We start from the raw sequence: 57,671 nt of genomic DNA on the forward strand, positions 1-57,671 counted from the left end.
GATCGAGGTGCTCGAGGCGCTGCCGCCCGAGCTGCGTGTGCAGGTGGGTGAGGTGAACGCGCCGTCGGCATCCGAGGTCTCGCTCACCCTGCACGACGGCCGGATCGTGGTGTGGGGCACGGTGGAACGTTCGGATCGCAAGGCACAGGTGGTGGTGCCGTTGCTCACCCGGCCAGGGCAGACCTACGACGTGGCGGCGCCCGACCTGCCTACGGTGCGATGACGACGCGGCCGGTGATCGAGGCCCCGGGACGAAAATCGTGCCCGCCGTCGGCGCGCCTGCTGGCGGATCGCCGCCACCGTGCCATAGCGTTTCGCACCAGTCGAGATACTTGACATAACCATCGACCTGTGGTTGAGGGTTTGTCCGTACCTCACCGATGATGATCGAAGCGTGACCGATTTCTCAGGAAGGCGAGAGCCCATGACGCCCCCGCACAACTACCTCGCCGTAATCAAGGTCGTCGGTATCGGCGGTGGCGGCGTGAACGCGGTCAACCGCATGATCGAACAGGGACTCAAGGGAGTCGAGTTCATCGCGGTGAACACCGACGCGCAGGCCCTGCTCATGTCCGACGCCGACGTCAAGCTCGACGTCGGCCGCGAGCTCACCCGGGGGCTCGGCGCCGGCGCGGACCCCGAGGTCGGCCGCAAGGCCGCCGAAGACCACAAGGACGAGATCGAAGAGGTGCTCAAGGGCGCCGACATGGTCTTCGTCACCGCCGGTGAAGGCGGCGGGACCGGCACCGGCGGCGCGCCCGTGGTCGCGAGCATCGCCCGCAAGCTCGGAGCGCTGACCGTCGGCGTCGTCACGCGGCCGTTCTCGTTCGAGGGCAAGCGCCGCGGCAGCCAGGCCGACACGGGCATCCAGACCCTGCGCGAGTCGTGCGACACCCTCATCGTCATCCCCAACGACCGGCTCCTGCAGCTCGGCGACGCCGCCGTCAGTCTCATGGACGCGTTCCGCTCCGCCGACGAGGTGCTGCTCAACGGTGTCCAGGGCATCACCGACCTGATCACCACCCCGGGTCTGATCAACGTCGACTTCGCGGACGTCAAGGGCGTGATGTCCGGCGCCGGCAGCGCCCTGATGGGCATCGGCTCCTCCCGTGGCGAGGGCAGGGCCATCAAGGCCGCCGAGGCAGCGATCAACTCGCCCCTGCTCGAGGCGTCGATGGAGGGTGCGCGCGGCGTGCTGCTGTCCATCGCCGGCGGCTCCGACCTCGGCCTGTTCGAGATCAACGAGGCGGCTTCGCTGGTGCAGGAGGCCGCGCACATCGACGCGAACATCATCTTCGGCACGGTCATCGACGACTCCCTGGGCGACGAGGTGCGCGTCACCGTCATCGCGGCCGGGTTCGACGGCGGCACCCCGGCGCGACGTCCCGTCGAATCGGCCCCGCCGACCCCCGCCACGCGCGGCGGCACCATCGGCGCGGGGCGTGCCGGCGACGTCGGCCGCCCGGAGCGGGAGCGGGCCGAGGAGATGCCGGCGCGCGAGCCGCACCCCGTCGCGGGCAGCTCGCTCCCGCCGATCGGGTCGGCCCAGCCGGCGCGGCCGGTCGAGGCGGACGACGACGGCGACGACGACGTCGACGTGCCGATCTTCATGCGCCGTTGACGGTGGCACAGCCGGTTCTGCGGGCGCGGCGGGTCGTCACCACCCGTGCCGGCGGCGTCTCCGCCCCGCCCTACGACTCGTTCAACCTCGGTGACCACGTGGGGGACGACCCGGCCGCGGTCGAGGCGAACCGGCGCCGGCTCGCCTCGGTCATCGGGCTGCCGTACGAGCGCCTCGTGTGGATGGAGCAGATCCACAGTCGCAACGTCACCGTCGTGGACGGCCCGGTCCGCGGCCCGGTACCCGCGACCGATGCGCTGGTCACGCGCGAGACCGGTCTCGCGCTCGTCACGTTGAGCGCGGACTGCGTGCCCGTGCTGCTCTCGGACGAGGAGGCGGGCGTGATCGCCGCCGTGCACGCGGGCCGGATCGGTGCCCGCGTGGGGATCGTGCCCCGCGTCCTGGACGCGATGACCGAACTCGGTGCGCGACCGGAGCGCATCGGCGCGTTCCTCGGACCCGCCGCGAGCGGGCGCCGGTACGAGGTGCCCGCCTCGATGCAGGCCGACGTGGAGGCGCACCTGCCCGGTAGCGCCACCCGCACCGTCGCGGGCACGCCCGCGCTGGACCTGCGGGCCGGGCTGCGCCGGCAACTGCTCGAGCACGGCGTCACGGCCGTCGCGGAGGATCCCCGGTGCACTATCGAGGATCCGACGTTGTTCAGCCATCGCCGGCAGGCGCCGACCGGACGGCTGGCGGCGGTGATCTGGCTCGAAGCCGGATCGGACCCCGCCGCCGGAGGTGGCCGGTGACCGCAGCGGATGCCGGCGCGCGGCGTGCCGAGATAGCCGACGGACTGCACCGGGCACACGAGCGGCTCGACGCCGCGGCCCGGGCGGCGGGCCGCGACCCGGCGGAGATCACACTGCTACCGGTGACGAAGTTCTTCCCGGTCTCCGACGTGGAGATCCTCTACGGCCTCGGGTGCCGCGCCTTCGGCGAATCCCGCGAACAGGAAGCGACCGCGAAGGTTGCCGAATTCCGCTCGCGGACAACCGATCCCACCGTCGCCTGGCACATGATCGGCCGGGTGCAACGCAACAAGGCGCGGGCCGTGGCGCGCTGGGCCCACACCGTGCACTCGGTCGACAGCGCCCGGCTGGCCCGCGCACTGGACGCCGGTGCGCGGGCCGCGCAGGACGCCGGTGATCGTGACACGCCCCTGGCCGTCCTGCTGCAGGTCAGTCTCGACGACGACCCGCAGCGAGGCGGGGTGAGTTCCGCCGACCTGCACGCGCTCGCGGACGAGATCGCCGGGACCGCCGGGCTCGCGTTGCGCGGTCTCATGGCGGTACCGCCGCTGGGCTGGGACCCGGATGCCGCCTTCGAACGGCTCGCCGGGCTCCACGCCGCGTTGCGCTCCGATCACCCCGAGGCCACCGAACTGTCTGCCGGGATGTCCGGTGATCTCGAGGCGGCGGTGCGATGGGGTTCGACGTGCGTGCGTGTCGGAACCGCGGTGTTGGGCTCGCGGCCGTTAGCCTGAGTGGCGACCGCCGCGCGAGGAAGGTTGATCCATGAGCTCACTCCACAAGTTCAAGGCGTACTTCGGGATGGTGCCGCTCGAGGAGTACGAGGACGACTACCTCGACGACCCCGCGAGTGCCCGCCGGGAGCGCGACCGCGATTACGACGAGCCGCCGTACGCGGGCGGCGGTTACGGACCGTCGCACCGGGACGAGTACAAGGCATCGCGGCGCGAGGATGCCGGCCGCGACTTCGAACCGGACGGCTTCGATCGCTACGAGCCGCCCGTGCGCGCGGCCCGCGTGGAGCCGATCACGGCCCGCGCACCGCGCCCGACCCCGCCGCCGGCGCGTGCCGCCGCACGGTCGTCGCTCGGTTCCGAGGGCCGCCTGGAACGGTCCGAGGCCCGTCGCGGCGCACTGTTCGACGAGGGAGGCCCGTTGTCGAAGATCACCACGCTGCGTCCCCGGGACTACGGCGAGGCCCGCACGATCGGGGAGCGGTTCCGCGACGGCACCCCGGTGATCATGGACCTGGTCGAGATGAGCAATGCCGACGCCAAGCGGCTCGTCGACTTCGCGGCCGGATTGGCCTTCGCGCTGCGCGGTTCGTTCGACAAGGTCGCCACGAAGGTGTTCCTGCTGTCCCCGGCGGACATCGACGTCTCCGCCGAGGAGCGCCGCCGGATCGCGGAGACGGGCTTCTACAACCAGCAGTGACCCGATCCGCGGCGGCGGTTCCCGGCACGGTCGACGCCCGGTGCCCGGTGTGCAACACCGGACGCCGGGCGTTTCGGTTTGGCTCGATGCGCCGTTGTCGGGCAGAGTGGGCGAGTGGCCGTATTCGAGGTGCTCTGGTTCCTGCTGTTCATTTTCTGGCTGCTGCTGATCGGCCGGATCATCGTCGAGTTCATCCGGACGTTCGCGCGGGACTGGAAGCCGACGGGATTTGTCGTCGTCGTTCTCGAGGCGATCTTCACGGTCACCGATCCGCCGGTCAAACTGTTGCGCCGGCTCATTCCTCCGCTGAATCTCGGCGGAGTGCGACTGGATCTGTCCATCATGGTGCTGCTCTTCATCGTCTACTTCCTGATGGCGTTCATTCCCCGAGGTGGGACGCTCTGAGGCCGACACCTGCTCGGACGATCCGCGTGAAAGCCGCCCTGTGCCAGAATGGGGTGCCAGTTACAGTGAGTTTGATACGCGTGACGCACTGTGGATATAACTGAATGCTTGCTTGACCGCTCACACGACGCGTGAAGGGATCCTTCCATGCCGCTGACCCCAGCTGATGTGCACAATGTCGCGTTCAGCAAGCCGCCGATCGGAAAGCGTGGTTACAACGAGGACGAGGTCGACGCATTCCTGGATCTCGTCGAGCAGGAACTGTCCCACCTGATCGAGGAGAACGCCGACCTGCGGCAGCGGGTGGCCGAACTCGACCAGGAGCTGGCCGAGGCCAAGAAGGGCGCCCGTTCCGGGGGGGCTCCGGCCCCGGCCGCCAAACCGGAACCCGCGCGCGTCGTCGAGGCGCCGAAGCCGCCGGAACCCGCGCCGACCCCGGCGCCGGCGCCGGCCCCCGCGCCGGTCGCGGCCGCGCCGGCCTCCGCGGACGCGAGCATGCAGGCCGCCAAGGTGCTGGGTCTGGCCCAGGAGATGGCGGACCGGCTCACCGGCGACGCCAAGACCGAGGCCGAGGAGCTGCTGCGTAATGCCCGCACCAACTCCGAGCAGCTCATCTCCGACGCGCGCACCCGCAGCGAGGCCATGATCGCGGACGCGCGGCAGAAGTCGGAAGCGATGCTCGCCGACGCCCGGACCCGTTCGGAGACGCAGCTGCGTCAGGCCAAGGAGAAGGCCGACGCGCTGCAGGCGGACGCGGAGAAGAAGCACACCGAGATCATGGCGACGATCAACCAGCAGCGTTCGGTGCTCGAGGGTCGCATCGAGCAGCTCAAGACGTTCGAACGTGAGTACCGGGTGCGCCTGAAGTCCTACCTCGAGTCCCAGCTCGAGGAACTCGAGCAGCGCGGGTCCGCCGTGCCGGTCGACGGCGGCCAGGATGCGTTCAACCAGTCGAACTCGTCGTTCGGGTCCACGTCCTTCGCCAAGGGCAACAGCTGACCGAGGCGGGGGTCCGATGGCCGGGTGGGGATGAGGGTGCGCCGTGCTGGTGGTGACGCTCTCCCTTGCAGCCGTCGGCTTCGGGATGCTCGTCGTGGCGCTCATGACGGGCTCCGTGCTGTGGGCCTGGGGTTGCATCGTCGTGTGTGTGGTGGGCGCGGTCCTGCTGCTGATCAGTGCGCTGAGCGGCAAGCGGACCGCGCCCCCGACGGCGGCGGGAGGCGAACCGGAACGGCGCCGCGGGGGACGCGATGCCGGCGAGTGAGCGCGGCGGCATAGAATAGTTCGAGGACAGACTGCAGTCCTTCCCGGCGACCGCCGGGGACGGCGACGATCCGGCCATCACCGGGGAGCCTTCGGAAGAACGGCCGTGCCGACCGGCACTGCTCAGTAGAACCGAACGGGTGGGCCCGTCACAGCCCGAACGAGAGGCCCGTCTCACCGGCAGAGCCCGGAGGGACGGTGCAAGCGGGGTGGTACCGCGGTTGCCGGCGCACAGTGCGCGGTGATCGTCCCCGTGCCGGACACGTCTAGGCACGAGGAGTCACGCTGTGACGAAGAGCACCCCCGACAGCCCGCAGGCCCCGGTCGCGCCGACCGGCAAGTACCCGCTCGTCGACTACGGGGTCGCCAAGGATTCGGGCGTCGACTTCCCCGAGCTCGAGGTGAAGGTCCTCGACCGGTGGGCGGAGGACGACACGTTCCGGGCGTCGGTGTCAAACCGCGACGGCGCCGACGAGTTCGTCTTCTACGACGGCCCGCCCTTCGCGAACGGTCTGCCGCACTACGGCCACCTGCTCACCGGCTACGTCAAGGACCTGATCCCGCGCTTCCAGACGATGCGCGGGAAGAAGGTCGAGCGGCGCTTCGGCTGGGACTGCCACGGTCTGCCCGCCGAGCTCGAGGCGGAGAAGCAGCTCGGGATCACGGACAAGTCCGAGATCGACACGATGGGGCTCGCCGAGTTCAACGCGTACTGCAAGACGTCGGTGCTGCGGTACACGGGGGAGTGGCGTGACTACGTCACCCGGCAGGCCCGCTGGGTGGACTTCGACAACGACTACAAGACCCTGGACCTGGACTTCATGGAGTCGGTCATGTGGGCCTTCAAGCAGCTCTACGACAAGGGCCTGATCTACCAGGGTTTCCGGGTGCTGCCCTATTCGTGGTACGAGCAGACCCCGCTGTCGAATCAGGAGACCCGCCTCGACGACGCGTACAAGATGCGCCAGGACCCGGCGGTGACCGTGGACATGGTGCTGCGCGCCCCCGGCTCCGAGCTCGACGGCGCGTGCGCGCTGATCTGGACCACCACGCCGTGGACCCTGCCGTCCAACCTTGCGATCGCGGTGCATCCCGACATCGAGTACATCGGCGTGCGCGGCGCCGACGGCAAGACCTACGTCCTCGCGCAGGACCGGGCCGGTCACTACGCGCGCGAACTCGGTGACGAACCCGAGGTGCTCGGCCGCTACTCCGGCGCCGACCTCGTGGGCCTGGCCTACGAGCCGCCGTTCGACTTCTTCGTCGGCCGCGAGAACGCCCACCGGATCCTCGCCGCCGACTACGTCACCACCGACTCCGGCACCGGAATCGTGCATTTGGCACCGGCTTTCGGTGAGGAAGACATGGAGTACTGCCAGCGCAACGGCATCGAACTGGTGCAGCCGCTCGATCCGGGCGGGAAGTTCACCGCGATGGTCCCGCCCTACGAGGGGCTGCAGGTCTTCGACGCCAACCCGGTGATCATCAAGGACCTCAAGGCCGCGGGAAAGCTGTTGCGGCACGAGACGATCGAGCACTCCTACCCGCACTCGTGGCGGTCCGGACAACCGCTGATCTACATGGCGGTGCCGTCGTGGTTCGTCGCCGTCACCCAGTTCCGGGACCGCATGGTGGAGCTGAACAAGCAGATCACCTGGGTGCCCGAGCACATCCGCGACGGACAGTTCGGCAAGTGGCTCGAAGGTGCCCGCGACTGGAACATCAGCCGGAACCGCTACTGGGGCAGCCCGATTCCGGTGTGGGTCTCGGACGACCCGGCCTACCCGCGGATCGACGTCTACGGCTCCCTGGACGAGCTCGAACGCGACTTCGGGGTGCGCCCGGCCGACCTGCACCGGCCCATGATCGACGAGCTGACCCGCCCCAACCCCGACGACCCGACCGGAACGTCGACGATGCGCCGCGTCCCCGAGGTGCTGGACTGCTGGTTCGAGTCGGGCTCCATGCCGTTCGCGCAGGTGCACTACCCGTTCGAGAATCAAGGGTGGTTCGACTCCCACTACCCGGGCGACTTCATCGTCGAGTACAACGGTCAGACCCGCGGCTGGTTCTACACCCTGCACGTGCTGGCCACCGCGCTGTTCGACCGGCCCGCCTTCAAGACCGTCGCGGCGCACGGCATCGTGCTCGGGGACGACGGGCTGAAGATGAGCAAGTCCAAGGGCAACTACCCCGATGTCAACGAGGTCTTCGCCCGCGACGGCTCCGACGCCATGCGGTGGTTCCTGATGTCCTCGCCCATCCTGCGCGGCGGCAACCTCGTCGTCACCGAGCAGGGCATCCGCGAGGGTGTCCGGCAGGCGCTGCTGCCGCTGTGGAACGCATGGAGCTTCCTGCAGCTGTACGCCTCCGAGCCCGGCACGTGGCGCACCGACTCGCCGCACGTGCTCGACCGGTACATCCTGGCCAAGCTCGCCGCCACCCGCGACGTCGTCACCGACGCCCTCGAGGTGGTCGACATCGCCGGAGCCTGCGACGAGCTGCGCACCTTCAGCGACGCCCTCACCAACTGGTACGTGCGCCGCTCCCGCAGCCGGTTCTGGGACGAGGACGCCGACGCGATCGACACCCTGCACACCGTGCTCGAGGTCGTCAGCCGTCTGGCGGCTCCCCTGCTGCCGCTGGTCACCGAGGTGATCTGGCGCGGCCTGACCGGCGGTCGCTCGGTGCATCTGGCGGACTGGCCGGCCGCCGGGGAGCTGCCGGCCGACCCGGCCCTGGTCGAGTCGATGGACGAGGTCCGCGCGGTGTGCTCGACGGTGCTGTCGCTGCGCAAGGCCCAGAAGCTGCGCGTGCGGCTGCCGCTCCCGCAGGTCACCGTGGCCGCCCCCGACGCCCACCGGCTGCAGCCGTTCGCCGACCTCGTCCAGGACGAGGTGAACGTGAAGTCGGTCCAACTGACCGACGACGTCGATGTGCACGGCCGCTTCGAGCTGGTCGTCAACGCCCGGGCTGCCGGACCACGCCTCGGCAAGGATGTGCAGACGGTCATCAAGGCGGTCAAGGCGGGGGATTGGTCGGAGGCGGACGACGGCACCGTCACTGCCGCCGGTATCGCCCTGCTGCCGGAGGAGTACACGACGCGCCTGGTCGCGGCGGAGCCGGAGTCGACGGCCGCGCTGCCCGGCGGCGCCGGCCTGGTGGTGCTGGATTCCACGGTCACCGAGGAGCTCGAGGCCGAGGGCTGGGCGAAGGACCGGATCCGCGAACTGCAGGACGCGCGCCGCAATCTGGGCCTGGAGGTCTCGGACCGCATCGGCGTGGTGTTCGACGTGCCGGCCGACCGCGCGGACTGGGCGGTGCGGCACCGCGACCTCATCGCCTCGGAGGTGCTGGCCACCAGCTTCGAACTGGCGCCCGCCGGCGACGGGGCGCTCGAGCTCGGCGAAGGGGTGCGTGCGGCGATCGTCAAGGCATGAGCGTGACCTCGGCGCGGGCACAGCCGCGACGACGGTTCCGCGACGGCGGTGCGGCCCCGCTGTCGGTGCGAGGGGCGAAGATCTTCGTGTGCCCGAAGTGGTGACTCGCAGCGCTCGGCGCTGGGTCCTGCACCTGGACCTCGACGCGTTCTTCGCCTCGGCCGAGCAACTGACCCGGCCGACCCTTCGGGGCCGGCCGGTGCTCGTCGGCGGTCTCGGCGCGCGCGGCGTGGTCGCCGGGGCCAGTTACGAGGCCCGGGTCTTCGGGGCGCGGTCGGCGATGCCGATGAGCCGCGCACGCCGGCTGGTGGGGCCCGCGGCGGTGGTGCTGCCGCCGCGCGGCGTGCTCTACCAGACCCTCAGTCACACCGTGTTCGAGGTGCTGCGCGAACAGATCCCCGTGCTCGAGACGCTGTCGCTCGACGAGGCGTTCGCCGAGCCCGCCGAACTCGCCGGCGCCACGCACCGGGAGGTGGAGGCGTTCTGTGCGCGGCTGCGTGAACAGGTGCGGGACCGCACCGGTCTCGTCGCGTCCGTCGGCGCCGGCTCCGGCAAACAGATCGCCAAGATCGCCTCCGGCCTCGCCAAACCCGACGGGGCGCTGGTCGTGCGACCGGAGGAGGAGCTGGCACTGCTGCACGGTCTGCCCGTGCGCAAGCTGTGGGGGATCGGACCGGTGTCGGAGGAGCGGCTGCGCCGGCTGGGGATCGACACGATCGGGGACCTCGCGGCGCTCCCGGTCGCGGAGGCCGCGTCGATCCTGGGCGCGACGGTCGGTCCTGCGCTGCACCGGCTCGCCGGCGGCCACGACGACCGGCCGGTCGTCGAACGCGCCGACGCCAAGCAGGTCAGCGCCGAGACGACGTACCAGACCGACATCGTCACCCTCGCCGAACTGCGACGCGCCGTCGCCACCGCCGCGGCCGCGGCGCACCGCCGGCTGCGGCGCGACGGTCGCGCCGCCCGGACCGTCGTGCTCAAGTTGCGCAAGGCCGACATGAGCATCCTCACCCGCTCGTCGACGTTGCCGTACGCCACCGAGGACGTGGCGACGCTCACGGCGGCGGCGCAGCGCCTCGTGCTCGATCCGCTCGAGATCGGGGCGATCCGCCTCGTCGGTGTCGGCCTCGCCGGGTTGTCCAGCATCCGGCAGGACTCGCTTTTTCCCGAGCTCGAGCAGGCTCCGGAAGGCATGGTGGAGTCGTCGCCGCAGCTCCGGCCGGAGCGGACCGCGCCGGTGGCAGGACCGCGGTGGCGTCCCGGCACGGACGTGCGCCATCCGGAATTCGGGCACGGCTGGGTGCAGGGCGCCGGACACGGCGTGGTGACGGTCCGCTTCGAGACCCGCTCGACCGGACCGGGGCCGGCCCGCACCCTCGACGAGAACGATCCCGCGCTGTCCGAGGCCGATCCGCTCGCCGGCCTGGGGTGAGTGGGCGTGCCCCCGCCGCTCTCACGGTCTTCTTACTACCGCCGGGTACGCTTACGGGCGATCCGCTGTCCCGGTGGAGCATCCGCTGCTGGATGAACCGAGCACGGTATCCGTGCACGATCGAGAACGAGAAGGACGAGAACTTGAAGCTTCGCAAGATCACTGTCGCCACGGTGGCTGTGGCCGCCGCCCTCACGATGTCCGCCTGCAGCTCGGACGACGGAGGTAGCTCGACCTCGACCTCGGCGAAGACCACCACCAGCACCACGACGGCCGTCGCGCAGTACCCGCCGGTGCCGACCGTCGAGGATCTCAACGCCATGCTGGCCAAGGCGTTCGACGAGACCGTCCCGGCCGAGGAGAAGGTGGACCTCGTGCAGGGCGCCGAGCAGGATCCGGCACTGATCGACCAGGTCGCCGCCGCCGCCAAGCAGGCCGGCGCGCAGATCACCGTCCTGGACGTCAACGACAACCAGAACGGCACGGTCACCGCCGGTATCGAGACCCTGCTGGCCGGTGCGCAGCAGCCCGCCGTCGGCACCGTCGACTTCGTCGCCGAGGACGGCGTGTGGAAGCTGTCGAAGAACAACGCCTGCGCCATCGTCGCGACGGCTCAGCTGCAGTCGCCCGCCTGCGCCTGACGAAGACCGACACGGCGGCCGGGGTGGAGATCCGCCCCGGCCGCCGTCGTCTCCGGTGAGCGCTCAGGACTGCCAGCGCACCCGGTCCACCAGACTCTGTGCCAGGCGCGTGGTGCCCGCCGGATCGCTGTAGGCCTGTTCGCCGCCCACCGTGAGATCCCCGGCGATCGGGAGCGGCCGGCCCAGGTCGATGGTCATCGTGCCCTCGCCGGTCATCTCGTACCGGTCGATGTTCAGCTGGCCGGACCCGTTCGGCAGAGCCCAGGTGGACTCTCGCGGGGTCTGCGTGATGCGCAGCTGCACGGTCAGGCGGTCGCCGTCCCGTTCGAGCAGGCGCGCGGTGGCGACCTGATCGAGCGCCATCCCGCTCATCACCTGCTGGTGGATCTCCCACACCGCACCCACGCCGATCTCCTCCTCGGGGAACGACACCATCCGGTACACGGCCTGGTAGAAGGCTTGCTCGATGGCGGAGCGGGCGATGTCCGCGGAGTCCGGGGTGGGGTCGAGCCGCAGCGCGCTCACCGCCCCGGACGGCGCCATCGTCAGTCCCGCCTCGGAGCCCTCGGCGGGACCGAGGGCCGCGGCGAGGGCCGCGTCCGGCGACGTCGCATCGTCGATCCGCAGGTCCACCAGGCTGCTCGGCGAGGTGTCCGACACGGCTTCGCCCACCGTCGCGGTGAGGGGCAACGTCAGTTCGGGGGTGGAGAAATCCTGCTCCGGCTGATCACCGATCGACTGGAAGACCTGCGAGGACGTCGTGAGCGCCACCTGCTGGCTCGTGCCGGCGGGCGGGGTGAGACGGATCCGGCTGCGTGGCTCGGCCCCCGGATCCAGGACCACCGCGGTGACCGCGGCGACAGGCACCGTGACCTCCGTGGAGGTCGCCGTCGAGGCGGGAGCCGCGCCGTCGGCGGAGTTGCCGCACCCGGCGAGAAGGGTGGTCAGGGACAGGGCCACACCGAGGGAGCGGGCCCTCGGGCGGGCGAATCTGGGCAGCACAGGCACGCACCCCAGGGTAGCCACGGCGGGCGGGGTGGCTGTCGTGCTCCTCCGATGGGGGATGATGGCAGGGTGACCGACGACCCCACCGAGCACGATGCCCACCCCGACACCGTCGCGGAACCGAGTGCGTCGGCGACGGCCGACTCCCCGGGGAAGGACGCCCCTGTGCCGGTCCGGCGGCTGAGTGCGCTGCTCGCCCTCGCCGCGGTGATCTTCGGCCTCGACCTGCTCACGAAGATCCTCGCGGTCCACTACATCGACCCGGGCGACCCGATCTCCGTCGTCGGGGACACGGTGACGTTGACGCTGGTGCGCAACCCGGGTGCCGCCTTCTCCATGGCCACCGGCATGACGTGGCTGCTGACCCTCGTCGCGGTCGCCGTCGTGGTGGGGGTGGTCCGGATCGGCCGCACGCTTCGGTCGGGGTGGTGGGCCCTGGGACTCGGGCTCGTCCTCGGGGGAGCGCTCGGTAATCTGGTCGACCGGATCTTCCGGTCCCCGGGTCCGCTGCAGGGACATGTCGTCGACTTCGTGTCCGTCGGCTGGTGGCCGGTGTTCAACGTCGCCGATTCCGCCATCGTCTGCGGCGCGATCCTGCTCGTCGCGCTGACCGTCTTCGGCATCGAACCGGACGGCTCACGCAAGACCGACTCCGCCGGCAGCAGAAAGGAAGCACACCAGTGAGAGAAACCCGGGCGATGCCCGTCCCCGACGGGCTCGACGGGATGCGGGTCGACGCGGGTCTGGCACGGCTGCTCGGCCTGTCGCGCACGGCGATCGCCGCCCTGACCGAGGAGGGTGCCGTCCTGGTCGACGGCGCCGCGGCGGGAAAGTCGGACCGGCTGTCCGCCGGTTCGTGGCTCGAGGTGGAACTGCCCGAGCCGCCCCGGCCGCTGACCATCGAGGCGACCCCGGTCGAGGGCATGGAGATCCTCTACGCGGACGACGACATCGTCGCGGTGGACAAGCCCGTGGGCGTCGCGGCGCACGCGAGCGTCGGCTGGACCGGACCGACCGTGATCGGCGGCCTGGCCGCAGCGGGGTTCCGGATCTCCACCTCCGGCGCCCACGAACGGCAGGGCATCGTCCACCGCCTCGACGTGGGCACCTCCGGAGTGATGGTCGTCGCGACGTCCGAGCGCGCCTACACGGTGCTCAAGCGGGCGTTCAAGCAGCGCACCATCGACAAGCGCTACCACGCCCTCGTGCAGGGGCACCCCGATCCGAGCAGCGGCACGATCGACGCGCCGATCGGCCGGCACCGCAGCAGCGACTGGAAGTTCGCCGTCACCGCCGACGGCAAGCCCAGCATCACCCACTACGACACCGTCGAAGCCTTCCAGGCCGCGAGCCTGCTCGACATCCACCTCGAGACCGGCCGCACCCACCAGATCCGCGTGCACTTCTCGGCGCTGCGGCACCCCTGCTGCGGGGATCTGACCTACGGCGCCGACCCGCGCCTGGCGGAGCGGCTCGGCCTCGAACGCCAGTGGCTGCACGCCCGCTCGCTCGGGTTCGCGCACCCGGCCGACGGACGCTGGATCGAGATCACCAGCAAATACCCGGCCGACCTCGAGCACGCGCTCGCCGTGCTGCGCAGCGCCTGACCGTGCGGCGGTCGTTCCTGCCCGTGGCGGCGACAGCGGTGCTGGCGTCGGCGGTACTCGCGGCCGGACTGCTCACCCCGCCCCGGACGGCGACGGTGCGCACCGACACCCTCGGTCCGGACCACGGCGAGCCGGTTCCCGGCTACCTCGCGCGGGCCGCGGCGAGTCTCGACCCCGCCGGCGCCGACCCGCGCTGGGGTCTGGTGTCGTTCGCGCCGCCGGTGACGGTCGAACAGGTGGCGGAGTTGCCCGGGGACCCGCGGGTCGCGCAGGTGCTGTTCCGCGTGCCGATCGATCGGGTGCAGACCCCGCTGGTCGCGGTCGACGTGTCCGAGCACCCGGAGGCGCTGCGGCGCGCCCCTGCCGTCGCTGCGGGCCGGCTCCGGTCGGCGATGGGCAACGACCGGGCCGTGCGGGTCGCAGCCGCCTCGGCCGGGCGTCTCGCCGACGGGTGCGCCTGCGTCGTCGGCGTCGTCGTCCGCGTCGCGACGGCGGAGGCGTCTCGGCTCGCCGCGGCACCCGAGGTCCGGAGCGTGGAACTGCTGCCGCCGGACGCCGTCGCGGGGGCGTTCTCGGTGAACCCCCTGCTGCCCGAGCACGTCGACGTCGTCGCTCCGGGACCGGACGACGGCGAGCCCTGAGCCCGATCGACGGGACAGGCGCGTCGCCACTGGGTACGGTGACGCCGTGGCACGGGTTCTGGGGTACCTGCTGGTGGCGCTGCTCGCCGCGGCCGGTCTGCTGTGGCCGCTGCTCGCCGGGCTCGACACCGGCGAGGCGTCCGAGGCGTCGGATCCGGCGCGGATCACGAACTACAGCGTCGACTACGCCGTCGACGCCGACGGCGGGCTCACCGCCACCGAAACCGTCACGGTCGCCTTCCCGGCCGACCGGCACGGCATCTTCCGGTACTGGGACGTCACCACGGGCGCCGACCCGCACGTGCGCCACATCCCCGAGATCGTCTCCGTCGAACGCGACGGCGCGCCCGAGCCGTACGAGACGAGCTGGGAGCAGGGCCGCCGATTCGTCGTCGCGAAGATCGGGAACCCCGACGTGTACCTGGAGCCGGGCACCCACACCTATCGCATCGAGTACACGACCGACGGGGTCCTCGACCCGCCGGGCGCGGCTTCCGGCACGTTCGACACGGCCGCCGGAACGGCGGCGCCGGTCGGATCGGTCTTCCACTGGAGCGTGGTCCCCGGCGGGTGGGAGATGGCCGTCGACCGGGCGGACATCACGGTGCGGCTGCCCGCGCCGTCGGGCGTGGTCGAATGTGCGGCGCCGGGCGCGACCTGCGTCCTCGGCGGGGCCGGCACCGACACCGTGTCCGTCGACGTGACCGGGCTCGCACCCCGCACCGCGGTGAACGTGCGCATCGGGCTCGGGCTCGACGCTCCGGCCCGGAGCACGGTGCCCTGGTCGGTCGCCTGGGACCCGATCGTCGGACGGTCGCCGCCGATCGTGGCGCTGGTCGCGGGGCTGAGCCTGCTCGCGTTCGGGGTCGCCGCGCGATGGGCCTGGACGGCGCGCGAACCCGAGCCGGGGTTGCCGGTGCTGTACGCGCCGCCCGACGGTTTCGGGCCGGTGCAGACCGTCTACCTCGCCTCCGAACGCCCCGGACCTGCACCGCTCGCGGCCACGTTGCTGTACGCCGCCGAGGAGGGGCTGGTCGAATTGCGCCCCGGCGGGACCGGCAAGAAGTCCGAGGTGTGGGAGGTCCGGGGTATCGCCTCCGCGGACACGTGGGCGGCGACCGATCCGGTGACCCGGGCGGTCGGCGACGCGCTGCAGATCTCGTACCCGGGGGCGGTGCTGCGGGCCGACGGCTCGAAGTCGGCGGGGGAACGGCTGTCGAAGGCGACGACGGAGCTGGCGTCGCAGTGCCGGATCTGGGCCCGCAACGAGGGCCTGGTGGCCCCGTCCACGCGCGAGCGCCTCGGCAAGGCGGCGGTGGTGCTGGCGCTGGTGCTCGCGGTGGTCGGGTTCGCCGTGCCGGTCTGGCCGAGCATGTGGGGCCTGCCGGCGGCGGCGTTCGTATTCGGCGGATGGGAACTGCTGCGCCCGGAGGCCGGGACCCGGCGCACCGCGAAGGGCCGCGAGATGTGGTCGCGCGCCGGCGGGTTCCGGCGCATGCTCGTGACACCGTCGAGCGAGGACCGCTACCGGTTCTCGGCGGAACAGGACCTCTACACCCGCTACATTCCGCACGCGGTCGCCTTCGGCGTGGCCGAGAAGTGGGCGGAGAAGTACCGCACCGTCACCGGGACGGAGCCGCCGGTGCCGGCGTGGTACCCGTATCCGGTCGGAGTGCACGGATTCGCCTCCGGGGCCGGAGGATTCGACAGTTTCGAGTCGGCCCTGTCGTCGTCGATCAGTGCGTACACCGCGTCCCAGTCCTCGTCGTCGGGCGGCGGCGGTGGCGGCGGTGGTGGTGGCGGGGGCGGCGGCTCCTGGTGACCGAGTGGTGAACGAGACACCGGCGCGCCCGCACCGGTGCCGGGCAGCGGAAGGAGGGCGGTCCCATGGTGACCGCAGTCGTGATCGTCGTCGTGCTGGTGGTGGTGCTCGTTGCCGTGTTCGTGGTCGGGTTCAACCGGCTGCGCCGCGCCGACGTCCTGGCCCAGGAGGCCCTGGGCGGCATCGACGTGCAACTGAGCCGGCGCGCCGACCTGGTGCCGAATCTCGTGTCGACGGTGCGGGGTTACGCGGCGCACGAGAAGAGCGTGTTCGAGGAGGTCACCGCCGCACGCACCGCCGCGTCGCGGGCCGCCTCCGGTGGCACGGTGGCGGAGAAGGCGCAGGCCGACGCGCGTCTCGAGAAGGCGGTGTTCGACGTGCTCGCCGTCGCCGAGAACTACCCGGACCTGAAGGCCTCGGCCAACTTCCTGGACCTGCAGCGTCAGCTGGGTGAGACCGAGGACCAGCTCGCCTTCGCCCGCCAGTACTACAACGACGCCGCAGGCCGGCTCAACACGTCGCTGAAGACCATCCCGTGGATGTTCTTCGCGGGCCCGGCGGGGGTGCGCGAGCGCGAGTTCTACACCGCCCCGGCGGGCACGGAACTGCCGCCGACCGTGTCGTTCTGACCGACCTGATCGACCCGGCGCGCCCCGGCGCATCCGCGCGCCCTACCGTTGACTGGTGAGCAGCACCGCATCGCGACCCGACGCCGGCATCCTGTTCGGACTCGGCGCCTACCTGACGTGGGGAATGTTCCCCGCGTTCTTCGGCCTGCTCGAGCCCGCCGGAGCCGTGGAGATCCTCGCGCACCGGGTGCTGTGGACGCTGCTGGCGATGCTGCTGCTGCTCGCCGTCCTCGGCCGGATGGGTTCGCTGCGGGGGCTGGGGGTGCGGGTGTGGGTGCTGGTCGCGGCGGCGTCCGCGGCCATCGCCGTCAACTGGGGCACCTACATCTACGGCGTGGTCTCGGGCCGGGTGGTCGAGACCGCGCTGGGCTACTTCGTCAACCCGCTGGTCAGCGTGCTGTTCGGGGTGCTGTTCTTCCGGGAGCGGCTGCGCCGCGCCCAGATCGCGGCGCTGCTCCTGGCGACCGCCGCGGTGGCGGTGATCACCGTGGATTACGGGCGGCCGCCGATCATCGCGCTCACCCTCGCCTTCTCGTTCGCCCTGTACGGGGTGATCAAGAAGGTCGTGCCGCTCGACCCGCGCACCTCGCTGACGGGGGAGGGCGTCGTCGCCGTGCCCTTCGCGGCGGGCTACCTGATCTTCCTCGCCGTCACCGGCACCGGTACGTTCCTCGGTCACGGCGCCGGGCACTCGCTGCTGCTCGTGTCGGCCGGGCTCGTCACGGCACTGCCGCTGCTGCTGTTCGGCGCGGCCGCCCAGCGGGTTCCCCTGGTGACCCTCGGCATGCTGCAGTACCTGACCCCGAGCCTGCAGATGGCGTGGGGTGTGCTGGTCCTGCACGAGGACATGCCCGCCTCCCGCTGGATCGGGTTCGGGCTGATCTGGATCGCGCTCGCGATCTTCACCGCCGACGCCGTGGCCCGGGGTCGCCGGGCTCGCGGGACGCTCGAGCCGGTCCCCTCGAGTGCACCGCAGTAACACCGGTCACGACACGCCGTCCGGGCCGGTGTGGCGGTCCGATCCCGTCGCCGCGGGGGCCTACACTCGGGGTGCTCACAGACCTTCCGGGAGAGGCACGCGTGGCTGACTCGTTCGTTCATCTGCACAACCACACCGAGTATTCGATGCTCGACGGAGCCGCAAAGGTCGGTCCCCTGTTCAAGGAAGCCGAGCGGCTGGGGATGACGGCGGTCGGGATGACCGACCACGGGAACATGTACGGCGCCAGCGAGTTCTACAACGTCGCCGAGAAGCAGGGCATCAAGCCGATCATCGGTATCGAGGCCTACATCGCGCCCGAGTCGCGGTTCAGCACCAAGCGCGTGCAGTGGGGCGATCCGAGCCAGAAGTCCGACGACGTCTCCGGCTCGGGCTCGTACACGCACATGACGATGGTCGCCGAGAACGCCACCGGGCTGCGCAATCTGTTCAAGCTGTCGTCGCTCGCGTCGATCGAGGGACAGCTCGGCAAGTGGGCCCGCATGGACGAGGATCTCATCGCCCACCACGCCGAGGGCATCATCGCCACCACCGGCTGCCCGTCCGGGGAGATCCAGACCAGGCTGCGGCTGGGCCACGAGCGTGAGGCGCTCGAGGCGGCCGCGAAGTGGCAGGAAATCTGGGGCAAGGACAACTTCTTCCTCGAACTCATGGACCACGGCCTGTCCATCGAGCGACGGGTCCGTGAGGGCCTGCTCGAGATCGGCCGCAAGCTCGACATCCCGCCGCTGGCGACCAACGACTGCCACTACGTCACCAAGGACGCCGCCGAGAACCACGAGGCCCTGCTGTGCATCCAGACCGGCAAGACGCTCTCGGATCCGACCCGCTTCAAGTTCGACGGTGACGGCTACTACCTCAAATCCGCCGCGGAGATGCGGGCACTGTGGGACGGCGAGGTGCCCGGCGCGTGCGACAACACGCTGCTGATCGCCGAGCGGGTCCAGTCCTACAAGGAGGTGTGGACGCACCGGGACCGGATGCCGATCTTCCCCGTCCCCGAGGGACACACGCAGGCGACGTGGCTGCGCGAGGAGGTTCTGCGCGGGCTCGACCGGCGATTCCCGGACGGCGTGCCGCAGGAGTACCTCACCCGCGCCGAGTACGAGATCGGCGTCATCAACGAGATGGGCTTCCCGGCCTACTTCCTCGTCGTCGGCGACCTGATCAGCCACGCTCGCGAGGTCGGCATCCGCGTCGGCCCCGGCCGCGGTTCGGCCGCGGGCTCCCTCGTCGCCTACGCGATGGGCATCACGAACATCGACCCGATCCCGCACGGTCTGCTGTTCGAGCGGTTCCTCAACCCCGAGCGCGTGTCCATGCCCGATATCGACATCGATTTCGACGACCGCCGCCGCGGTGAGATGGTGCGTTACGCCACCGAACGGTGGGGGGCCGACCGTGTCGCCCAGGTGATCACGTTCGGCACCATCAAGACCAAGGCCGCGATCAAGGACTCGGCCCGCGTGCAGTTCGGCCAGCCCGGATTCGCCATCGCCGATCAGATCACCAAGGCGCTGCCGCCGCCGATCATGGCCAAGGACATCCCGGTCTCGGGCATCACCGACCCGAACCACGAGCGGTACAAGGAGGCCGCCGAGGTCCGGGCGCTGATCGAGTCCAACCCTGACGTGAAGAAGATCTACGACACCGCGCTGGGCCTCGAGGGCCTGATCCGCAACGCGGGCGTGCACGCGTGCGCGGTGATCATGTCGTCCGAGCCGCTGATGGATGCCATCCCGCTGTGGAAGCGGGCGCAGGACGGCGCGATCATCACCGGTTGGGACTACCCGTCGTGCGAGGCCATCGGCCTGCTGAAGATGGACTTCCTCGGTCTGCGCAACCTCACCGTCATCGGCGACGCGATCGAGAACATCAAGAACAACCGCGGCATCGACCTCGACCTGGACACGCTGCCGCTCGAGGATCCACCCACGTACGAACTGCTGGCCCGCGGCGACACCCTGGGCGTGTTCCAGCTCGACGGCAGCGCGATGCGGGATCTGCTGCGCCGCATGCAGCCGACGGGGTTCGAGGACATCGTCGCCGTGCTCGCGCTGTACCGGCCCGGACCGATGGGCATGAACGCCCACAACGACTACGCCGACCGCAAGAACGGGCGGCAAGAGGTCAAGCCGATCCACCCCGAGCTCGAGGAACCGCTGAAGGACATCCTCGCCGACACCTACGGTCTGATCGTCTACCAGGAGCAGATCATGCAGATCGCTCAGAAGGTGGCCGGTTACTCCCTCGGACGAGCCGACATCCTGCGGCGCGCGATGGGCAAGAAGAAGGCCGAGGTCCTCGCCGCCGAGTTCGAGGGCTTCGAGGAGGGCATGCTCGCCAACGGCTTCTCCAAGCCGGCGATCAAGGCACTGTGGGACACGATCCTGCCCTTCGCCGGGTACGCATTCAACAAGTCGCATGCCGCCGGGTACGGCCTGGTCTCCTTCTGGACGGCCTACCTCAAGGCCAACTACCCGGCCGAGTACATGGCTGGCCTGCTCACGTCGGTCGGCGACGACAAGGACAAGGCCGCGGTCTACCTGTCGGACTGCCGCAAGATGGGGATCACGGTGCTGCCGCCGGACGTCAACGAGTCGCGGGTGGACTTCGCGTCGGTGGGGGAGGACATCCGCTTCGGCCTCGGCGCGGTGCGCAACGTGGGCTCCAACGTCGTCGCGTCCATCATCCGCGCGCGGGAGGAGAAGGGCCGGTTCACCGACTTCTCCGACTACCTCAACAAGATCGACGCGCTCGCGTGCTCGAAGAAGGTCACCGAGTCGCTCATCAAGGCCGGCGGTTTCGACTCGCTCGGCCATCCCCGCAAGGGCCTGATGCTGGTGCACGCCGACGCGATCGACGCGGTGATGGGCACCAAGAAGGCCGAGGCGATCGGGCAGTTCGACCTGTTCGGCGGCGCGGACGCCGACGAGTCGGTGGCCTCGGTGTTCAACGTGAAGATCCCCGAGGAGGAGTGGGACACCAAGCACAAGCTCGCCCTCGAGCGGGAGATGCTGGGCCTGTACGTGTCCGGGCATCCGCTCAACGGCGTCGAGCACGTCCTCGCCCAGCAGGCGGACACCGCGATCCCGACCATCCTCGAGGGCGCGATCAAGGACGGCGCCCAGGTCACCGTGGGCGGCATCCTGGCCTCGGTGAACCGCCGCATCAACAAGAACGGCCTGACGTGGGCGTCGGCCCAGCTCGAGGACCTCGCCGGCGGGATCGAGGTGCTGTTCTTCCCGCAGTCCTACTCCGTGTACGGCATGGACGTCGTCGAGGACTCCGTGGTGTTGGTCAAGGCCCGGGTGTCGGTCCGTGACGACCGGATCTCGTTGATCGCCAACGATCTCGCCGTACCCGACCTGTCTCAGGTGGGGGTGGCCAAGCCGCTGTCGGTGTCGATGCCCACCCGGTTGTGCACGCCCGACAAGGTGGGTGCGCTCAAGAGCGTGCTCACCCGCCACCCGGGTACCTCGGATGTGCACGTGCGGTTGGTTTCCGGCAGCAAGGTGACCGTGCTGAAGGTGGACGACAGCCTGCGGGTGGAGCCGTCGTCGGCGCTGATGGGTGATCTCAAGGCCCTGCTCGGACCGGCCTGCCTGGCGATCTGACCCGCGCCGGGGACGGTGCGGTCAGGGCTCGCGGCGGTAGTGCAGCAGGCGGGCCCACCACACGACGGTGGCGGTGCCGGCGGCGGCGAGCACGGCGGTCTGCGCGTCGGCGGTGATCGCGAACAGCGTCAGCAGCACCAGGACGGCCGCGACGAGCGCCTCGAGCTTGTACAGCGGCCATGCGGTTCCGGCGACGTCGACGGACGCGGGCCGGCGGCGGACGCGAGTGGGCGAATCCGTCGTCGTCATCTCGACCTCCGTGCGCCTCGGGGAATCCGTTCACCAGGCTACTCGCAGACATGTGTTCGGGCCACCGAACTTTGCTCGTCGGGTGGTGACGTCCGACTCGGAGGGACGGATCCGCCGGGTCCGCTGCGGCCCCGTGCGCGGCGGTGTTGACTTGGGGCCATGCCTCTCACCGGAGAATACGAACCGAGTCCGTCCCAGTGGGCCGCCGACCAGGTGGCGCTGTACGAGAGTTCCGGCGGCACCGAGGGTACGACCCTGAACGGCCGCCCGGTGGTCGTGCTGACCAGCCGCGGAGCGAAGAGCGGCAAGCTGCGTAAGACCCCGCTGATGCGGGTCGAGCACGACGGCGTCTACGCGGTGGTCGCCTCGCTCGGTGGTGCCCCGAAGCATCCGGTCTGGTACTTCAACGTCCTGGCGGATCCGCACGTCGAACTGCGTGACGGGCCGACGGTCCGGGACATGACCGCCCGCGAGGTCCACGGCGAGGAGAAGGACCTGTGGTGGCGGCGGGCGGTCGAGGCGTTCCCCGACTACGCCGAGTACCAGAAGAAGACGGATCGGGAGATCCCGGTCTTCGTCCTGGAACCCCGGTAGCGCGCGGGATCCGGGGGCGGGGGGCGCGGGCGCAGTGGCGAAACCCGCGTTGGGGGTTCCGGGTGGGTAGTGGCAGCATGGACAGGTGACCACGACTTCGCGAACCGCTGATCCGATGCACCTGCCCGCCCTGAGCGTGGCCGACATCGATGCCGCGGCGGAGCGAATTTCCGCGGTCGTCGCTCCCACACCCCTCGAGTACAGCGAGCGGCTCTCCGCCCTCACCGGAGCGAACGTCTACCTCAAGCGCGAGGATCTCACCCGCGTGCGCTCCTACAAGCTGCGCGGCGCCTACAACGTCATGGCGCAGCTCTCTCCGGCGGAACGCGAGGCGGGTGTGGTGACGGCCAGCGCCGGCAATCACGCGCAGGGCGTGGCCTACTCGTGCCGGGCGATGGGGGTGCGGGGCCGGATCTACGTGCCCACCCGGACCCCGAAGCAGAAGCGGGACCGGATCCGTGCGCACGGCGGGGCGTTCGTCGAGCTCATCCCGACGGGTGACACCTTCGACGCGGCCGCGGCGGCCGCGGCGGACGATGTCGCGCGTACCGGCGCGACGATGGTCGCGCCGTTCGACGACGCCCGCACCGCGGCGGGTCAGGGCACCATCGCCCGGGAGATGCTCGACCAGCTACCGGCGGCGCCGGACGTGGTGCTGGTTCCGGTCGGCGGTGGTGGCTGCCTGGCCGGCATCGCGGCGTACCTGCACGAGAAGTCGCCGCACACCTCGATCGTCGGGGTGGAGCCGGCCGGGGCGGCGTCGATGACCGCTGCCCTCGTCGCGGGCGGACCGGTGACCCTCCCGGAGGTGGATCCGTTCGTCGACGGTGCCGCCGTGAAACGGGTCGGCGACGTGCCGTACGCCGTCGTCTCCCGGCTCGGCCCCGAGATCGTCTCCCATGCGAACCTGCCGCTGGTCGCGGCGCTGCGCAACGACGGACTGGGTACCGGGCCGTTCGGGATGACCCAGGTCGACGAGGGCGCCGTGTGCACGGCGATGCTCGACCTGTATCAGAACGAGGGCATCATCGCCGAGCCCGCGGGGGCCCTGTCCGTCGCCGCGCTCGAGGGGATGACCGTCGCGCCGGGTGCGACGGTGGTGTGCCTGATCTCGGGGGGCAACAACGATGTCTCCCGCTACGGGGAGGTCATCGAGCGCTCGCTGGTGCACCGCGGTCTCAAGCACTACTTCCTGGTGGACTTCCCTCAGGAACCGGGGGCGCTGCGGCGGTTCCTCGACGAGGTGCTCGGGCCCGACGACGACATCACCCTGTTCGAGTACGTCAAGCGCAACAACCGGGAGTTCGGTGCGGCGCTGGTCGGCATCGAACTCGGCACGGCCGACGGTCTGACGTCGCTGCTGGCGCGGATGGACGTCTCGCCGATCGAGGCGCAGCGGCTCGAGCCAGGTTCGCCGGCCTACCGCTACCTGACCTGAGCCGCACGGGATCCCGGCGGGGGAGTGCCTTCCCCCCGCCGAGGTCCGCGGCGGCCGCTCAGCGCCAGGGAGCGCAGACCAGCCAGGGGCCGAACCACCAGCACGGAGCGGGTGGACCCCACCAGTTCCGTTCCCAGCCGCGATCGTGGTCACGGCGGTCGTGGCGGTCGCGGCGGTCCCAGTCGTTGCGGCGGTCCCAGTCGTTGCGGTGATCGGTCTGCTGCCAGGTGATCCCGATCGGAGCGGGGGCGTCGGTGGGCGCCGCGGCCGCGACTCCGGCCGGGGCGAGGGTGAGGGTGGCGGCGAGGAGGGCGCCGACGGTGGCAGTCCGGAGTTTCATGGCGATACACCCCGAGAAGCGTGTGTGTGCAGGAAGATTCCCCGACTGCTCTTGACCGTACTCGCGCCGGTCGGCGATAATCAAGGGTTTTTCGTCCCCAGGAGCCGGGCGACGACCCGCCGGTGCAGTTCCGGGTCGGGCTTGGGCAGACCGAGCATCGCGCCCAGGTAGATGCCGTCGCCGACGAGGCGCACGATCTCGGCGGTGACCGGGTCGTCGATCTCCGCGCGCAGCCCCTCGTCCCACGACCGCAGCACCTCGACGACCGCCCGGTGCACGTCGTCGTGCCGGCCGTCGGCGCTGCGCAGCGCGGCCACCGTGGACCGGAACAGGTCCATCTCCGCCGAGTCCCCGGTCTCGTCCGGGTCGGCCAGGTACCACTCCGCGACCGGGGTACCGCCGGCGACGGCGTCGGCGAGCCGGGCGTCGCCGCGTTCGCCGAGGCGCCGCACCATGGCGGCGAGCATCGCCTCCTTGGTCGGGAAATGGTACAGCAGACCACCTTTCGACACCCCGGCAGCCGCCGCGACGCCCTCGAGCGTCACCTGGGCCACCCCCACGTCGACGAGGGTGCGTTCGAGGGCGTCGAGGATCCGGTCGCGTGTGTCGGAGGCCATGGCCCGATCCTACCGTCCGTCTTTGTACCGTCCGGACGGTTGGTGCTACCGTATTGGTGTACCGGCTGGACGGTTCAGTGTGGAGGAACGAAGGATGACGAACACCGGGCAGATACCGCCGGTTTCCCCGGCGAACGCGGGCACCGAGCGTGCGCCGGCCGGTGCACGCACCTGGGCGGGCCTGGTGGTTCTCGCAGGCGCCGTGCTGCTGATCGCGGTCGACGCGACCGTTCTCGACCTCGCCCTGCCCTTCCTCAGCGCCGATCTGGCCCCGAGCGGGGTCCAGCTGCTGTGGATCATCGACGTGTACTCGTTCGCCGTGGCCGGTCTGCTGGTGACGATGGGTGTGCTCGGCGACCGGGTCGGCCGACGCCGGCTCCTGCTGGTCGGTGCCGTCGGGTTCGCCGCGGCCTCGGTCCTCGCGGCGTGGGCGCCGAGCCCCGAGCTGCTGATCGTGGCGCGGGCACTGCAGGGCGTCTCGGGCGCCACCCTCATGCCGGCCACCCTCGGACTCATCCGGCACATGTTCACCGATCCGCGCGAGCGGACCGTCGCCATCGGCGTGTGGGGCGCGATGGCCGGCGGCGGGGCCGCCGCCGGCCCGCTCGTCGGCGGCTGGCTGCTCGAGCACTTCTGGTGGGGGTCGGTGTTTCTGATCAACCTTCCGATCATGGCGGTCCTCGTGGTCGCCGCACCGTTCCTCGTCCCGGAATCACGGGATCCGCACCCGGGCCGCTTCGACCTGCCGGGGGCCGCCCTGTCCCTGCTGGCCGTGGTGCCGATCGTCTACGCGGTCAAGGAAACCGCGCTGCACGGCCCCCACAGTGCGGCGCTGGTCGCACTCGGCGGTGGCCTGACGGCGGCCGTCGCGTTCGTCTACCGCCAGCGGATCGCGACGGATCCGCTGCTCGACCTCACGCTGTTCCGGCGCCGGGAGTTCTCGGCCGCCGTCGCGACCAATCTACTGTCGATCTTCGCCCTCGCCGGGGTGCTGTTCTTCGGTTCCCAGTACCTGCAGCTGGTCCTCGGAGTCGGACCGCTGGAGGCGGGTCTGCTGATGCTCCCCGGCACCGCGACCAGCGCCCTGTCCGCACTCGGTGCGGCCTGGCTCGTGCGGCGCCTGCCGGTGGGGACCGTCCTGTCGGGTGCCCTGGCCGTCGCGGCCGTGGGCGCCGCCGTGCTGCTGGCGCTGGACACCGAGCACGGAGCCGGCGTGTTCGTCGCCGGTTTCGTCCTCATCGGCGTGGGCGTCGGCATCGCGCTGACGCTCACCACCGACCTGGTCGTCGGGGCCGCCCCGGCGGACCGGGCCGGCGCCGCGTCCGCGGTGTCGGAGACGGCGTACGAGCTCGGTATCGCCCTCGGTGTCGCGGTCCTCGGCAGCGTCGTCACCGCCGTCTACCGGTCCCGGCTCGGTGTCCCGGGTGCGGGCCACGAGTTCGACACCCTCGGCGGCGCGGTCGCCGCGGCCGGCCGCCTTCCGGCGGCCGAGGCGGAGATCCTACTCGAGTCGGCGCGGTCCGCGTTCGTCGCGGGCACCCACGGTGCCGCGGCCGCCACGGCGGTGATTCTGGCGGCCACTGCCCTGCTCACCCTGCGGATGCTGCGCCCGCGCTGACCCCCGGCGGTGCGAGGGCGGCGTCGAGAACGACGAACGAGTGCCCGGGCACGAGGGTTGCGGACCCGGTCCGGTTGACCACCACCGGCTCCCACCACACCAGGGGAGCCCCGCCGAAGGGCACGGTGACCGGGTCGGGTCCGAGGTTGCACGCCACCCGCAGGCTGCCGCGGTGCAGCACGATCCAGCGCTCGTCCTCGTCGTAGTCGACGTGCAGGTGCTCGAGCCACGGATCGGTCAGCTCGGCGCGTTCGCGACGCAGCGCCAGGAGCTGCCGGTAGCACTCGAGCACCCGGGCACGGGCCGGTTCGGTCCGCTCGGCCCAGTTCAGCGTCGACCGCCGGAACGTCTCCGGGTCCTGCGGGTCGGGGACGTCCTGGGCGTCCCACCCGTGCTCGGCGAACTCGCGCCGACGTCCCTCGGCGGTGGCCCGGGCCAACTCGGGTTCCGGGTGGGAGGTGAAGTACTGGAACGGTGAGCTCGCGTCCCACTCCTCGCCCATGAACAACATGGGGGTGAACGGGGAGGTCAGCACCAGCGCGGCCTTGACGGCCAGCTGACCGGGGTCGAGGTAGTGACCGGGCCGGTCGCCGACCGCCCGGTTGCCGACCTGGTCGTGGGTGCACGTGTAGGCCAGCAGGGAGCTCGCCGGGATGCGTCCGGCGTCGAGCGGCCGCCCGTGGGTGCGCCCGCGGAAGCTCGAATAGGTGCCGGCGTGGAAGAACCCGTGCCGCAGGGTGCGGGCGAGGCAGTCGAGCGAACCGAAATCGCCGTAGTAGCCCTGTCGTTCACCGGAGACGGCGGCGTGCACGGCGTGGTGGATGTCGTCGTCCCACTGCGCCTGCAGGCCGTAACCGCCGGCGGCGCGGGGCGAGATCATCTTCGGATCGTTCAGATCGCTCTCCGCGATCAGGCTGAGCGGACGGCCCAGATGCGCCGACATCCGGTACGTCGCGACGGCCAGCTCCTCGAGCAGGTGCACGGCGGTGTGGTCGACGAGAGCGTGCACCGCGTCCAGGCGCAGTCCGTCGATGTGGAACTCCCGCATCCAGCGCAGGGCGTTGTCGAGGATGTAGCGGCGCACCTCGCCGGAGTCCGGGCCGTCGAGGTTGACCGAGGCGCCCCACGTGCCCTGCCCACCGGACAGGTACGGCCCGTAGCGGTCCAGGTAGTTTCCGGACGGTCCGAGATGGTTGTACACCACGTCCAGGATCACCCCGAGGCCGCGGGCGTGGGCGGCGTCGACGAAGCGTTGCAGGCCGTCCGGGCCGCCGTAGGGCTCGTGCACCGCGTACCAGAGCACACCGTCGTAGCCCCACCCGCGGGTGCCGTTGAAGGCGTTGACCGGCATCAGTTCGACCAGGTCGATGCCGAGCTCGACGAGGTCGTCGAGCCGGGCGACGGCGGCATCGAAGGTGCCTTCGTCGGTGAAGGTCCCCACGTGCAGCTCGTACACCACCCCGCCGGCGAGTTGCCGGCCCGTCCACGACGTGTCGGTCCAGGCGTGCTCGTCGACCGAGTGCAGCTGGGACAATCCGTGCACCCCGTCCGGTTGCCGCGGAGAGCGCGGGTCCGGCAACACGGTCTCGTCCTCGTCGAGGAGAAAGCCGTACCGAGCGCCGGGGGAGGCGTCGACCTCGGCGCGCCACCACCCGCGGTCGTCCCGGCGCATGGGGTGGACGGTGCCGTCGACATGGAGCCGGACGGATTGCGGGGTCGGAGCCCAGACCTCGAAGGTGTGCACCCGAACAGCATGCCCGGTCGCCGCTGCCGCTGCAGACCTCCAGAATCGGCTGCAGTTCCGATGCAACCGATGCTGATAAGCTGAGATCGATGTCCCAGCATGCCAAGAGGGCCTACAGTTCGCCGCTGCGTGAGGAGGCTGCGCGCCGGACGCGCGCGACGATCGTCGACGCCGCCGCCCGGCTCTTCGTCGACCGCGGATACGTCAGCACCACGGTCAGGCAGATCGCGGAGACGGCCGGGGTGGCGGTGCGCACGGTCTTCACGGCGTTCCCCGGCGGCAAGTCCGAACTGTTCCGGGAGGCGCTCGACGCCGCGGTCACGGGTGGGTCCGCGGCCGACGACGAGCCCGGGTCGGGCCGGGAGCCACGCCCGGGACGCGGAGCCTCCGGAACCGCGGGCTCGGACGCCGAACGCATCGTCGAGCAGGTCGTCCGCTACGGCGCCGACCTGCTCGAGCGGGCCGGCGGGCTGCTGATGACCTCGGTCGAGTCCTCGGGCGCGGACCCGGACATGCGCCGGTTCGCCGACGAGGACGCGCGCGCGACCGCGGACAACGCGCGCACCATCGCGGAGGGGCTGCGCCGGCACGGATTGCTGCGCGACGACGTGAGTGTCGAGCACGCGGCGCACGTGTTCTACACGCTGGGTTCTCCGCAGGTGCATGCGCTGCTGCGCCGCGACTGCGGCTGGGACGTGGACGAATACCGGGCGTGGCTCACGGCGACACTGCGGGCGACGCTGCTGCGTTGAGCGCGGCCGCGGGACCGGCGGCCCGCACCGCCTTCGGGGTGGTCCCGAAACGGGCTCGGAAGGCCGTGCCGAACGCACCGAGCGAACCGAATCCGGACGCGAAGGCAATTCCCCCCACGGACACCGCGTTCCAGCGCGGGTCCTCGAGTCGGCTGCGGGCGCGGTCCAGTCGGCGGTTGCGGAGCAGCTCGGCAGGGGTGGTGCCGGCCGCTCGCAACGCGAGCTGCAGTTGGCGCAGCGACCAGCCCAGGTCGCGTGCCATCGACGCCGGGGTCAGGTCCGGGTCGTCCGAACGTTCGTCGACGTAGGCATGGGCCGCCGCGGCGACCGCTTGCAGGCCACCGGGCCGGATGTGACCGTGGGTGTCGGTCAGGGCGAGGGACACGAGCTCGATCACCCGGGCACTGATCGCGACGAAGGCGGGACCGGACAACGACGTGCGTTCGCGGGCCAGCGCCCGTGTCATGGTCCCCGCCACCGCCCCGACGCCGCGGCGCAGGTCGAGCACACTCGGCCCGTCGGCGACCGCCCGGTCGGGCAGGCAGCCCTCGGGGACGGTGAGCACCCACGCGCGGGCCCGGGCGCGATGGACCAGCTCGAACGGGCGGGCCATCGACACCAGGGCCGCGTGCCCGACGGGCACCGGCAGTGCGTGCCCGTCGTGGGTGACGGTGAGCGCGCCGGATTTCGGCACGAACAGGCGCATGCTCCGGTCGTCGTCCCCGCGGACGTGCCGGGCGGTCCGCGCGTAGGTGATGCGATCGGACCAGAACTCGACGAGCTGGTGACCGCCGCAGCGCTGCACGTGTGTGGCTCCGGCGAAGCCGGCCGGCGAACGCTCGTCCGGGTGGGGGAACGAATAGTCCAGGGTGCCGTGGTTGAACCGCACGTGGTCGGTCCAGAACTCGGCGCGGTCGCGCGCCGGCACCCGGCCCGTCGTCGTGAACTGCACCTCGTACTCCGCTGCCACCGTGACCTCCTCGTCGGGTCGTGCGCGCGCCGGACAGTGCTCTGCGCGGATCGGCGAGTGCCGCGTCCAGCCCGCTCCCTACGCTCGTCGGCAGTGTAGTGACGAACGCCACAGCCGGAGCGCGGTGGCTCCGATCCAGGAGGTTTCTCATGCAGCGAGCAAAGGTCAACGGGACGGAACTCGCCTACGTCGACGCCGGTCCACGCGAGGGGGTGCCGATCGTGTTCAGCCATTCGCTCTTCTTCGATCACACGATGTTCGACGCGCTCGCGGAGAAGTTCACCGCCGACGGGTACCGGGTCGTCGCCTACGACCATCGCGGGCAGGGCGAGAGCGCCCCGGCACCGCGGGAGGAACTCGCGGTCGACGTCCTCGCCGAGGACGCCGCGGCCCTGATCGAGCATCTCGATCTGGCCCCGTGTCACGTCGTCGGCAATTCGCTCGGCGGGTTCGTCGCGCTGCGGCTCGCCGCGCGCCGCCCCGAACTGCTCCGCACGGCTGCCGCACTCGGTTCGTCGGCGGAGGAGGAATACAAGCTCGCCGAGTTCGCTCCGCTGGTCGACCATCTCACCGAGCACGGCACGGCCGACGTCGTCGACACGGTCATGTACATCATGTTCGGCGATTCGAGCCTCGCGCAGGAGAGTTCGATGACGAGCACCTGGCGCGCCGCGATCGCCCGGCTCGAACCCCGCATCGGCGACGCCGCCCACGGCGTCATCCATCGCGGGCGGATCGTCGAGGAGCTGGCCGGGTGCCGCGTGCCGGTCCTGGCCGTCGCCGGGAGCGAGGACCACGCGTACCCGCCGCCGATCTCGTCGGTGAACATCGCCGACGCCGCGGGTGGCCGGCACGTCACCGTCGACGCCGCGGGGCACTCCGTGGCACTCGAACAGCCCGAGGCGGTCGCCGAGCACCTCGAGAAGCACTTCGCCGCGGCGGGGTAGGGCCGATCCGCGGGTCGGCGGGGCGGGGCCACCGCCCGGCGACCCGAACCGTGCAGGGGGCGGCCGGAGCTCGCGCACAGCATCAGGGCGTCGAGCAGGAGCGAGCAGGATGCCCGGGCACGAATTCATGCGAGACGGAAGAGAGAAATTATCCGAACCGGACTCTTACGTTCCGTGACGCACCGACCCCGCGCCGCGCAGCCACGCCGACCTCAGCCGGTGCGATGTGCCCGGTGCCGACACAAAGACGTCGACACCACCCGTCACGGCGCCGGAGGGCGTGTTTCGGACCGCCGCGCGGCGGATACCCGGGGCCGACAGGTTCCACCGTCCGCGCTCGGGGTGCGGACGGCGATCGTCGCCGGCTCGCCGGGTCGGTGACGGTGCGCCGGAGATGACTCTGCCGAGAAGGGGTTCCATGAGCCACGCCAGCTTTGCGTCCCGGGTCGGCGCGGCACGCGAGAGGATGTTCGATCTCGTGCTGGAGATCGCGGCGATCGTCGAGGCCGCCCACGCCCTCGATCGGGCTTCCCTGCCCCTCGCCGACGAGATCGCAGTGAGCGGACTGATCGATGCCCTCACCGACGTGAGCCGGCACTTCGACGCGGCGGCGGAACCGTTCGGCGAGGCGGTGTGGTTCTCGCGTCATCTGCCGGGGCCGTTCCGCTGACGGCCCGTGGATTGCGCCGCCGGAATCCGGGTATCCCGTCGGAGCCGAGACGCCGCGCTCGGCTCTGTTTCCGTACTGCAGACACCAGGAGCGCACTTGAGCACCCAGGACCCCGGACCCCGACCCGAAGATGCGCCCGGCCTCGAGGCCGGCGGGGGCGTGCAGCCCGGAGACACCCCACCCGACGCCGGACAGACCTCCGGCCTGTCGCATCCCCAACCCAACCCGAGCCGGGTGATGCCCGTCTTCGCGATCGTGCTCATCGCGCTGATCGTGCTCGGCGTGGCCGCGTTCTTCGTGGCACGCGCGTTCGCCCTGTTCGACTGAGACACCGAACGACTGAGACACCGAACGCCTGAGACACCGACCGGTCGGCGCCCGGTCGGACTCGTCAGGGTCGTCCGAGCGCCTCGACGTAGTACCAGCGGCCGCCCTCGCGGACGAACCGACTGTGCTCGTGCAGCACGTCCTCGTGACCGCCGAAGCAGTAGTGGGCACGGAACTCGACCGTCCCCTCCGAGTGCAGGAACCCGCCGCTCGTGTGCAGCACCTCGAGCCCGGTCCACCGCTGCGCCGGATCGAGATCCAGTCGCGCCGGGCGGGTGCCGGGGTGCCACGTGCGACGCAGGTAGCCGTCGTCACCGACCACGAAGGCGGTGTACCGCGACCGCATCAGCTGCTCGGGCGTCGGCGCGTCCCCGCCCGCGAGGAACGGTCCGCAGCATTCGCCGAACGGAAGACCCCGACCGCACGGACACGGGGCGGACGATCCGGGCCGGGGGTAGCGCGCGCGTCGAGTCACCGGCACATTATCGCCGTCGCCGGGAACCGGACGGTCGTGGCACGATCGACACCCGGGACGCGCGCGGTCGGAGGAACGGTGAACCATGGTCGATTCTGCCGCCACACCTTCGCGGGGGCAGGGCAGCCCCGGCACCGCGCTGCGTCACAGCTTCGCGGCCGTCCCGGTGGCCCGGCCGCACGACACCGCCGCCGACGTGCTCGACCGGATGCGAGAACACAGCTTCGACAGCGCCGCCGTCGTCGCCGTGCTCATCGGTGAGACGCTCGCCGGTCTCGTCACGATCGAACGGCTGCTGGCGGCCCCCGGCGCCGCCCGGATGAACGACCTGATGGATCCGGATCCGCCGGTGGTGCATCCGGATACCGCGCAGGAACGCGCCGCATGGAAGGCGGTGCAGCACGGCGAACCGGGCCTGGCCGTCGTGGACGGCCACGGCCGGTTCCGCGGCCTCATCGCGCCGCAGCAACTGCTCGCCGTGCTGCTGCACGAGCACGATCAGGACATGGCCCGGCTCGGCGGCTTCGTGCACTCGGTGGACGCGGCGCGCGCCTCGAGCGTCGAGGGAATCCGTCGTCGGCTCTGGCACCGGCTGCCGTGGCTCGTCGTCGGTCTGATCGGGGCCATGGTCTCGGCCCGTCTGATGCAGGTGTTCGAGGCCGAACTCGACGCCGACCTCGCCGTCGCGTACTTCGTGCCGGGAATCGTGTATCTGGCGGACGCGGTGGGGACGCAGACCGAGGCACTGGTCATCCGCGGGTTCTCGGTGGGGGTGGGGATCCGCCGGATCGTGCGCCGCGAGGTGCTGACCGGACTGTCGGTGGGGGCGCTGCTCGGGGCGACCATGCTGCCGGCCGTGCTGCTCATGACAGGGAACCGGGATCTCGCGGTCGCCGTCGCGTCGGCCGTGCTGGCCGCGAGCACCATCGCGACGACTGTGGCGATGGTGCTGCCGTGGGCGCTGCAACGGCTGGGCAAGGACCCGGCGTTCGGGTCCGGCCCGCTCGCCACGGTGATCCAGGACCTGCTCTCGATCGTCATCTACTTCGTGGCCGTGACGCTTCTCCTCGGCTGAGGGTGGGGCGATCCCCACCCCAGGGTTCCTTGGGGCGCACGGTGATCCCCGGTCACGATGAGACCACCGACCCACAACGCCATGGAGGCCCCGTGACCGCAACCTCGGAGAGGTTCACCACGAGCCACACCGACCCGGATCGCGTGTTCGACGAGATCGACCGGGTCGATGCCGAGATCGTCGCCGCGATCCGGTACCGGACCGGGCTTGCTCACCACGCCGGCCGACTGCGCCGCGCCGGACACGGAACGGTGTCGGTGCACGGGCGTCGCGAGATGGCGGTGCTCACACGTTTCACCGCGGTCCTGGGCCGGGACGGCGCGGCGCTGGCCGCGACGCTGCTGCGGTTGGGGCGCGACCCTCTTGCCGACATTGCGACCTGCGGGCAGGATTGAGTCCGCCCCCGGAGGTTGTGATGAGCGTCGTCACCGAATCGCGTCTGACATACGTCGACAAGCAGGGGCGGCAGCATCGATTCGAGCTGTCGCCGGGCTCGCCGCGCGTCACCATCGGCCGTGCCCCGACGTCGGATGTGGCCTTCACCGGCGACAACGAGGTCTCCCGCCTGCACGCCGTCGTGGAGTGGATCGGCACCCATTGGACCATCCTCGACGACGGGCTCTCCCGCAACGGCACGTTCCTCAACGGGGAACGCATCGCGGGCCGCCGGCGCCTGCGGGAGGGCGACAGCATCCGGATCGGCTCGATCCGCCTGACCTTCCAGGAGATCGGCGCGGGGCCGGACGAGGCGACCCGTGTCGCGTCGGAGCTGCCGACGGTGCGATCGCTCACGCAGACACAACGCGGCATCCTGGTCGCGCTGTGCCGGCCGTACAAGCACGGCGCCGCCTTCGCCACCCCGGCATCCAACCAGGACATCGCCTCCGAACTGTTCTTGAGCGTCGACGCGGTGAAGACACACCTGCGGGCGCTGTTCGCGAAGTTCGGCGTCGAGGACCTGCCCCAGAACCAGAAGCGGGTCCGGCTCGCCGAGCTCGCACTGCACAGCGGCGTCATCACCGAACGCGACCTCTGAGCGTCGGCTCACCCGACCCGCTGCAGCAACCCACCGAGTGCCCTCGCGACCTCCGCGGGCCGGTCGGTGATCACCGAATGCCCCGCGCCGTCGACCCGCACCAGCTCGGCGCGCGGCAGCCGCTCCGCCAGACCCGCCGACAGCTCGAACGGGGTCCACTCGTCTGCCGAGCCGCACAGCACGACCGCGGGGACCGCGGCGAGCACCGCCAACGCGGCGGACTCGTCGAGCACCGCGAACGATCGCAGGAACGCCGCCATCGTCACCACCGGTGTGTCGTTCGCGAGCACCGCCAGCAGAGCCGCCCACCGGGAGCCGGAGGCGCGGCGCTGCGACGTCCGCCGCAGCGGCCGCACCGCCCGTCCGCCCAGGTGCAGCGCGCGCTGCACGGCGCCGGGCGCGTGCCGCACCGCCCGGTGGAACAACGCGACCGCGGGACTGTCGAGGTAGCGTCCGAGCCCCGACCGCCCGAGATCACCGGCGGCGGTGCCGATCAGGCAGACCCCGGCGACGCGGGTGCCGATCTCGTGCGGATGCTGACGGGCGTAGGACAGGATCGTCATGCCGCCCATCGAGTGGCCGACCAGCACCACCGGGCCGGCAGAGACCGCGCGCAGCACCGCCGCGAGATCACGCCCGAGCTGCTCGACGGTGTACGTCTCCGGCCCGGCGGTGCCGGACGCGCCGTGCCCACGGTGGTCGAAGAACACCATCCGCAGCGTGGCCCCGTACCGCCGGATCAACGAATCCCGAAGCGGGGTCCAGGTTTCCGTGCGGCCGCAGTGTCCGTGGACGAACACGGCGGTGAGCGACGCACCGGCCGCGCCGAGCTCGTGGACCGCGAGCGGCACGCCGTCGTCGGCGATCACCGTGTGGCGGCGCACGAGACGCTCGGTGCGGAGGGTGGACATGCGGACAAGGATCCGCGGGACGCCGGTGCCGGCGCGAGCAGCCCCGGTGGTGGGGGATTTCACCTCAGGGGGCCACTTCTGCACCCTGGGTGGTGGACAATCTCGGCATGGATGCGCAGCGGTATGTCGGCGTGGTCGGGCCCGCGGAAGCCACGGCCGAACAACGCCGGATCGCCCGTCAGGTCGGCGGGCTGCTCGCGGCGCGGCGCGCCGTCGTCGTGACCGGGGGACTGGGCGGGGTGATGGCCGCGGCCTCGCGCGGGGCCGCCGAGGCCGGCGGCACCACCCTCGGCCTGCTGCCCGGCGACGACCGCGCGGAAGCCAACCCGTACCTGACCGTGTCGATCCCGACCGGGCTCGGCGAGATGCGCAACGCCCTGCTGGTCCGCACCTGCGAGGCGCTGGTCGCGGTGGGCGGCAGTTGGGGCACGCTCAGCGAGATCGCGCTCGCCGTCCGGACCGGGGTCCCGGTGATCTCGATCGGGGGGTGGCCGCTGCCCGCCGCCGGGGTGCTCGCCGTCACCTCCGCCGGGGACGCCGTCGAAGCCATCCACGACCTGTTGTGGCGGCGAGACCCGACCGCAGGCTGGACCGGCTGAGAAGTTCTCGCACCCGAGGGTGATGCCCGACCACCCCTGCGGGTGCCACCCCCACCGCTGGGGTCGGTATCTGCACGGCGGGGTTCGGACGACCGTGGAAGCAGCACAGTCCACCGGTCGTCAGGAGTACCCCCGTGTTGCACGAAAGCCCGGTCGCCCACGCACATTTCGGTGCCCAGCAGCCCGCCGGCGCGTTCCCGCTCTCGGCAGCCCAGCGCGGTATCTGGTTCGCCCAGCACCTGGCCGGCGACACGCCCGTCAACATCGCCCAGTACGTCGACATCACCGGGGACCTCGACCTCGATGCCCTCGAGACGTCCGCTCGTGCGGTCGGACGCGAGTTCGGCACCGGCTTCCTGCGCATCCTCGAGGAGGACGGTCACCCGTTCCAGACCGTCGTGCACACCGGGGAGCGCCTGACGGTGGTCGACCTGCGCGGCGAAGCCGATCCCGTCGCCGCGGCCCGCGACTGGATGGAGCGCGACTACACCGCGCCGGTCGACATGTGCAGCGACCGGCTCGCCGTCACCGCCGTGCTGCGCGTCGCCGACAACCGCTGGTTCTGGTACGCCCGGATCCACCACATCGCCCTCGACGGCGTCGGAGCGATGACCCTCGTCGCGCGCACCGCCGAGCGCTACACCGCCACCGTCACCGGAACCGAGGTGCACGCCCCGCGCACCGCGGCGCTGCCCGACATCGTCGCCGAGGACGAGGCCTACCGCCGTTCCCCGCGGTTCGAGACCGACCGCGCGTACTGGACCGAACACCTGGCCGGCCTGGGTGATCCCGTGTCGCTGGCCGGCCGGGCCGCCCCCGCCGACGCGCATCCGCTGCTGGTCGGCGCGGAACTTCCCCCCGACACCGAGCAGGCCCTGCGCGATGCCGCGACCCGGCGCGGGTCGAGCCTCGCCCCGCTCGTGGTCGCCGCGTTCGGCACCTACCTCGCCCGGATGACCGGCCACGACGAGGTGATGCTCAGCCTGCCCGTCTCGGCCCGCACCACCGCCGTGCTGCGCCGCTCCGGCGGCATGCTCGCCAACGTCGTGCCGCTGCGGTTGCGGACCGACGCCGCCACCGTCGCCTCCGTCATCGCCGCAGCGGAACTCGAGCTGACCGGGGCGCTGCGCCGCCAGCGGTACCGGCAGGAGGACATCGCCCGCGACCTCGGTCTCACCGGCGACCACGCCGCCGGGTTCGGCCCGTCGGTCAACCTCATGCTGTTCGACCACCAGGTCCGGCTCGGCGCGCTCACCGGCCGGGTGCACGTGCTCACCTCCGGGCTCATCGAGGACCTCTTCGTCAACCTCTACCCGGGCGGGCACAGCACGCACCTCGACTTCCAGGCCAACCCGAACCTGTACACCCGGGACGAGCTCGCCGCGCACCACCGTCGGTTCCTCGCGTTCCTGCACCGGTTCGCCACCGCCGCCCCGGACCGGCGGCTCACCGACCTGGACCTGCTCGACGAGGACGAGCGCGCGGCTCTCGTCCCGGCCCGTGGCGCCGACCCGGTGCCCGCCCGCACCCTCGCCGACCTGCTCACCGCGGGGGCGGCCCTCGACCCCGGTGCCGTCGCCGTGATCGACGGTCCCCGCACCGTGACCTACTCCGAACTGGACAGCGCCACCGACCGGCTCGCCCGGCTGCTGCTGACCCGCGGCGCCGGCCCGGAGACCACCGTGGCGCTGGCGCTGGCGCGCTCGCTCGACTCGGTGCAGTCCGTGTGGGCGGTTGCCAAGACCGGGGCCGCGTTCGTGCCCGTCGACCCCGGCCACCCTCGCGCCCGGCTCGAACACGTCCTGCGCGACAGCGGCGCCCGCATCGGCCTGACCGTCGCCGCGCACCGCGACGGCCTGCCCGACGACACCGACTGGATCGTGCTGGACGACCCCGGGACCGTCGCGGCGATCGCGGCCAAGGACGCCGCGCCGGTCACCGACCGGAGGATCCGACCCGAGCACGCCGCCTACATCGTCTACACCTCCGGGTCCACCGGCACCCCCAAGGGCGTCGTCGTCACCCACGCCGGCCTGGCGAACCTCGCCGACGACACCCGCACGCGGCTCGCCCTCACCCCCGGCTCGCGCGCCACCCACCTGTACTCACCGGCCTTCGACTCCTCGATCGAGGAGCTGCTGTCGACCTTCACGGCCGGCGCCACCCTGGTGGTGGTACCGCCGCAGGCCTACGGCGGTACCGAGCTCGCCGAGGTGCTGCACGCCGGACGAGTCACCCACCTCGACGCGACCCCGGCCGTGCTCGCGACCCTCGACCCCGACGCCCACCCCGAGATCGGCACGGTCGTGGTCGGTGGTGACGCCTGCCCGCCCGACCTGGCCGACCGCTGGTCCCGGGGGCGGAAGTTCCTCAACGCCTACGGCCCCACCGAGGCCACGGTCACCGCCACGTTCGCCGCCCCGCACCGTCGCGGCGCCGGCGTCGACGTCGGAGCACCGATCCGTGGCATGCGTGCCCTGGTCCTCGACCGGTGGCTGCAGCCCGTGCCGGTGGGGGTGACCGGCGAGCTGTACCTGGCCGGGCCGGGTGTCGCGCGCGGCTACCTCGGCCGCCCCGACCTGACCGCGGCCCGCTTCGTGGCCGACCCGTCCGCGCCCGGCGAACGCATGTACCGCACCGGCGACCTGGTCCGCTGGCGCGGTGTGTCCCTCGGGCTGCCAGGGGAACCCGAAGGACACACCGGCGGCACAGCCGCCGTGCTCGAGTTCGCCGGCCGCACCGACCACCAGGTCAAGATCCGTGGATTCCGCGTCGAACTCGGCGAGGTCGATGCCGCGCTGCTGCGGCACGAGACCGTGGCCCGGGCCGTCACCGTCGGCACCTCCACGCCCGCCGGCGCAACCGTCCTCGCTGCCTACGTCGTCGGACGTCCCGGCACCCCCGTCGACGGTGGCGCCCTGCGCGCCGCACTCGCCGACACCCTGCCCGCCTACCTCGTGCCCGCGGTGGTCACCGTGCTGCCCGAGCTGCCGCTCACCCCCGTCGGCAAGATCGACCGGGCCGCGTTGCCCGCCCCCGACTTCGGCGCCACCGCGACCGCCGGCGGCCGCGCCCCCGAGGGCGCACGCGAGGAACTGATCGGCGCGCTGTTCGCCCAGGTGCTCGGGGTGGAGCGGGTTTCCGCCGACGACAGCTTCTTCGCCCTCGGCGGCGACAGCATCGTCGCGATCACCCTGGTCTCCCGCGCCCGCGCCGCCGGACTGCGCTTCACCGCCCGCGACGTCTTCGAACGTCGCACCGTCGCCGCCCTGGCCGCCGTCGCGGTGGCGGACACCGGCGCCGCGACGGCCCTCGCCGAACTCCCCGGGGGCGGCACCGGCCCGGTCGAGACCACCCCGATCGTCGCCGAACTGCTGGCCGGCGGCGGGCCCGTCGACCGGTACGGGCAGGCCGTGCTGATCCGGCTGCCTGAGCAGCCCGACGCCGCGCACCTGGCCGGGGCCGCGCAGGCGCTGCTCGATCGGCACGACGCGCTGCGGATGCGGCTGACCGCGGCCCGCACGCTCGAGGTGCTCCCGGCCGGCGCGGTCGCCGCCGAGGCGGTGCTGCACCGCACCCCCGTCGACGCGCCACGCCGCGCCGCCGAGGCCGCGCTGGAGGCCGCGGCGGACCGGCTCGACCCGGCCGCCGGAATCGTCGCCCAGTTCGCGTGGCTGGCCTCGCCCGACGGCCGCGACGACCTGCTCGTGGCCGTCGTCCACCACCTCGCCGTGGACGCGGTGTCCTGGCGCATCCTGCTGCCCGACCTCGCCGCCGCCTACACCAGCGGCGGTGCCGCGTCCGCCCTCGCCCCGGTCGGCACGTCGCTGCGCCGGTGGGCGCACGGCCTGACCGAGGCGGATCGCAGCGACGAAGTGCCGCTGTGGGAGCGGATTCTCGCCACGCCCGATCCGGCGCTGGGGGAGCGGCCCTTCGACCCGGCGCGCGACACCGTCGCCACCTCCGCGCAGCTGCGCGTGCGCGTGCCCGCCGAGGTCACCGACGCCGTCCTGACCGCGGTCCCCCAGCGTTTCCACTGCGGCCCCGTCGAGGCGCTGCTCGCCGCGCTCGGCCTGGCCGCCGACCGGTGGCGCCGCAACCGTGGCCGCACCGTCCCCGCGACGCTCGTCGGCGTCGAGGGCCACGGGCGGGAGGAGGCGGCGGTGCCCGGTGCCGACCTGTCCCGCACCGTCGGATGGTTCACCACCGTGCACCCGCTGGACGTGGACCTGACCGGGATCGACGTCGACGACGCCTTCGGCGGTGGTGCCGCGGCGGGCGCGGCGATCCGATCGGTCAAGGAACGGCTCGCCACCGTCCCCGACCACGGCATCGGCTACGGCCTGCTCCGGTACGTCGCCGGGCTCCTGCCCGCGCATCCGGCACCGCAGATCGCGTTCAACTTCCTCGGCCGCATCGACACCACGGTCGACGGGCCGTGGCTGCCGCTCGGCACCGCCGCGACCCGCGAACCACGCATGCCGCTGCCCGCGGTGCTCGACATCGACGCCGCCGTCGACGGCGACGGTCTCGTCGGCACCTTCACCTACGCGAGCGGCCTGCTCGACGAGGACGCCGTCGACGAGTTCGCACAGCTGTGGGTGGCCGCACTCGCCGCGCTCGCCTGGCACGTCGCCGACCCGGCCGCCGGCGGGCACAGTCCCTCCGACTTCCCGCTCGTCGCCGTCGACCAGGACCGGATCGACGAATGGGAGCACGAGAGGGGAGGCCTGGCCGACGTGTGGCCACTGTCGCCCCTGCAGGCCGGGCTGCTGTTCCACACCGGCTACGCCGCCGCGGACGCCCCCGACGACTACACCGTGCAGACCGTGCTCGACCTCGCCGGCACCGTCGACGCCGCCCGGCTGCGCGCCGCTGCCCAGTCCGTGGTCGACCGGCACGACAGTCTGCGCGCCGCCTTCCGTGAGACCGCCGCCGGACCGGTCCAGCTCGTGCGGCACACCGCCGTGCTGCCCTGGCGGGAAACCGATCTGCGCGGCCGCGCCGACACCGACGGCGAACTGGCGCGCATCCTCGAGGCGGACCGCGCCGACCGGTTCGACCTCGTCGCCGCACCGCTGCTGCGCATCCATCTGATCCGCACCGCCGACGACCGGTACCGGCTGCTGCTGACCAACCACCACCTCGTCCTCGACGGCTGGTCCACCCCGCTGCTCGTCGCCGAACTGCTCACCGCCTACGCCGCGGGCGCGGCGGTGCCCGGCCCGGCGCCGTCGTTCCGCGACCACCTGGCCTGGCTGGCCGGCCGGGACGCCGGCGCCGCACGGTCCGCGTGGGCCCGCGCCCTGGACGGCATCGACGCCCCCACCCTCCTCGCCCCGCACGCCGACGCGGCCGACGCCGGCGGCGCCGCCCACACCGTCGAACTGAGTGCCGAGACCGCCGCCAGACTCGCCGCCGTCACCCGCGCCCACGACGTCACCCTCGCCACGGTCGTGCAGGCGGCGTGGGGGCTGACCCTGGCCGAGGCCACCGGCCGCACCGACGTGGTGTTCGGCTCCACCGTCTCCGGCCGCCCGCCCGAGCTGCCGGGCGTGGACGCGGTGCTGGGTCTGTTCGTCAACACCGTGCCGGTGCGAGTGCGCCTGCAGCCCACCGACACCGGCACCGAACTGCTGCGCCGCATCCAGGCCGAACAGGCGGCGCTCCTCGAGCACCAGCATCTCGGCCTCCCCGAGATCCACCGGGCGGCCGGCGCCACCGAACTGTTCGACACCCTCGCCGTCGTCGAGTCCTACCCGCTCGACCGCGCCGCGCTGTCCGCAATGGCCGGCAACGCCGGCATGCGGGTCCTCGGCGTCACCGGCGCCGAAGCCACCCCGTACCCCGCGAGCCTGATCGTGGAGCCGGGCGACCGGCCGCAGCTGAGCCTGCGCTACCGCCCCGCCTCGGTCGGCGACGTCGCCGCCCGCCACCTCGTCGAGCGATGCGCGCAGCTGCTCGGGGCGCTCGCCCGGACCCCGGACCGCCGCATCGCCGCGCTCGGCGCTCCCGGTGCCGCAGCCCCGTTCACCCCCGGCCGGGACCGGGCCGTCACCCTCGCCGGGATCCTCACCGGTACCGCAACCCGTCACCCGGACGCGGTCGCCGTCGTCACCGACGCCGACGAGATCACCTACCGCGACCTGAACGACCGGGCCGACGCACTGGCGGGGCTGCTCGCGGCGCACGGCGCCGGACCCGGCACGGCCGTCGCGCTGGCGCTCACCCGCTCGTTCGAGTCGCTCCTCGCCGTGTGGGCGGTCGCGAAGACCGGTGCCGCCTTCGTTCCCGTCGATCCGCGCCATCCGCAGGACCGGATCGAGCACATGCTCACCGACTCCGGCGCACAGCTGGGCGTCACGGTCTCCGCTCACGGCGACCGGCTGACCGGTTCCGCGGCGACCTGGCTGGTTCTCGACGACCCCGCCACCCCCGCCCGCCTCGCCGCGACCGGGTCCGCAGCGTCGTCGCCGGCCCGGCTCGACGACCCGGCCTACCTCATCTACACCTCCGGTTCCACCGGCACCCCGAAGGCCGTCACCGTCACCCACCGCGGCCTGGGCAACCTGATCGACGCCCAGATCGCCGTGCTCGGACTGACCCCCTCGGCCCGCGTCGCGCACGTCGCGTCACCGAGCTTCGACGCCTCCGTCTTCGAACAGCTCGCCGCGTTCGCCGTCGGCGCCGGGCTCGTCGTCGTGCCGCCGACCGTCGTCGGCGGCGACGAACTGACCGCCCGGCTCACCGCCGCCGCCGTCACCCACCTCGTCCTCACCCCAGCGGTGCTGGCCACCCTCGACCCGGCGGCGGCCACCACCGTGCAGACGGTGGGCGTCGCCGGCGAAGCCGTCCCCACCGACCTGGTGCGCCGGTGGGCGCCCGGCCGGACGATGCTCAACTTCTACGGGCCGACCGAGGCCACCATCTGGGCCACCGTCGCCGACCTCACCGCCGACGCGCCCGTCACGCTCGGCACCGGCATCCCCGGCACCGAAACCCTCGTACTCGACGGCTGGCTCCGGCCGGCGCCCCTCGGCACGGTCGGCGAACTGTACCTGTCCGGCCCCGGTCTGGCCCGCGGCTACCACGGGCGGGCACCCCTGACCGCGAGCCGGTTCGTCGCGCATCCTCGCCGGCCCGGCGCACGGATGTACCGCACCGGTGACCTCGTGCGCTGGACCCGCGACGACGACGGCCGACTCGTCCTGGAATATCTGGGCCGCACCGACTTCCAGATCAAGGTGCGCGGCATCCGCGTCGAGCTCGGCGAGATCGACAACGCCCTCACCGCCGACGGTGACGTCGACTTCGCGACCACGCTCGGACGCCCCGGACCCACCGGCTCGACCGTCCTCGTTTCCTACGTGCGACCCGCGCCGGGGCGCACCCTCGACCCGGACCGGCTGCGGGACCGGCTCGCCGACCAGCTCCCTGCCCATCTCGTGCCCGCCGCGATCGTCGTCCTCGACGAGGTTCCGCTCACCCCGGTCGGCAAGCTCGACCGGACGGCGCTGCCGGCACCGGACTTCGGCCGCAGCCGCCGCCCGGCCCGCGCGCCGCGCGGACCCGTGGAGACCGCTGCCGCCGCCGCGTTCGCCGAGGTCCTCGGGCTGGACGACCTCGGTGCCGACGACTCGTTCTTCGACCTGGGTGGCAACTCCCTCGACGCGACCCGCGTGATCGCCCGCGTCAACGCCACCGCCGGCACCGCCCTGGCGGTACGCGACCTGTTCGAGGCCCCCACCCCGGCGGCGCTCGCCGCCCGCGCCGCGGGCCGCACCGGTGCCGCCGCCGCGCTCGGGCGCCGCGAGCGTCCCGCCCGCCTGCCGCTCGGACCGGCACAGCACCGGATGTGGGTGCTCAACCAGTTCGACCCCGACTCCGGCGTCTACAACATCCCGGTGGCGCTGCGCCTGCGCGGACCGCTCGACCTCACCGCCCTCGCCGCCGCCTTCGGCGACCTCACCGGCCGGCACGAGAGTCTGCGCACCGTCTTCCCGGCCGACGCACACGGCCCGCACCAGGTGATCGTCGACACGGTGCCCCCCGGCATCGACGTCGTCGAAGTGCCCGCGGACGCGGTCCGCGACGCGGTGGCGGACTTCGCCGGTGCCGGTTTCGACCTGACCGTCGAGCTGCCGGTGCGGGCCCGGGTGCTGCGCCTGGGGGTGCAGGAGCACGTGCTGGTGCTGGTGCTGCACCACATCGCCGCGGACGGGGTGTCGGTGGCGCCGCTGGCGCGGGACCTGATCGCCGCGTACGCCGCGCGCACCGCGGGTGCGGCGCCCGGCTGGGCGCCGCTGCCGGTGCAGTACGCCGACTACACGCTGTGGCAACGCGAGACGCTCGGCGAGCCCGACGACCCCGACTCGACCACCGCCCGGCAACGGGACTTCTGGACCCGCACGCTGGCCGGCCTCCCGGACCGGATCACCCTGCCCACCGACCGGCCCGGACCCGCGGTGCAGTCCGGCGCGAGCGCCGACATCGCCTTCACCCTCGACGCGGACCTCCACGCCGGGCTGCGACGTCTCGCCCGCACCGCGAACGCCACCGTGTTCATGACCGTGCACGCCGCGCTCGCCGCGCTGCTCTCGCGCCTCGGCGCCGGCGACGACATCGCGGTGGGCACCGCGGTCGCCGGTCGCGGCGCCGCCGAACTCGACGACCTGGTCGGCATGTTCGTCAACACGGTGGTCCTGCGCACCCCGGTACGCCCCGAGGTCACGTTCGCCGACCTGGTGGCGCAGGTCCGCGAGGCCGACCTGGCTGCCTTCGCCCACGCCGACCTGCCGTTCGACCAGGTGGTCGAGGCGGTGCGCCCGGCTCGCTCCACCGCGCACCACCCGCTGTTCCAGGTCTCCCTCGCGCTGGCCGACTTCGCGGCGCCGACCCTCGACCTCGACGGGCTCGAGATCGCCCCGGAGGACATCGCCCGGGTCTCCTCGCAGTTCGACCTCGGGCTCGAGCTGCGCGAGCACACCGGCGACGACGGCCGGCCCGCCGGGCTGGACGCCACCCTCACCTACGCGACCGACCTGTTCGACGACGCCACCGCCCGCACCCTCGCCGCGCGGTTCGTGCGCTTCCTCGCCACCGTGACCGCCGACCCGGCCGTCCCCGTCGGGGACGTGGCACTGCTGGACGCGGCCGAGTCCGCCGAACTGGCCGCCACGGCCGGCCCGGCGGGTATCGGGCCGTGGCTGCTGCCCACGATGCTCGCGGCCGCCGCCGCCGCACACCCCGCGCGCCCGGCGCTGCGGGCCGGCGGCACCGACTGGACCTACCGTGAACTCGACGATGCCGCCGGCCGGCTCGCGCACCGGCTCGTCGCCGCCGGGGTGGGTCCGGACGTGCGCGTGGCACTCGCACTGCCTCGCTCCGCGGAGTCGGTGCTCGCCGTGTGGGCGGTCGCCAAGGCCGGGGGCGCCTTCGTGCCCGTCGACCCGGCGTACCCGGCCGAGCGCATCGCGCACATGCTCCACGACAGCGGCGCCACCTTCGGACTGACCACGGCTGCGCACCGGGCCGCGCTGCCCGGCGCGCTCACCTGGCTCGAGCTCGACGACCCGGCGCTGCAGGCCGCATGCGCCGACGACTCGGCCGCACCGTGGACCGATGCGGACCGGACCCGGCCGCTGCATCCCGACCACGCCGCCTACCTCATCTACACCTCCGGCTCGACCGGCACCCCGAAGGCCGTCACCGTCACCCACCGCGGGCTGGCGAACATCGTTCGCGCCCAAGCCGACTCGCTCGACGTCGGGCCGGACGCGCGGGTCCTCGGCTTCGCCTCGCCGAGCTTCGACGCGGCCGTCTTCGAACAGCTGGCCGCCTTCGGCGCCGGGGGCTGCCTGGTGTCGGTCCCGTCCGGCATCGTCGGTGGCACCGAACTGGCCGCTCTCCTCGAGGCCGAGCAGGTGACGCACGTGGTCCTCACCCCCTCGGTGCTCGCGACGCTGGACTCGGCGGAGCCGACCACGATCCGGGTGCTCGCGGTGGCCGGCGAGGCGGTCGGTTCGGACCTGGTGGAGCGGTTCGCCGGGGGACGGACGATGCTGAACCTGTACGGGCCGACGGAGGCCACCATCTGGGCCACCGCGTCGACGGCGCTGACGGCGGGCCGGCCGGTGACGATCGGATCGGCCGTGCGCGGCGTGACGCCCCTGGTGCTCGACGGCCGGCTGCGCCCGGTCCCGGTGGGTGTGGCGGGGGAGTTGTACCTCGCCGGCGACGGACTGGCGCGCGGCTACCACGGGCGGCCGGGACTGACCGCAGCCCGGTTCGTGGCGCATCCGCAGGGAGCGCGGATGTACCGCACCGGGGACGTGGTGCGGTGGGTGCACGCCGCGGGCCGCCTCGAGCTCGAGTACGTCGGCCGCAGTGACCACCAGGTCAAGGTCCGCGGAATGCGGATCGAGGTGGGGGAGATCGACGCGGCGCTGACCGGGCTGCCAGAGGTCGACCGCGCGGTGACGGTGGGCCGGCCCGGCCCGGCCGGCTCCCCGGTGCTGGTGTCGTACGTACTCGCGGCGACCGGATGCGACCCGACGGCCGAGGCGCTGCGGGCCCGGATGTCCGAGTTGCTGCCGGCCCACCTCGTGCCGGCGGCGGTCGTCGTGCTCGACGAAATGCCGCTGACGCCGGTGGGCAAGCTGGACCGGGCGGCGCTGCCCGAGCCCGTCTTCGCCGCCGGCGCCGGGCGGGCCCCGCGCACCCCGGCGGAGGAGGCCGTGGTCGCCGCGTTCGCCGAGGTGCTGGACCTGGACCGGGTGGGGATCGACGACTCGTTCTTCGACCTCGGCGGCAACTCGCTCGACGCCACCCGCGTCGTCGCCCGCCTGAACTCCGCCCTGGCGGTGCGCGACCTGTTCGAGGCGCCCACCGCCGCGGCGCTGGCCGTGCGCCTGCTCGAGCGTCCCGCCCCGAGGATCGCCCTCACGGCCCGGCCCCGCCCGGCCCGGGTGCCCCTCGGGCCGGCGCAGCAGCGCATGTGGGTGCTCAACCAGCTCGACCCGACCTCCGCGGCGTACAACATTCCCGTCGCGTTGCGCCTGTCCGGGCCGATCGACGCCGCGGCGCTCGTCGCGGCGTGGCGGGACGTGACCGACCGGCACGAGAGCCTGCGCACCGTCTTCCCCGCCGATGCGGACGGCCCGCACCAGGTGGCCGTCGACGCCGGGAACGTGCTCGACTTCACCGAGGCACCGGCCGACGTGCATGCCGCGGTGGCGGACTTCGCCGGTGCCGGTTTCGACCTGACCGTCGAGTTGCCTGTGCGGGCCCGGGTGCTGCGGCTGGGGGTGCAGGAGCACGTGCTGGTGCTGGTGTTGCACCACATCGCCGCGGACGGGGTGTCGGTGGCGCCGCTGGCGCGGGACCTGATCGCCGCGTACGCCGCGCGCACCGCGGGTGCGACGCCCGGCTGGGCGCCGCTGCCGGTGCAGTACGCCGACTACACGCTGTGGCAACGCGACATCCTCGGCGACGAGACCGATCCGCGGTCGACCGCCGCGCTACAGCGCGACTTCTGGGTGAGCACCCTCGCCGGGCTTCCGGACCGGATCACCCTGCCCACCGACCGGCCGCGCCCGCCCGTGCAGTCCATGGCGAGCGCCGACGTGGATCTCGCGGTCGGTGCCGACGTGCACGCCCGGCTGCGGGCCGTCGCTGCCACCGAACACGCCACCGTGTTCATGACCGTGCACGCCGCGCTCGCCGCGCTGCTCTCGCGCCTCGGCGCCGGCGACGACATCGCGGTGGGCACCGCGGTCGCCGGTCGCGGCGCCGCCGAACTCGACGACCTGGTCGGCATGTTCGTCAACACGGTGGTCCTGCGCACCCCGGTGCGCCCCGAGGTCACGTTCGCCGACCTGGTGGCGCAGGTCCGCGAGGCCGACCTGGCTGCCTTCGCCCACGCCGACCTGCCGTTCGACCAGGTGGTCGAGGCGGTGCGCCCGGCTCGCTCCACCGCGCACCACCCGCTGTTCCAGGTCTCCCTCGCGCTGGCGAACTTCGAGCAGCCGGAGCTCGAGGTCGCGGGCCTGCGCATCGAACTGCAGGACGTCGCCCACGAGTCCTCACCGTTCGACCTGAGCCTCACCCTGCGCGAACGCACGACCGCGAACGGCGAACCCGACGGAATCGAGGTGACCCTCGGCTACGCCACCGACCTGTTCGACGACGTCACCGCCCACACCCTCGCCGCCCGCTTCGGCCGGCTGCTGACGGCGGTCGCCGAGAACCCGCACGCCACGATCGGCGACGTCGACCTGCTCGACCCGCAGGAGGCCGACGAACTGCGGGCCGGCACGGGCCCGGAGTCCGTCGCCCCGGTGACCCTGCCGGAACTGCTGCACGCCGCGGCGACGGCGCGACCCGACACCGTCGCCGTCGTCACCGACGACCGGCAGGTCACCTATCGCGAACTCGACGCCCGCGCGGCGCTGCTCGCCGACGCCCTCGCCGCGCGGGGTGCCGGTCCCGGCACTCTCGTCGCGCTGGCACTGACCCGATCGTTCGAGTCGGTGCTCGCGGTGTGGGCGGTCGCTCGAACGGGCGCGGCGTTCGTGCCCGTCGATCCCCGGCACCCGCAGGAACGGATCGAGTACATGCTCGCCGATTCCGGGGCCGTCCTGGGGGTGACCGTGACCGAGCACCACGACCGCCTGCCCGCCTCGCTCGGGTGGCTGGTGCTCGACGGCCCGGCCGCCGACACCCGCCTCGCGCTCGTCCCGCAGCGGCCGCGGGTCACGGCCGTGCACGTCGACGATCCCGCCTACCTGATCTACACCTCCGGTTCGACCGGCACCCCCAAGGCGGTCACCGTCACCCACCGCGGACTGGGCAACCTCGTTGCGGCGCAGCAGGAGACCCTGGCGCTGACCCCGCAGGCCCGGATCGCGCACATCGCGTCGCCGAGTTTCGACGCCGCGGTGTTCGAGCAGCTCGCCGCATTCGCGGTCGGCGCCCGCCTCGTGGTCGTCCCGCCCACCGTCGTGGGCGGCACCGAACTCGCCGACCGGCTCCGTGCGGCCCGGGTCAGCCATCTCGTCGTCACCCCCGCCGCGCTGTCGACGCTCGACCCGGCCGCACTGGCCTCGGTGGAGGTGCTGGCTGTGGCCGGGGAGGCGACCGGACCGGAACTCGTGGACCGGTTCGGTGAGGGCCGCACGATGCTGAACCTGTACGGACCGACGGAGGCCACCATCTGGGCGACGGCGGGTCCGCTGGTGCCGGGCCGGGCGGTGACGATCGGATCGGCCGTGCGCGGCGTGACGCCGCTGGTGCTCGACGCCCGCCTGCGGCCGGTACCCGCCGGCGTGACGGGCGAGCTCTACCTGGCCGGGGCCGGGCTGGCGCGGGGCTACCACGGACGGGCGGGACTGACTGCCGGCCGGTTCGTCGCTCGTCCCGATCAGCCGGGGGAGCGGATGTACCGCACCGGGGACCTCGTGCGGTGGGTGCGGACCGGGCACGGGCTCGAGCTCGAGTACCTCGGGCGCGGTGACCACCAGGTCAAGGTCCGCGGGATGCGTGTCGAGGTCGGCGAGATCGACGCGGCGCTCACGGCCCTGCCCGAGGTCGACTTCGCGGTCACCGTCGGGCGACCCGGACCGTCCGGCGCCCAGGTGCTCGTCTCCTACGTGCTCCCGGCTCCGGGACATCACCTCGACCCGGCCCGGGTGCAGCGCCGGACGGCGCAGCGGCTGCCCGGACACCTGGTGCCGGCGGCGATCGTCGTGCTCGACGAACTGCCGCTGACCCCGGTCGGCAAGCTGGACCGGGCGGCGCTGCCGGAGCCGGTGTTCGCGGCCGGCTCGGGACGCGCCCCGCGCACCCCCGCGGAGGAGGCGGTGGTCGCGGTGTTCGCGCAGGTGCTCGGCCTCGCGCACGTCGGGATCGACGACTCGTTCTTCGACCTGGGCGGGACCTCCCTCGATGCCACCCGGGCCTGCGATCGGCTCGGCGCCGAACTCGGGACCGCCGTGCCGGTGATCGCGCTGTTCTCGGCGCCCACCCCGGCGGCCCTGGCCGCCCACATCGAGGCCGAGGACACCGGCGGGCAGCCGGACTCGCCGTTCGCGGTGCGGCTGCCGCTGCGCACCGACGGCGACGGAGCACCGCTGTTCTGCGTGCATCCGGCGTCCGGACTGGCCTGGGGCTACGCCGGGCTCGCCGCGCACCTCGCCCCCGGACGGCCGGTGTACGGACTGCAGTCCCCGCACCTCGACGGCCGCGAGGACGCCCCGGCGACGATCGCCGCGTACGCCGAGCGGTACGTCGACGAGATCCGTGCGGTCCAGCCCACCGGCCCGTACCACCTGCTGGGCTGGTCGCTCGGCGGATTCATCGCCCACGCCGTCGCCGCGCGGTTGCGCGATGCCGGCGAGGAGGTGGCGCTGCTCGCGCTGCTCGACGCGGACCTGATCGCCCGCGACGTCGCGGCGCCGGAACCGCTGACCGCCGGCGAACTCGTCGCGGCCCTCGGCTCGTCCCTGGGGCTACCCGACCTCGATCCGGCCCTGACGGCCGCCGAGGCCGCCGCGCTGATCCGCACCCACACCGGGGCGCCGGTCGAGGCCGGCCACCTCGACCGGATGACCGCCGAGTACAACGGTTCGGCGTCGCTTCTCGCCGGCTACCGGCCGCCGCTCTACGACGGTGACCTCGTCTTCGTCACCGCGACGGCCGACAAGCCGCAGCACGCCGGGGGTTTCGCCGGCTGGCGGCCCTACGTCACCGGCGCGATGCACAACCACCTGCTCGATGTCGCACACGACCGGATGACCGCACCCGACGCGGTGCCCACCCTGGCCGCGGTGCTCGACCGGCACCTCGGCGACGACCGGTACCTCGCCGCGTCCTGACCGCACAGTCCACCCCCGATTCCGAACGGAGCACCATGTCCCCCTCGACCCCCGCCGTCCTCGTCGACGCCGTCACCAAGAGCTTCGGGCCGGTCCCGGCCCTGTGCGGCGTGAGCTTCACTGCCGAGCCCGGTGAGGTTCTCGGCGTCCTCGGCCCCAACGGCGCCGGCAAGACGACCACCGTGAACATCCTGTCCACCCTGTTGCGGCCGGATTCCGGTCGTGCCGTCGTGGCCGGTCACGACGTCGTCACCGACCCGGCCGGGGTGCGCCGCGCGGTGATGCTCACCGGCCAGTACGCCGCCCTCGACGACATGCTCACCGGATTCGAGAACCTGGTCCTGTTCGCGCGCTTGCTCGGGCTGCGGCGCCGCGCCGCCCGGGCCCGCGCGCGGGAACTGCTCGCCGAGTTCGACCTCGAGGATGCCGCCGACCGGCGGGTCGGCAAGTACTCCGGCGGTATGCGCCGTCGCATCGACATCGCGTGCGGGCTCGTCGTCCCGCCCCGGGTGGTGTTCCTCGACGAGCCGACCACCGGCCTCGATCCGCGCAGCCGCCAACGGGTCTGGGACCTGATCGCCGGTTTCAAGGCGCAGGGCGTCACCACGTTGCTCACCACGCAGTACCTCGAGGAGGCCGACCTGCTCGCCGACCGGATCGTCGTCATCGACCGGGGTACGGTCGTCGCCGAGGGCACCCCCGCCCAGTTGAAGCAGCGCGTCGGCGCCACCTTCTGCGAGGTCGTCCCGGTGCAGGTGACCGACGTACCCGCCGTGGCGCAGGTGCTGCGCCGATTCGCCCCCGCGGCGGTGATCGAAGTCGCTGCCGACCGCGTCACGATCCCCGCCCCGCACGGCGCGGGCACCCTGGCGCAGGTCGCCACCGCCGTCGCCGCCCACGGTGTCGCGGTCTCCGACATCGCGCTGCGGCGACCGTCGCTGGACGAGGTCTTCCTCGCCCTCACCGCCGCCCGGCCGCGATTCGAGGTGGTGGCATGACCACGACGACCGTCGCACCGTCGCCTTCACCGCTCTACCAGTGGTGGGTGCTGTCCGTGCGCACTCTGCTCCCGGCCGTCCGCGGCGGCGAGCTCGTCACCGCACTCGTCGCTCCGCTCGTGTTCACCGTCGGGTTCTACGTGCCGCTGCAACGGGTGATCGCCCTGTTCACCGGCGGGACCGTCGACTACGGGCAGTTCCTGATGCCGCTGATCGCGCTGCAGGCCGTGTCCTTCACCGCGATCTCCGCCGCGTTCCTGGCCGCCACCGATGCGGTGCACGGCATCGACCGCCGGTTCGCGACGATGCCGATCGCGGCGGCCGTGCCGCTCGCCGCCCGCCTGTCCGCGAGCGCCGTCAAGTGCGCGTTGTCGCTGGCCGCAGCGATCGGCTGCGGGTACGTCATCGGTTTCCGCTTCGCCGGGACCACCGCGGCCGTCGGGTTCTGCGCACTTGCGCTCACCATCGGGATGGTCCTCACGCTCGGAGCCGATGTGCTCGGCACCGTGTTCCGCAGCCCGGAAGCCACCACGCAGGCCCTGATGCTGCCGCAGCTCGTGCTCGGAATGCTCTCCTGCGGCTTCGTTCCGATCGACCAGTTCCCGGCCTGGATCCAGCCGTTCGTCCGCAACCAGCCCGTCTCCCAGTTCGCGTCGAGCCTGCGCGGGCTCGCCGACGGCACCGGTGCCGCCCTGACGCCGACGCTGCTCTGGCTCGGCGGGATCCTTCTGGTCGTCGTCCCCCTGGCCACCCGCACGAACCGGAGGCAGCGATGAGCACCACCGTGACCACACCCGAGAACTCGGTCCCCGCTCTCGTGCGGCACACCATGCTGCAGGCCGGGCGCCTGCTGACCCGCTGGCGCCGGGATCCCATGACGGTGCTGCAGAGCCTCGCCTACCCGGTGCTCCTGTTGTTGATGCTCGAGGCGGTGCTCGGCCGGCAGGTCTCGGCGTTCGCCGGGCAGGACGCGCTGTACGGGACGGTGCCGATGGTCGTCGTGATGAGCGCGCTGCTCGGCTCGCTGGCCGGTGCCGTCACGCTCGGCCGCGAATGCGAGGCCGGGCTGCCCGCACGGCTGTGGGTGCTGCCCGTCCACCGGGCTTCGGCGCTGGCCTCGAGATTCCTCGCCGAGGCGGTGCGCATCGCCGTGACCACCGTCGTCGTCGCCGCCGCCGGGGTCGTGCTCGGTTTCCGCTTCCACCGCGGCCCGCTCGCCGCGATCGGATTCCTGGCCGTACCGGTGCTGTTCGGGCTGGCGTTCGCCGCGCTGGTCACCGCGGCCGCATTCATGGCCGCGAAAACGGTGGTCATCGAATCGATCTCGTTGCTGTGCACGCTGATGCTGTTCTTCAATCCGGGGTTCGTGCCGATCGGTGCGTACCCGGAGGTGCTCGCGCCGGTGATCCGCAACCAGCCCATGACCAGCGCCGTCGAGACGATGCAGGCGCTGGCCCTGGGCGGCGCCGTCCAGGGCCCGCTGGTGCGCACCGTGGCCTGGTCGGTGGCCCTGGTCGCGGTGTGCGCCGTGCCGGTGATCCGCGGATACCGGCGGGCCCTGTGACCGGATCGGCCGCCGGTGATCCCGGCAGGGTGGCGAATCCACCACCCGGGGTGGCTGTCTCCCGGCATCCGGGTACGGGAGGATCGATCCAGTGAACACGCCGAATCCCGAAGGGAGGCATCATGACCGCCGTTGCCGAACCAGGTACCACCGACTCCGAACTGCCCCGTCTGCGCGCCGACATCGACAGCCTCGACACCGAGATTCTCGCCGTGGTGCGGCGCCGTGTCGCGCTCGAGCGACGGATCGGGCAGCTCCGGGTCGGGACGGGGGCGCCCCGCGTCACCCACGCCCACGACATGAGCGTGATCCGCCGCTACGCCGCCGAGCTGGGGGAGGACGGAACGGCCCTGGCCCTGGTGCTGCTGCGCCTGCGTTAGGGGTGCGGCGTCGCGGGTCGGGACTGCCCTCCTCTGCGCGGACGGCTTAGTCGCGGGCCAGCACGGCTACCGGAAGATCCGCGAACACCTCCGCCGGCGACACCGTTGCCGACAGCCGCCGCCCGGTGAGCCGGTCCACCCAGAGTCCCGGCGGCAGGTCGAGCGTCGTGTCGCCCCACCCGGTCTCCTCCAGGGTCACCGTGTGCCGCGAGGCGAGCGCCACCACGTCGACGTCGTCGGCCGCCGGGCCGCGCCCGAAGCCGATCAGGTGAGCGGCGGCCGGACCCGACGCGGACAGCGGGACGTAGGCACCACCGACGAAGCTCGCCGGCCGTTCGCGGCGCAACCGCAGCGCCGACCGCACCACCGCGAGCTTCGCGGTGCCGGCGTCGTCCACGGCCGGCGGCGCGTCCTGCTCGAGCAGCCGGCGTCTCGCGGCGAAGTCCACCGGCCGCCGGTTGTCCGGGTCGACGAGCGAGTCCTCCCACAACTCGGTGCCCTGGTACACGTCGGGGATGCCGGGTCCGAGCAGCTGCAGCAGCTTCTGCCCGAGCGAGTCCGCGGAGAAATGCGGGGCCAGCGACGCGACGAACTCGGTCAGCGACGCGCCGACCGGCCCGTCGCACACCGCGTCGAGCCAGGCCGCCACCGCGCCCTCGAACTCCTCGTCCACCTCGGTCCAGGTGGTCCGCAAGCCGTTCTCCCGCAGCGCTTTCCGGGCGTACTCGTGCAGCCGGGTCCGCAGCTCCTCCGTCACGCGACCGTCGCGCGGCCAGGCCCCGAAGACGTTCTGCCACAGGAACAGTCCCGAGGCGGCGTCCGGGGGCGGCGCGACCGATTCCCATTCGGACAGGCACGCCGCCCACAGCTGCGGCACCTGCGAGAGCACCCCGATACGGGCGCGGACGTCCTCGCCGCGCTTGGTGTCGTGGGTGGACAGCGACGTCATCGCCCGCGGCCACCACCGCGCCCGCTCCGACCAGGCGAGGTGGAACTCGGCGACGGGGAGCCCGAACCGGCCCGGGTGGCCGCCGACCTCCTGGAGCGAGACCAACCGTGCCGCGCGGTAGAACAGGCAGTCCTCGACGGCCTTGGCGGTCGCGGCGCCGCACACCTGCCCGAACCGGGCCGTCGCCTCTCCGCCCCGGGCCAGGGCCCGGGCCAGCACCTCGAGCGCGCGTTCGAGTGCGGGCTCGGCGCGGGCGCAGTCACCGAGGATGCGGGGCAGCATCCCGGCCAGCGGCGCGTAGTCGGACCGGTACACGGGCAGCTCCGCCACCACGGAGATCACCGCGTCGCGCAGGTGCTCGTCCGGACAGGTCGCATCGGCGGCGTCCCGGCGCACCGCCCGCACCAGCCGGCGCACCTCCGGTGCCAGCCCCGCCTGCAGCACCGCGCTCTTGATATGTCTCTCCTGCGCGTGCAGCCACTGCGCGTCGCCGGGGGCCCCGGTGCGATCGCGCGAGAGCGCGTCGAGGTCCTTCTCTCCACGCGGGTCGAGGAACACCGCACCGACCTCGCCGAGCGCGTCGTAGCCGGTGGTGCCGTCGACCGGCAGGGTCGGGTCGAGCGGTTCGCCGTCGCCGAGGATCTTCTCCACGACCAGCCAGCGGTCCGGGCCGACGAGCTCGCGCAACCGCCGCAGGTAACCGGTCGGATCGGCCAGACCGTCCGGATGATCCACGCGGACGCCGTCGGTGAGGTCGTCGTGCATCCACGACGCCACCTGGGTGTGCACCGCGTCGAACACCGCCGGATCCTCCACCCGCACCGCCGCGAGGTCGTCGACGGTGAAGAACCGGCGGTACCCGATCAGGCCGCTGTCCCACGGCACGAGCCGATACGCCTGCCGCGCATGTACTTCCGCTCCGGTTCCCGTGTCGGTGCCCGGGGCGACGGGGAAGCGCCGCTCGTAGTAGGCCAGCGTCGGCTCGTCGCCGGTGCGGTCGACGGTCAGGTCCTCGACGTCGGCGGCCGACCCCAGCACCGGCAGGGCGATCCGGCCGTCGCAGCCGTTGTCCGCGTCCCAGTCGATGTCGAAGTACGAGGCGTACGGCGAGTCGCGGCCGTGCCGCAACACGTCCCACCACCACGGGTTCTCGCGCGGATCGCCGACGCCGACGTGGTTGGGCACGATGTCGATCAGCAGACCCATCCCGCGGGAGCGGACCTCACGGGCGAGGGCCGCGAGACCCTCGCGGCCGCCGAGCGCCGCCGACACCGTCGTCGGATCCACCACGTCGTAACCGTGGGTCGAGCCGGCTGCGGCACTGAGCACCGGAGACAGGTACACGTGGGAGACGCCGAGCGCGTCGAGGTAGTCCACGAGTGCCACCGCGTCCGCGAACGTCGTCCCGTCGCCGGTGAGCTGCAGCCGATACGTCGACGACACCGGGCGCGGGCTCATGCGGTCCTCCGCATCACCAGCAGCGAACGGCCCTGCACCCGCACGGACTCCCCGGCGGTCACCACCTGCTCGCGCAGCCCGTCCGGCACGTCCGTGTCCAGCGCCACCGACCATTCGTCGGCGTGCGGGCCGTCGGGGGTGACGAAATCGATCGGCTCGTCGTGCGCGTTGAAGCACAGCAGGAACGAATCGTCGACGACCCGTTCGCCACGCTGGTTCGGCTCGTGGATGCCCTCGCCGTTGAGGAACACCGACAGCGACTTGCCGAACCCGCTGTCCCAGTCCTCCGGCGTCATCTCCTCGCCCGCCGGGGTACGCCAGGCGATGTCCCGGGACTGCTCGCCGCTGCGGATCGGGCGGCCCTCGAAGAACCGCCGTCGCCGGAACACCGGGTGGGCCCGGCGCAGCGCGATCACGTTGCGGGTGAACTCGAGCAGGTCCGCGTTCGTCTCCGCCAGTGACCAGTCCATCCAGGACAACTCGTTGTCCTGGCAGTAGACGTTGTTGTTGCCCTGCTGCGTGCGCCCGAACTCGTCGCCGTGCGCGAGCATGGGGGTGCCCTGGGACAGCATCAGCGTGGCCAGGATGTTGCGGCTCTGCCGCTGCCGCAGCGCGAGCACGTCCGCGTCGTCGGTCGGGCCCTCCACGCCGCAGTTCCACGAGCGGTTGTGCGACTCGCCGTCCATGTTGTTCTCGCCGTTGGCGTCGTTGTGCTTCTCGTTGTAGGAGACCAGGTCGGCGAGGGTGAAGCCGTCGTGTGCGGTGACGAAGTTGATCGAGGCGCTCGGCCGGCGGCCGGTGGCCTCGTACAGGTCCGACGAACCGGTGAGCCGGGAGGCGAACTCGCCGAGGGTGGCCGGTTCGCCGCGCCAGTAGTCCCGGACCGTGTCGCGGTACTTGCCGTTCCACTCGGTCCACAGGCCGGGGAAGTTGCCCACCTGGTAGCCGCCCTCACCGACGTCCCACGGCTCGGCGATCAGCTTGACCTGCGAGACGATCGGGTCCTGCTGCACGAGGTCGAAGAACGCGGACAGCCGGTCCACGTCGTGCAGCTCGCGGGCCAGGGTGGAGGCCAGGTCGAAACGGAATCCGTCGACGTGCATCTCGGTCACCCAGTAGCGCAGCGAATCCATGATCAGCTGCAGGGTGTGCGGATGGCGGGCGTTGAGGCTGTTGCCGGTGCCGGTGTAGTCCATGTAGTAGGACTTGTCGTCGTCGACCAGCCGGTAGTAGGCGGCGTTGTCGATGCCGCGGAAAGAGATGGTCGGCCCCATGTGGTTGCCCTCCGCGGTGTGGTTGTACACCACGTCGAGGATCACCTCGATGCCCGCCTCGTGGTAGGCGCGCACCATCGCCTTGAACTCGGCGACGACGCCGCTCGGGTTGCTGGCCGACGAGTAGTCCAGGTGCGGAGCCAGGAAGCCGAAGGTGTTGTAGCCCCAGTAGTTCCGCAGTCCACGGTCCAGCAGCACCTGATCGTGCATGAACTGGTGCACGGGCATCAGTTCGATCGCGGTGACCCCCAGGCTCTGGAGGTGCTCGATGATCACCGGGTGGGCCAGCCCGGCGTAGGTGCCGCGCAACTGCTCCGGCACCCCGGGGTGGGTCGCGGTCATGCCCTTCACATGGGCCTCGTAGATGACGGTCTCGTAGTAGGGCCGGCGCGGATGCCGGTCGGAGACCCAGTCGAAGAACGGGTTGATCACCACGGTCGTCATCGTGTGCCCGAGCGAATCCAGCTGGGGGAAATCGGGATTCGACGGCTCTTCGGGTTCGGT

General features: G+C 72.3%; 44 protein-coding genes (2 of these 44 cut by a window edge). 34 read left to right on the top strand and 10 right to left on the bottom strand.

The genetic code is table 11. From position 1 onward, the window contains the following. From QYS60_RS04490 to QYS60_RS04540, 11 genes are all read left to right on the top strand, one after another. Positions 1-223, top strand: the 3' portion of a protein-coding gene (locus QYS60_RS04490) for a cell division protein FtsQ/DivIB (protein ID WP_289380338.1). The gene continues 512 nt to the left of window position 1, outside the view; 223 of the gene's 735 nt are visible here — the last part of the coding sequence; its start codon lies beyond the left edge, outside the window; the stop codon is at positions 221-223. Between the two features lie 201 nt (positions 224-424). Further along, positions 425-1,621 carry a cell division protein FtsZ gene (gene ftsZ, locus QYS60_RS04495; protein WP_003938217.1) on the top strand — a complete coding sequence of 399 codons (1,197 nt, stop codon included), beginning with the start codon at positions 425-427 and terminating at the stop codon, positions 1,619-1,621. Next, the gene (gene pgeF, locus QYS60_RS04500) at positions 1,618-2,373 is read left to right on the top strand and encodes a peptidoglycan editing factor PgeF (protein ID WP_040783527.1); all 756 of its coding nucleotides are present in this window, start codon (positions 1,618-1,620) and stop codon (positions 2,371-2,373) included. The genes ftsZ and pgeF overlap by 4 nt, the downstream gene beginning before the upstream one ends. Continuing rightward, complete coding sequence (locus QYS60_RS04505) at positions 2,370-3,107, top strand: YggS family pyridoxal phosphate-dependent enzyme (protein WP_289380334.1); 738 nt, start codon at positions 2,370-2,372, stop codon at positions 3,105-3,107. Before pgeF ends, QYS60_RS04505 begins: the two co-directional genes overlap by 4 nt. A gap of 31 nt (positions 3,108-3,138) precedes the next feature. Then, positions 3,139-3,807 carry a cell division protein SepF gene (locus QYS60_RS04510; protein WP_003938220.1) on the top strand — a complete coding sequence of 223 codons (669 nt, stop codon included), beginning with the start codon at positions 3,139-3,141 and terminating at the stop codon, positions 3,805-3,807. 114 nt (positions 3,808-3,921) lie between these two features. Then, complete coding sequence (locus QYS60_RS04515) at positions 3,922-4,212, top strand: YggT family protein (protein WP_003938221.1); 291 nt, start codon at positions 3,922-3,924, stop codon at positions 4,210-4,212. A gap of 147 nt (positions 4,213-4,359) precedes the next feature. Further along, complete coding sequence (locus QYS60_RS04520; RefSeq protein ID WP_003938222.1) at positions 4,360-5,211, top strand: DivIVA domain-containing protein; 852 nt, start codon at positions 4,360-4,362, stop codon at positions 5,209-5,211. A 43-nt stretch (positions 5,212-5,254) separates the two neighbouring features. After that, positions 5,255-5,476: a hypothetical protein gene (locus tag QYS60_RS04525; RefSeq protein WP_003938223.1), complete on the top strand. Its 222-nt coding sequence runs from the start codon at positions 5,255-5,257 to the stop codon at positions 5,474-5,476. A gap of 286 nt (positions 5,477-5,762) precedes the next feature. Further along, entirely contained in the window at positions 5,763-8,915 is a 3,153-nt protein-coding gene (gene ileS / locus QYS60_RS04530) for an isoleucine--tRNA ligase (RefSeq protein WP_289380328.1), read from the top strand. 88 nt (positions 8,916-9,003) lie between these two features. Continuing rightward, the gene (locus QYS60_RS04535) at positions 9,004-10,347 is read left to right on the top strand and encodes a DNA polymerase IV (protein WP_289380325.1); all 1,344 of its coding nucleotides are present in this window, start codon (positions 9,004-9,006) and stop codon (positions 10,345-10,347) included. 92 nt (positions 10,348-10,439) lie between these two features. Beyond that, positions 10,440-10,988: a hypothetical protein gene (locus QYS60_RS04540; RefSeq protein ID WP_003938226.1), complete on the top strand. Its 549-nt coding sequence runs from the start codon at positions 10,440-10,442 to the stop codon at positions 10,986-10,988. Positions 10,989-11,051: 63 nt separating this feature from the next. On the opposite strand, the gene QYS60_RS04545 is transcribed toward QYS60_RS04540, so the two are convergent. Further along, positions 11,052-11,996 (bottom strand): hypothetical protein, encoded by a 945-nt coding sequence (locus tag QYS60_RS04545; protein ID WP_371382536.1) that lies wholly within the window; start codon positions 11,994-11,996, stop codon positions 11,052-11,054. Positions 11,997-12,044: 48 nt separating this feature from the next. Here QYS60_RS04545 and lspA point away from each other — a divergent pair, with 48 nt between their 5' ends. The 7 genes from lspA (at position 12,045) to dnaE (ending at position 21,309) form a co-directional block, all read left to right on the top strand. Continuing rightward, the gene (lspA, locus tag QYS60_RS04550; protein WP_054374650.1) at positions 12,045-12,677 is read left to right on the top strand and encodes a signal peptidase II; all 633 of its coding nucleotides are present in this window, start codon (positions 12,045-12,047) and stop codon (positions 12,675-12,677) included. Positions 12,678-12,691: 14 nt separating this feature from the next. After that, positions 12,692-13,600: an RluA family pseudouridine synthase gene (locus QYS60_RS04555; protein ID WP_193788833.1), complete on the top strand. Its 909-nt coding sequence runs from the start codon at positions 12,692-12,694 to the stop codon at positions 13,598-13,600. 2 nt (positions 13,601-13,602) lie between these two features. Further along, on the top strand, positions 13,603-14,241 hold the full coding sequence (locus QYS60_RS04560) for a hypothetical protein (protein WP_371382538.1): 639 nt from the start codon (positions 13,603-13,605) through the stop codon (positions 14,239-14,241). 46 nt (positions 14,242-14,287) lie between these two features. Continuing rightward, on the top strand, positions 14,288-16,063 hold the full coding sequence (locus QYS60_RS04565) for a DUF2207 domain-containing protein (RefSeq protein WP_371382539.1): 1,776 nt from the start codon (positions 14,288-14,290) through the stop codon (positions 16,061-16,063). A gap of 65 nt (positions 16,064-16,128) precedes the next feature. Continuing rightward, a complete protein-coding gene (locus QYS60_RS04570; protein ID WP_003938233.1) occupies positions 16,129-16,692 on the top strand; it encodes a LemA family protein in 564 nt (187 codons plus the stop codon). Between the two features lie 55 nt (positions 16,693-16,747). Then, the gene (rarD, locus tag QYS60_RS04575; protein WP_371382540.1) at positions 16,748-17,671 is read left to right on the top strand and encodes an EamA family transporter RarD; all 924 of its coding nucleotides are present in this window, start codon (positions 16,748-16,750) and stop codon (positions 17,669-17,671) included. Between the two features lie 101 nt (positions 17,672-17,772). Beyond that, positions 17,773-21,309, top strand: a complete 3,537-nt coding sequence (gene dnaE / locus QYS60_RS04580) for a DNA polymerase III subunit alpha (protein ID WP_289382376.1) — start codon at positions 17,773-17,775, stop codon at positions 21,307-21,309. A 21-nt stretch (positions 21,310-21,330) separates the two neighbouring features. On the opposite strand, the gene QYS60_RS04585 is transcribed toward dnaE, so the two are convergent. Further along, positions 21,331-21,558 carry a hypothetical protein gene (locus QYS60_RS04585; protein ID WP_003938236.1) on the bottom strand — a complete coding sequence of 76 codons (228 nt, stop codon included), beginning with the start codon at positions 21,556-21,558 and terminating at the stop codon, positions 21,331-21,333. Positions 21,559-21,717: 159 nt separating this feature from the next. Here QYS60_RS04585 and QYS60_RS04590 point away from each other — a divergent pair, with 159 nt between their 5' ends. Then, positions 21,718-22,152 (top strand): nitroreductase family deazaflavin-dependent oxidoreductase, encoded by a 435-nt coding sequence (locus QYS60_RS04590; protein WP_289382375.1) that lies wholly within the window; start codon positions 21,718-21,720, stop codon positions 22,150-22,152. 115 nt (positions 22,153-22,267) lie between these two features. Continuing rightward, the gene (ilvA, locus tag QYS60_RS04595) at positions 22,268-23,590 is read left to right on the top strand and encodes a threonine ammonia-lyase IlvA (RefSeq protein ID WP_289380566.1); all 1,323 of its coding nucleotides are present in this window, start codon (positions 22,268-22,270) and stop codon (positions 23,588-23,590) included. A 58-nt stretch (positions 23,591-23,648) separates the two neighbouring features. Here the strand turns inward: ilvA and QYS60_RS04600 are convergent, their stop codons facing one another. Together QYS60_RS04600 and QYS60_RS04605 are read right to left on the bottom strand one after the other, a co-directional pair. Continuing rightward, the gene (locus QYS60_RS04600) at positions 23,649-23,930 is read right to left on the bottom strand and encodes a hypothetical protein (RefSeq protein ID WP_003938239.1); all 282 of its coding nucleotides are present in this window, start codon (positions 23,928-23,930) and stop codon (positions 23,649-23,651) included. An 80-nt stretch (positions 23,931-24,010) separates the two neighbouring features. Continuing rightward, positions 24,011-24,547 carry a TetR/AcrR family transcriptional regulator gene (locus tag QYS60_RS04605; RefSeq protein WP_003938240.1) on the bottom strand — a complete coding sequence of 179 codons (537 nt, stop codon included), beginning with the start codon at positions 24,545-24,547 and terminating at the stop codon, positions 24,011-24,013. 94 nt (positions 24,548-24,641) lie between these two features. Here QYS60_RS04605 and QYS60_RS04610 point away from each other — a divergent pair, with 94 nt between their 5' ends. Further along, a complete protein-coding gene (locus tag QYS60_RS04610; RefSeq protein WP_371382541.1) occupies positions 24,642-26,165 on the top strand; it encodes an MFS transporter in 1,524 nt (507 codons plus the stop codon). On the opposite strand, the gene treZ is transcribed toward QYS60_RS04610, so the two are convergent. Beyond that, positions 26,137-27,909 (bottom strand): malto-oligosyltrehalose trehalohydrolase, encoded by a 1,773-nt coding sequence (treZ, locus tag QYS60_RS04615; RefSeq protein WP_371382542.1) that lies wholly within the window; start codon positions 27,907-27,909, stop codon positions 26,137-26,139. The genes QYS60_RS04610 and treZ overlap by 29 nt on opposite strands. Positions 27,910-27,998: 89 nt before the next feature. On the opposite strand from treZ, the gene QYS60_RS04620 reads away from it, so the two are divergent. After that, on the top strand, positions 27,999-28,661 hold the full coding sequence (locus QYS60_RS04620; protein ID WP_003938243.1) for a TetR/AcrR family transcriptional regulator: 663 nt from the start codon (positions 27,999-28,001) through the stop codon (positions 28,659-28,661). Here QYS60_RS04620 and QYS60_RS04625 read toward each other — a convergent pair. Then, positions 28,627-29,631, bottom strand: a complete 1,005-nt coding sequence (locus tag QYS60_RS04625; RefSeq protein WP_289380551.1) for an AraC family transcriptional regulator — start codon at positions 29,629-29,631, stop codon at positions 28,627-28,629. The genes QYS60_RS04620 and QYS60_RS04625 overlap by 35 nt on opposite strands. A 149-nt stretch (positions 29,632-29,780) precedes the next feature. On the opposite strand from QYS60_RS04625, the gene QYS60_RS04630 reads away from it, so the two are divergent. The 3 genes from QYS60_RS04630 (at position 29,781) to QYS60_RS04640 (ending at position 31,575) form a co-directional block, all read left to right on the top strand. Then, positions 29,781-30,578 (top strand): alpha/beta fold hydrolase, encoded by a 798-nt coding sequence (locus QYS60_RS04630; protein WP_003938245.1) that lies wholly within the window; start codon positions 29,781-29,783, stop codon positions 30,576-30,578. 418 nt (positions 30,579-30,996) lie between these two features. Continuing rightward, entirely contained in the window at positions 30,997-31,248 is a 252-nt protein-coding gene (locus QYS60_RS04635; protein WP_289380552.1) for a hypothetical protein, read from the top strand. 96 nt (positions 31,249-31,344) lie between these two features. After that, a complete protein-coding gene (locus QYS60_RS04640; RefSeq protein WP_371382543.1) occupies positions 31,345-31,575 on the top strand; it encodes a DUF6480 family protein in 231 nt (76 codons plus the stop codon). Between the two features lie 64 nt (positions 31,576-31,639). On the opposite strand, the gene QYS60_RS04645 is transcribed toward QYS60_RS04640, so the two are convergent. Then, positions 31,640-32,050 carry a YchJ family protein gene (locus QYS60_RS04645; protein ID WP_081005337.1) on the bottom strand — a complete coding sequence of 137 codons (411 nt, stop codon included), beginning with the start codon at positions 32,048-32,050 and terminating at the stop codon, positions 31,640-31,642. Between the two features lie 85 nt (positions 32,051-32,135). Between QYS60_RS04645 and QYS60_RS04650 the strand changes: the two genes are divergently transcribed. The 3 genes from QYS60_RS04650 to QYS60_RS04660 all read left to right on the top strand — a co-directional run bounded on the left by QYS60_RS04650 (position 32,136) and on the right by QYS60_RS04660 (position 34,161). Further along, positions 32,136-33,125 carry a magnesium transporter gene (locus QYS60_RS04650; RefSeq protein ID WP_003938249.1) on the top strand — a complete coding sequence of 330 codons (990 nt, stop codon included), beginning with the start codon at positions 32,136-32,138 and terminating at the stop codon, positions 33,123-33,125. Positions 33,126-33,217: 92 nt separating this feature from the next. Beyond that, entirely contained in the window at positions 33,218-33,520 is a 303-nt protein-coding gene (locus tag QYS60_RS04655; protein ID WP_003938250.1) for a chorismate mutase, read from the top strand. A gap of 20 nt (positions 33,521-33,540) precedes the next feature. After that, positions 33,541-34,161 carry an FHA domain-containing protein gene (locus QYS60_RS04660; protein WP_040783537.1) on the top strand — a complete coding sequence of 207 codons (621 nt, stop codon included), beginning with the start codon at positions 33,541-33,543 and terminating at the stop codon, positions 34,159-34,161. An 8-nt stretch (positions 34,162-34,169) separates the two neighbouring features. Here the strand turns inward: QYS60_RS04660 and QYS60_RS04665 are convergent, their stop codons facing one another. Beyond that, positions 34,170-35,072 carry an alpha/beta fold hydrolase gene (locus QYS60_RS04665; protein ID WP_371382544.1) on the bottom strand — a complete coding sequence of 301 codons (903 nt, stop codon included), beginning with the start codon at positions 35,070-35,072 and terminating at the stop codon, positions 34,170-34,172. A 107-nt stretch (positions 35,073-35,179) separates the two neighbouring features. Between QYS60_RS04665 and QYS60_RS04670 the strand changes: the two genes are divergently transcribed. The 6 genes from QYS60_RS04670 (at position 35,180) to QYS60_RS04695 (ending at position 53,486) form a co-directional block, all read left to right on the top strand. Next, positions 35,180-35,671, top strand: coding sequence for a TIGR00725 family protein (locus QYS60_RS04670; RefSeq protein WP_289380562.1), 492 nt, complete (start codon positions 35,180-35,182; stop codon positions 35,669-35,671). 134 nt (positions 35,672-35,805) lie between these two features. Further along, positions 35,806-50,544, top strand: a complete 14,739-nt coding sequence (locus QYS60_RS04675; protein WP_371382545.1) for an amino acid adenylation domain-containing protein — start codon at positions 35,806-35,808, stop codon at positions 50,542-50,544. 35 nt (positions 50,545-50,579) lie between these two features. Then, positions 50,580-51,542, top strand: coding sequence for a daunorubicin/doxorubicin resistance ABC transporter ATP-binding protein DrrA (locus QYS60_RS04680; protein ID WP_054374705.1), 963 nt, complete (start codon positions 50,580-50,582; stop codon positions 51,540-51,542). Next, positions 51,539-52,318 (top strand): ABC transporter permease, encoded by a 780-nt coding sequence (locus QYS60_RS04685; protein ID WP_054374704.1) that lies wholly within the window; start codon positions 51,539-51,541, stop codon positions 52,316-52,318. Before QYS60_RS04680 ends, QYS60_RS04685 begins: the two co-directional genes overlap by 4 nt. Beyond that, entirely contained in the window at positions 52,315-53,106 is a 792-nt protein-coding gene (locus QYS60_RS04690; RefSeq protein WP_371382546.1) for an ABC transporter permease, read from the top strand. The genes QYS60_RS04685 and QYS60_RS04690 overlap by 4 nt, the downstream gene beginning before the upstream one ends. A gap of 122 nt (positions 53,107-53,228) precedes the next feature. Beyond that, positions 53,229-53,486, top strand: a complete 258-nt coding sequence (locus QYS60_RS04695; RefSeq protein WP_054374703.1) for a chorismate mutase — start codon at positions 53,229-53,231, stop codon at positions 53,484-53,486. A 46-nt stretch (positions 53,487-53,532) separates the two neighbouring features. Here the strand turns inward: QYS60_RS04695 and treY are convergent, their stop codons facing one another. Together treY and glgX are read right to left on the bottom strand one after the other, a co-directional pair. Further along, positions 53,533-55,893: a malto-oligosyltrehalose synthase gene (gene treY, locus QYS60_RS04700; RefSeq protein WP_371382547.1), complete on the bottom strand. Its 2,361-nt coding sequence runs from the start codon at positions 55,891-55,893 to the stop codon at positions 53,533-53,535. Continuing rightward, positions 55,890-57,671, bottom strand: the 3' portion of a protein-coding gene (gene glgX, locus QYS60_RS04705; RefSeq protein WP_289378333.1) for a glycogen debranching protein GlgX. 522 nt of this gene lie beyond the right edge of the window; only the last 1,782 of its 2,304 coding nucleotides appear in the window; the start codon falls outside the window, past its right edge; its stop codon occupies positions 55,890-55,892. The genes treY and glgX overlap by 4 nt, the downstream gene beginning before the upstream one ends.

Source organism: Rhodococcus sp. GXMU-t2271, assembly GCF_041414735.1.
GTDB lineage: Bacteria > Actinomycetota > Actinomycetes > Mycobacteriales > Mycobacteriaceae > Rhodococcus > Rhodococcus indonesiensis.

Excerpts from the sequence above, each read along its gene's own strand:
- QYS60_RS04685 (WP_054374704.1), top strand. The coding sequence starts at position 51,539 with ATGACCACGACGACCGTCGCACCGTCGCCTTCACCGCTCTACCAGTGG.
- QYS60_RS04680 (WP_054374705.1), top strand. The coding sequence starts at position 50,580 with ATGTCCCCCTCGACCCCCGCCGTCCTCGTCGACGCCGTCACCAAGAGC.
- QYS60_RS04690 (WP_371382546.1), top strand. The coding sequence starts at position 52,315 with ATGAGCACCACCGTGACCACACCCGAGAACTCGGTCCCCGCTCTCGTG.
- QYS60_RS04570 (WP_003938233.1), top strand. The coding sequence starts at position 16,129 with ATGGTGACCGCAGTCGTGATCGTCGTCGTGCTGGTGGTGGTGCTCGTT.
- treY (WP_371382547.1), bottom strand. The coding sequence starts at position 55,893 with ATGAGCCCGCGCCCGGTGTCGTCGACGTATCGGCTGCAGCTCACCGGC.
- QYS60_RS04590 (WP_289382375.1), top strand. The coding sequence starts at position 21,718 with ATGCCTCTCACCGGAGAATACGAACCGAGTCCGTCCCAGTGGGCCGCC.
- QYS60_RS04630 (WP_003938245.1), top strand. The coding sequence starts at position 29,781 with ATGCAGCGAGCAAAGGTCAACGGGACGGAACTCGCCTACGTCGACGCC.
- QYS60_RS04610 (WP_371382541.1), top strand. The coding sequence starts at position 24,642 with ATGACGAACACCGGGCAGATACCGCCGGTTTCCCCGGCGAACGCGGGC.
- ftsZ (WP_003938217.1), top strand. The coding sequence starts at position 425 with ATGACGCCCCCGCACAACTACCTCGCCGTAATCAAGGTCGTCGGTATC.
- QYS60_RS04600 (WP_003938239.1), bottom strand. The coding sequence starts at position 23,930 with ATGAAACTCCGGACTGCCACCGTCGGCGCCCTCCTCGCCGCCACCCTC.
- QYS60_RS04670 (WP_289380562.1), top strand. The coding sequence starts at position 35,180 with ATGGATGCGCAGCGGTATGTCGGCGTGGTCGGGCCCGCGGAAGCCACG.
- QYS60_RS04620 (WP_003938243.1), top strand. The coding sequence starts at position 27,999 with ATGTCCCAGCATGCCAAGAGGGCCTACAGTTCGCCGCTGCGTGAGGAG.
- QYS60_RS04585 (WP_003938236.1), bottom strand. The coding sequence starts at position 21,558 with ATGACGACGACGGATTCGCCCACTCGCGTCCGCCGCCGGCCCGCGTCC.
- QYS60_RS04520 (WP_003938222.1), top strand. The coding sequence starts at position 4,360 with ATGCCGCTGACCCCAGCTGATGTGCACAATGTCGCGTTCAGCAAGCCG.
- QYS60_RS04660 (WP_040783537.1), top strand. The coding sequence starts at position 33,541 with ATGAGCGTCGTCACCGAATCGCGTCTGACATACGTCGACAAGCAGGGG.
- QYS60_RS04665 (WP_371382544.1), bottom strand. The coding sequence starts at position 35,072 with ATGTCCACCCTCCGCACCGAGCGTCTCGTGCGCCGCCACACGGTGATC.
- QYS60_RS04555 (WP_193788833.1), top strand. The coding sequence starts at position 12,692 with ATGCCCGTCCCCGACGGGCTCGACGGGATGCGGGTCGACGCGGGTCTG.
- QYS60_RS04510 (WP_003938220.1), top strand. The coding sequence starts at position 3,139 with ATGAGCTCACTCCACAAGTTCAAGGCGTACTTCGGGATGGTGCCGCTC.
- QYS60_RS04605 (WP_003938240.1), bottom strand. The coding sequence starts at position 24,547 with ATGGCCTCCGACACACGCGACCGGATCCTCGACGCCCTCGAACGCACC.
- ilvA (WP_289380566.1), top strand. The coding sequence starts at position 22,268 with ATGCACCTGCCCGCCCTGAGCGTGGCCGACATCGATGCCGCGGCGGAG.
- QYS60_RS04635 (WP_289380552.1), top strand. The coding sequence starts at position 30,997 with ATGAGCCACGCCAGCTTTGCGTCCCGGGTCGGCGCGGCACGCGAGAGG.
- QYS60_RS04695 (WP_054374703.1), top strand. The coding sequence starts at position 53,229 with ATGACCGCCGTTGCCGAACCAGGTACCACCGACTCCGAACTGCCCCGT.
- lspA (WP_054374650.1), top strand. The coding sequence starts at position 12,045 with ATGGGGGATGATGGCAGGGTGACCGACGACCCCACCGAGCACGATGCC.
- QYS60_RS04650 (WP_003938249.1), top strand. The coding sequence starts at position 32,136 with ATGGTCGATTCTGCCGCCACACCTTCGCGGGGGCAGGGCAGCCCCGGC.
- QYS60_RS04540 (WP_003938226.1), top strand. The coding sequence starts at position 10,440 with ATGAACCGAGCACGGTATCCGTGCACGATCGAGAACGAGAAGGACGAG.